We start from the raw sequence: 57671 nt of genomic DNA, 5'->3' as shown, positions 1-57671 counted from the left end.
CTGTTGTCTGCGTTGTTCGGTGAGCACACCGGCGGGTGTGGGGGCGTCCTCGATGACCCGGTGCCTACGCAATCGAGTCGTGACTTCGGCGGCACTGAGCCCACCCATCGCGCCGATCTCCTCCAGCCCGGGCACCTTCCCGGCCGGAACCCCGCCGTGGCGCTGCACCAATCGCGAGATCGCCGCGTCGAGCATCTCGTAGCGGTCCGCATCCCGCCGCTCGCGCATCTCCCGGATCCGCCCGGCTTCCACCCGACGCACCGCCGAATCCAATAGCACGCGTGACAACTTGGGGTGCGCGTCCACCAATAGACCCACGAGCACCCGATATTTCGGATGGTCGCGCTGGCGCTGCCAGAAGCCCCAGACCTCTTCGACCCGCGCGGCGATCTCGGCATCGCTCAGCGACTCCACCTCGTCCAATGGAATGTCGTAGAGCTCGAACGGATCGGATTCCTCGAGCCCGCCGCGGCGCTCGACATCGGCGAGTACCCGCTTGCGGTAGTCGTTCGGATCGAACGCCTGCATGGTCACGGCTCAGCTGTCGCGGCGGCGGGTGCGCTGGACCTGATCGAGTTCGCGCGCCACATCCGCTTGTGACAGGGTCGCGCCGGTTTGCGCGGTCAAGACCAACGGAATATCGGCGTCGACGTGATGGCAGGTGACGCGCAGGACACCGTCGAAACCCATCTCGAAGGTCACCCGCACCTCGCTGCCCTCGGGATAACCCGCGGGAATGCCGCGAATGCGGCCTTCCACCAGCACCTTCGTATCCTCGGGTCGCGCCGATGCCGCCTGGCCCTGCTGTTCCACGATGGTCAGCGCGATCTCGTCCTGATCCGCGCGGACGGTGCCGAAGGAACGACGCACCTTCACCGGCAGTGTGGAGTTGCGATGAACCAACCAGGTCGCCGCGAGCCCGTATTGATAGTCGAGCGCGAGCACACCGAAACCGCGCGAAACCACAGTATCGACCTGGGTTTCCAGCATCCGGCGCACCAGTCCGACCGGTTGGCCGAAGGAGGCGGCTACGCGGGCGATCGATTGATCCAGATCGGCCGGTGCGGCGTCCTCGAGATGCGCACCATCGCGCAGTCGGCCGCGCGTGGTGAGGTCGGCGAGGACCAGACGTTCCATCTCCAGCTTCTCGCCGTAGAGCGCCGCGCCGCGCGCCACCGAGAGGTCGGGATCGCGCAGTTCGCCGGAGAGGCCGAGTTCCTTGCGCAGTTCGCGTTCGACCATCGGCATGCGTGAGGAGCCACCGACGAGCAGCAGCCGGTCGACGGATGCGACGCCGCGCTTGCTCGCCGCGGCGAGACAGTCGCGGGTCAGGTCGATGGTGCGACGCATGAGCGAGGCGGTCATCGCGTCGACTTCGTCGCGTGTCAGCGGGATCACCGCACGGGCGCCGTCGTGCGCGATCACCACGTCGGTGCGCTCGGCATCGGTCAGCTCACGTTTGGCGCGTTCGGCGGCGAGCACGAGCATCTGCGAACCGGCCGAATCGTCCAGCGGGTCTTCGGCATCCGGATTCGCTTCGCAGAACTTCTGCGAAAGGTACAGCGCGATGCGTTCATCCCAGTCCGCGCCGCCGAGTTGATGATCGCCCTCGACCGCGAGCACCGAAATGCGACGGTCGGCGAGTTCGATGACGGTGGCGTCGAAGGTGCCGCCGCCCAGGTCGTAGACGAGAACCGTCTCGCGCGGGCCCGGCTTGCCGACGTCCACACTGCCGTCGAGTCTGCCGAAGCCGTAGGAAAGCGCCGCGGCGATCGGTTCGGAGAGCACACCGGCGACATCGAAGCCCGCATACGTGCCCGCCTGAATGGTGGCCCGCCGCTCCTCGTCACCGAAGTAGGCGGGGACGGTGATGACCACGCGTTTCACCGGCTCGCCACCGCTGAATTCGGCATCGGCGGCAAGGCTTTTCAGAATCAGCGCCGAAACCGCGGGCGCGGACCAGGTTTGCCCGTGCGCCGCGAACCGCCAATCCGTATCGCCCATCCGCCGCTTGACCAGCGCGCACACATGCTCCGGATCGAGCCGTGCCTGCCGCCGCGCGCCCTCGCCAACCAGATGATCGAACGCCGACGCGAACAAGACGACCGAAGGCACCGTCGCCTCGCCGTTCAAACCGATCATGACTTCGGGCCGACCATCGGCGTCTATCCGCGCGATCGCCGAATTCGTCGTACCAAGGTCGATGCCGTAGACCCCCATGGGACGCGATGGTAGCAGCCACCTCCGACACCAGCCCAGTTCCCAACAGTGGATCCCGATGCCGCCCAAAACAATCGATGTATCCCCACGAACCCGCGTTAAAGTGCGAGCATGACCGACCCGGCCGCGCCGCACCCCGAGTACCCCACCCCCGCCGCGCCGCAGGTCGAGGCCAACCCAACCGCACCGCAGGCCGGTCACCCCACCAGCCCCCGCTTGCCACAGCTCGAAAATCTCGCCAGCTCAACCGCATCGGAGTTCGGTCATCCCGCCAAGCCCCGCACGCCGTGGGCCGAGAGCACACCGAGCCCAGCCGCGCCACAGACCGATTACTCCCACATGTCACAGTTCGAAGACCCCACCGACACGCTCGCGCAATTGGCGGAACGCATCGAAGACCTCACTCGGGTAATCGCCCGCCAAGCCACCACCATCGAGCGCTTGGCCGATGAGGCCAAGGCACGCGACCGCCGGGATCGCGCCGGCGCCGATCTACCGCTCGTGCTGGAACTCTTTGCCCTCCATACCGACTCCGCCGCCTGTGCCACGACCGCCGAATCCCCGCGCGAACGTGCGGCGTTCGAAGCCATCGCCACGCGCATCGAACGGCTCATCGTCGGCCGCGGCGGCACACTGGTCATCCCACAGCCTGGCGATGCCTTCGACTCGTTCACCATGGAGGCGGCGGACGTCACGAAGACCGACGATCCGGCCTTGGATCGCACGGTGGCATCGGTCGTCCAAACCGGCCTGACCGCCTCCGGCCGCTCAGTGCGTCCGGCGGGAGTGGTAGTCCGCCGACACCACTAGTTCGCCCGTCAAAACGTGCGCCGGACACGAAACCATGGGCTAAGCACTGACGCGTGGGATCTCCGTGCCGATTCGGGCCCAGCGGCCGGATTCTGCGCGCCAGACCACGGCGACAAGGCGTAGCAGCATGAAAGCTACGAGACCGGTCCAGATACCTGCTATGCCCCAGTCGAAGATGAGGGAGAGCCAGATGGCGGGAAGGAAACCGAGGAGTGCCGCGCCGAGGGTGGTATTGCGGAGGTAGGCGGCGTCGCCCGCGCCGAGGAGGACACCGTCGAGGGCGAAGACGACGCCTGCGATCGGGATGATGGCGACGAAGAACCACCAGGCTACGTGGGTGCGGTCGAGGACGGCCGGGTCCTCGGTGAAGAGTTCGGGGATGACGGTGACTCCTGCCGCGAAGGCCGCTGCCAGCACCAGCGCGAATCCACCCGACCAGCGAGTGATCCGGCGCGCAAGCCCGCGCGCACCGCTCGCGTCGCCCGCGCCGAGCGCCGCACCGACCAGCGTTTGAGCGGCGATGGCGAGCGAATCCAGGGTCAGGGCAAGGAAATTCCAGAGCTGCAGCACAAGTTGATGTGCGGCCACCGATGCCGCACCGAATCGGGAGGCGACGGCCGCCGCCGAGACGAAGCTGGCTTGGAAGGCGAGGCTGCGGGCGATCAGATCGCGACCGAGCACCAGTTGCGCCCGCATCACCGACCAATGTGGCGCCAGCGGAACACGTGCCCGGACCAGCGCGGTCAGGAACAGTCCGGCCGTCACGGACTGGCCCGCCGCATTGGCGACCGCCGAACCCGCCAACTCCAGCCGCGGTGCACCCAGCAATCCGTGCACCAGCGTCGGGCACAGCACCCCCGAAACCAGCAGTCCCGCAACAACGAACAGCAGCGGCCTACGCGTTTCCTGCACCCCGCGCAACCACCCGTTACCCGCCATCGCGATCAGGATCAGCGGCACCCCGAACAACGCGATCCGCACCCAGATCAACGCCTCCCCCGCAATATCCCCACCCCCCGCGATCACACTGGTCAGCGGAGCCGCAATCGCCTGCCCTACAACAAGAACCAGCGTCCCGACGATCACGGCGACCCAGGTCGCCTGCACACCTTCCCCGATCGCACCACCCTCATCCCCCGCCCCGTGCCGCCGCGCCGCCCGCGCCGTTGTCCCATACGACAGGAACGTCAGCTGCGAGCTGACCTGCGCCAGAATCAATCCGCCGACCGCGAGCCCGGCCAATGCCAACGCCCCGAGCCGCCCCACCACGGCCAGGTCGAACAGCAGATAGATGGGCTCGGCCACCAGCACGCCCAAGGTCGGCACGGCGAGTCCGAGTATCTGTCGAGGCCGCACCGCACCGATCGGATCAGACGCGGCCCCGCTGATCTCCGAGGTCGTCACGGCCTCGCGCATCGGATTCGCCACCGAATGGCTGCCCGCTCCGGCCGCCGCAGGTGCCGAATCCGGTCGTGTCTCACCCATCAATGCCCCTTCGCGACTCCGCCGGAGTCGGCGGGCACGGGATGCATATCCGCCGGGGACCTAGTCATCGGCGCACCACAGTGGAACCGAATACCGATCCGCGTCGAGAACTGTGTCGCCGCCACCCGGACAGCGCTGACGCGTCGCGCACCTCTGCCCACCGAGACCCATAATCACCCGAGTTCAGCCAACAGAGCCGCGACGACCGACTCGGACGTGCCGTTGGTCGTGTACCCAGCCGCGAACCGATGCCCACCACCGCCCAAAGATGTTGCGACAGTGGCCACATCGACACCATCCTGCGCTCCCGGGGCACTGTCGCGCGACCGCAGCGACACCGTCCACCGATCCGGAATCGTGCGCGATTCCTTGAACACCGCGGCGACCCCGGCCTCGGAGGTGGTGCGGACGATATCGACCACACTCTCCACCTCTTCCGAGCGCATCCCATCGACATCCTCGCGCCGCACAATGGCATACACCAGCCCGGTCCCGCCACCGGCCTGCGGCTCCAACCGGGCCGAGCCGAGCACCCGCGACAGCATCGGCAACCAGCCGAACGGATGGGTATCCATCAGCGAGCGGGTGATTTCGGCACCGTCGATGCCGGTGGCAAGCAGCCGTTCGGCCAGCTGATGGGTGCCGGGCCGCACCCAGCGGAACGATCCGGTATCGGTGACCAATCCGGCGTAGAGGCAATGTGCCACTTCGGCATCGATGGGCTCCTGCCAGGTATCGAGCAACCGCGCGATCAGACTCGTCGTCGATTCCGCACCCGCATCGATCACATTGATCGTCCCGAACCGGGTGTTGGAGCGGTGATGATCGAGCACCAAAGTCGTTCGGGCCCCGGCCAATCGGTCGGCGAGCACACCCAGCCGACCGGCGCTGCCGCAGTCCACGCAAACCAGCAGATCCACCTCGGCGGGTACATCCGCGGGCCGCACCAGATGCCGCACACCGGGCAACGTCCGCATCGTGGCGGGCAGTTCGGCGGGCTCGGCGAACGACACCCACACCGGGATACCGCGCCGATGCAACACCAATGTCAGGGCGAGCCCGCTGCCGATGGTGTCGGCATCGGGCTGCACATGACACAGGATGGTCACCGAACGTGCCGCGCTCAACGCGGCGATGGCCGGTCCGAAATCGACCGAATCGACCGCCCCCGTACCCGGGTCGACGGGCATCGTCGTCATGGTCTACCGCACGTCACTCGTCGGATTCGCGTTCGACCTTGTACGGGTCGGCGTCGCCGGCGTGGGTGGCGGTGGCCGCAACCTTCGCGACCGCGTCATCGGCGGCCCGCGCCCTGGCCAGTAGCTCTTCCATATCACGTGCCGCATCGGGCACCTTGTCCAGCACGAACGCCAGCGTCGGGGTGAATTTCACGCCGGTGCCCGCGCCCACCTTCGAGCGCAGCACACCCTTGGCCTTCTCCAGACCGGCGGCCGCGGCCGCGTAATCCGGTTCCACGTCGAGGGTTTCGCCCATCACCGTGTAGTACACCGTCGCCTCGCGTAGATCGCCGGTGACCTTCGCATCGGTGACGGTCACGAAATTCAGACGCGGATCCTTCACCTCGTATTCGATCGCGGTCGCCACGATCGCGGAAATCCGCTTGGCGAGTCGGCGTGCCCTGGCTTGATCCACCATGGCCGAACCCTCCTCACTACATGCTGTGTTAAATCTGTGGCGGGCCCGGGGCCCTTCGTGGTCACGCAAGCTACCGCCTCCGTGCCCGTCGTGCCCGCCACGGGTCAGTCTTCGGGTCCGAAGATCCTGCGGCGCACTGCCAGCAACTCTAACTCCGGACGAGCCGCGACGTGACGCTCACATTTGTCGAGTACCTCGGTCAGGTGATCCATACCGGAACTGACCACGGCGACTCCGAGTAGTGAGCGACGGTGGCGGTCTTGTTCCCCACCCTCGGCGGCACTCACGCCGAAGCGCTGCAATTCGGCCAGCACTGGCCGGATCACCGAACGCTTCTGCTTCAGCGAGCGCACATCTCCGAGCAGGACGTCGAACTCCAGTGCACCCAGGTACACCCAAGCCTCCTGTATCGGTGCCTACGAAAAGATTGTCTCGGTGGTCCGGCCCGTTGTCGACGGGCCGGACCACCGACGCACAATCTCAGTCGCGCGGCTTCTCGCGCAGCTCGTAGGCCTCGATCACGTCGCCTTCCTTGATGTCGTTGTAGGTCAACGTCATACCGCATTCGAAGCCCTCGCGGACCTCGGTGACGTCGTCCTTTTCCCGCTTCAAGGTGGAGATCGTGACCGTCTCCGCGACCACCAAGTTGTCGCGGAGCAGGCGCGCCTTGGCGTTGCGCTTGACCGAACCCGAGGTGACCATGCAGCCGGCGATATTGCCGACCTTCGACGAACGGAAGATCGCGCGGATCTCCGCCCGGCCCAGCTCGACCTCTTCGTAGATCGGCTTGAGCATGCCCTTGAGGGCCTTCTCGATTTCGTCGATGGCCTGGTAGATCACCGAGTAGTACCGGATGTCCACGCCTTCGCGGTTGGCCAGCTCGGTCGCCTTGCCCTCGGCCCGGACGTTGAACCCGATGATGATCGCGTTCGACGCCGACGCCAGGTTGACGTTGGTCTCGGTGACACCACCGACACCACGGTCGATGACCCGCAGGCGCACCTCGTCGTCGATCTCGATACCGAGCAGCGCCTCCTCGAGGGCCTCGACGGTACCGGAGTTGTCGCCCTTGAGAATCAGGTTGAGCTCCGAAGTCTCCTTCAGCGCGGCATCCAGATCTTCCAGGCTGATCCGCTTGCGGCTGCGCGCGGCCAGTGCGTTGCGCTTGCGCGCATTGCGGCGGTCGGCGATCTGGCGTGCAATCCGGTCTTCGTCGACGACGAGCAGGTTGTCACCGGCGCCCGGCACCGACGTGAAGCCGATGACCTGGACCGGCCGCGACGGCAGCGCCGCGACGACGTCGTCGCCGTGCTCGTCGACCATGCGGCGGACACGACCGTAGGCGTCACCCGCCACGATCGAATCACCGACGCGCAGCGTGCCGCGCTGGATGAGCACGGTCGCCACCGGGCCACGGCCGCGGTCGAGGTGCGCCTCGATGGCGACACCCTGTGCGTCCATATCCGGGTTGGCCCGCAGATCCAGCGCCGCGTCCGCGGTCAGCAGGACGGCCTCGAGCAGCTGCTCGATATTGGTGCCCTGCTTGGCGGAGATGTCGACGAACATGGTGTCGCCACCGTATTCCTCGGCAACCAGGTTGTATTCGGTCAGCTGCTGCCGGATCTTGTCCGGGTTCGCGCCTTCCTTGTCGATCTTGTTGACCGCCACCACGATCGGCACATCGGCCGCCTGCGCGTGGTTGATCGCCTCCACCGTCTGCGGCATGACGCCGTCGTCGGCGGCGACCACCAGGATCGCGATATCGGTGGCCTTGGCACCACGGGCACGCATGGCGGTGAACGCCTCGTGACCCGGGGTGTCGATGAAGGTGATGAGCCGGTCGTTATCGCCCAGGTGGGTGAGCACCTGGTAGGCGCCGATGTGCTGGGTGATGCCACCGGCCTCGCCCTCACGGACGTTGGCCTTACGGATCGTGTCGAGCAGTCGGGTCTTACCGTGGTCGACGTGACCCATGACGGTCACCACCGGCGGACGCTGTTCGAGGTCTTCCTCGCCGCCCTCGTCCTCGCCGTAGGTCAGGTCGAACGATTCCAGCAGCTCGCGGTCCTCGTCCTCGGGGCTGACCACGTGCACGACGTAGTTCATCTCGCTGCCGAGCAGCTCGAGTGTCTCGTCGTTCACCGACTGGGTCGCGGTGACCATCTCACCGAGGTTGAACAGGGCCTGCACCAAGGCGGCCGGGTTCGCATCGATCTTCTCCGCGAAGTCCGACAGCGACGCACCGCGAGCGAGACGGATGATCTCGCCGTTACCGCGCGGCAGCCGCACGCCACCGATGGCGGGGGCTTGCATGCTTTCGTACTCGGCGCGCTTCGCCCGCTTCGACTTACGGCCACGACGCGGGGCGCCACCGGGACGACCGAACGCACCGGCCGCACCGCCACGGCCACCGGGACCACCCGGACGACCGCCGCCACCGCCACCGGGACGACCACGGAAACCACCGGCCGCGGGAGCACCGGCACCTGCACCGGGCGCACCCGTGCCACCGCCGCCACCACCGCCGCCGCGGTAGCCACCGCCACCGCCGCCACCGGGACGACCGCCACCGCCACCGGGGCCACCGCCGGGGCGACCCGGACGACCCGCACCGGCGCCGCCGCCCGGACCCGGACGGGCCGAACGCGCGGGCATGGCACCAGGATTCGGGCGGGGCGGCATCGAGCCGGGGCTCGGACGCGGACCACCGGGACGCGGACCACCCTGGCCCGGAGCCGGACGGTTACCGCCCTGGGCGCCGCCACCCGGACGCGGACCGGCCTGGGCCGGACCCGGACGCGGACCCTGGCCGGGACCCGGACGCGGTCCACCCTGGCCGGGGGACGGTCGCGGCGCGGGACGCTCCCGATCGGGTGCGGAAGAGAAGGGGTTGTTGCCGACGCGCGGGGTCTTCGGACCCGGCTTCGGGCCGCCCGCCGAACCACCGGGACGCGGACCACCGTGTGCCGGAGCACCGGGACGCTGCTGCTGACCGGGACGTGCGCCACCCGGGGTCGGACGCGGTCCGCTCTGCGGCGGAGCGCTGGGTGTCGAAGCGCTGGGGCTCGGGGCGGCCTTGGCGGCCGGAGCCGCCGGGGTCTCCTGGACCGGTGCGCTTTCCCGGGCGGCCGGCTTCGCCGGGCCGGGCCGCGCGGCCGGACCTGGCCGGGCCGCGTCAGCCGGACGCGCGGCCGGAGCCGCCGTCTCACGGGCGGCCGGAGCCGTCGGGGTCGCCGCCTGCGCGGGCGACGGGGTACGTGGACCGGGACGCGGACCGCCACCTGTGGTGGGCTTCGCGGCCGGAGTGGATGTCGGTCCGGGACGGGCCCCGGACTTCGCGGTGCCGTTCGACGGGGCGGATTTCCCCGCGATCGACTCGCGCAGTCGACGTGCGACGGGTGCTTCCACCGTCGAGGACGCCGACTTCACGAACTCGCCCTGCTCCTTGAGCGTTGCGAGTAGTTCTTTGCTCGTGACACCGAGTTCTTTAGCCAACTCGTGCACGCGGGCCTTGCCTGCCACTGCTCTCCTCACTGAGAGGTCGAGCAGTGCCTCCGCCTAGGGAAGGCGGGCCCGCACGACCTCGGGTTATCTCCGATGGACGTTCATCGTTGGTGCTTCACGGTGTGCTCATGAGTGCTCGTGCCTGTTCTCGAGGTACTTCTCCAGGGCTGAGATATCCAGTTGTCCGGACACTCGTAGTGCTCTGCCGAATGCTCGGCGTCGTTCTGCGGTGCGCAAACAAACCGAAACGGGGTGCAGCCAGGCACCCCGTCCGGGAAGTCTGCGCCGCGGATCGGGGACTATCGCAACAACCTCGGAACCGTCACCGGTCTCACAGTCCTGCGCCACGATCCGCAACAGATCGACGGCCAACTCGTGCTTTCGGCACCCGATGCACGTACGCACCGGAGCCGATCGACGTCGGTGCGCCGGGGCCAGCTCGGTAGTGCGTTCGAACAAAGGAACCGAAGGCTCGCGTTGAACCTGAGACCACTCTACCGCTGTCCCTCTCGGAACACCGAACCCCGCCCCTTCCGAAGTTACGAACCTGTCATCCGGCGGGCCCGATTCGCGGGAATCGGTCAACTCCGATGTGCCTCCGTCCGCACACTGCCGCTGCCCGCATCCGGGGTGGCATCGCTGCGGATATCGATCCGCCAGCCGGTCAAGCGGGCCGCCAACCTGGCGTTCTGCCCTTCCTTGCCGATCGCGAGCGAGAGCTGGAAGTCGGGCACGACCACGCGGGCGGCGCGGGCTTCCGGATCCACGATCGTGACCGATACAACTTTCGAGGGCGAGAGCGCATTCCCGACGAAGGTCGCCGGATCGTCGGCGTAGTCGATGATGTCGATCTTCTCCCCCGCCAGTTCGCTCATCACGTTGCGCACGCGCTGCCCCATCGGGCCGATGCACGCGCCCTTGGCATTGACGCCGGGCACGGTGGTGCGCACCGCGATCTTGGAGCGGTGTCCGGCCTCGCGGGCGACCGCGACGATCTCCACCGAACCGTCGGCGATCTCGGGCACCTCGAGTGCGAACAGTCGACGCACCAGATTCGGATGGGTGCGCGAGAGGGTGATCTGCGGGCCGCGCGGGCCACGAGAGACACCGACGACGTAGCACTTGATGCGGTCGCCGTGCTCATAGCTCTCGCCGGGCACCTGCTCGGCGGGCGGGATCAGCCCCTCGGTGCCGTGCAGTTCGCTGCCGATGCGCACCACAACGGTGCCACGGGCATTGGCGCGGGCATCGCGCTGCACCACACCGCCGACGATGTCGCCCTCATGGGTGGAGAATTCGCCGAAGGACTTCTCGTTCTCGGCATCGCGCAGCCGCTGCAGCACCACCTGGCGCGCGGTGGTCGCGGCGATCCGGCCGAAACCCTCTGGGGTGTCGTCCCATTCGGAGATGACGTTGCCATCGGCGTCGAGTTCACGCGCCATCACCCGGACCACGCCGGTCTTCTGGTTGATATCGATGCGCGCGTTCGGCTGGTGGCCCTCGGTGTGGCGGTAGGCCGTGAGCAGTGCCGACTCGATCGCGGAGATCACGGTCTCGATCGAGATCCCTTTATCGGCGACAATCGCGCGCAGGGCTTCGATTTCGATGTTCATTCCACGATCCCTTCGGTCGGCGAATCGGACGCTTCTAGTGATTCGGTTGGTACATCGGTTGTTCCTCGGACATCGGCGGTGGGGTCCACCGCTTCCTCTTGGCCCGGTCGCGGACGACCAGGCGCGACTCCACCCGCGAGTTCCAGTTCCCGCGCGCCGGGCGGGTTGAATTCCACCTGGACGACGGCCTCGGCGATATCGGCCAGCGGAATCGTCACCCGGTGCGGCTTGTTTTTCCCGCCGAGCACCAGCGCCACCGTGTCATCGGTGAGGACACCGACCCTGGCCTCGAACTTGTCCGATGACTTCGGATCCGGCGACGGCGCGCCGGTGCGTAGCTTGATCCGGACCTTGCGGCCCTGGGCGCGGCGCCAGTGGCGGTCGGCGGTGAGCGGGCGGTCGATGCCGGGGCTGGTCACCTCGAGCAGATAGGGCGTCTCGCCGAAATCGCCCGCACTGTCGAGTGCCTCGGAGAGTTCGGTGCTCAGTCCGGCGATGGCGTCGAGATCGGAAGCGGCATCGCTGTCGACGATCACCTTCACCCGAGCCTGGGCATCCACATGCTTGCCCGCCGTCGAGATCTCGACACCCTCGAGGTCGAATCCTCGGCGCTCGACGAGTCCAGCTACGAGCTGGCTCACCCTTTCCTCGGTCGGCATGGGCATGTGGGGCGGCTCCTGGTTCAGTTGTCAGACGGCTGATCTTTCGAGCGACCTGCAAGCAGTCGCTAGCTGGCCCTTTCGAGCGACCTGCAAGCAGTCGCTACGGAAAAAAATTTCTCTACCGGAGATCTAGCGTAACGCGCCTCGAGAGTGTAATGGACCAGCGGCCTCGAGCAAGTTTCCTGGCCACGCGCCCGCGACACGGCGCGCCGAGTCTCGCACCGACCGCACGGTAGGCGCTCGGTCGGCCGTGCCACGCGAATCTGGCACGATAGTGCCGTGCCAATCCGCCTCCCCGCCCCGCCGCGCGCCGGGTGCACTTCCGGCATCCCCGTCGACCGGCTTCAATCCGAGCACGGTCGCACCGGCATTGTCGACCGCCGCACCGCATTGCGGCTGGCCGGCGGCACGACCGTGGGTGTGCTAGCCGTCGGCGCGGTGGCCGGATGTACGGACAAGACGGTATATCAGCCCGATCCGCTTGCCGCACAAGAGATCTTGGCGCGCGCCGATGCCGCGGCCGCGACCGCGGCGATCGCGGTGACGCCGCAGCGACATGCCGAATTGACCGTCATCGCGAACGAACGCACCGCGCACGCGGATGCGCTGCGTGCCGAAATCAACCGGGTGATCGGCGTTTACGGTGACGGCACCACCCCGGCGCACCGCACCCATGAACCCGCCCCGTCCACTTCGGGCACTTCTCCGGCGGCATCCGGCGCATCCGCATCGCCCACAACGCCGCCGAGTATCGACGAGTTGCGCACCCGGCTGGCCAAGTCACAACAGTCCGCAGGTGATCTTGCTCGCACCCAATCCGGTTATCGCGCAGGGCTATTGGCATCGATCAGCGCGTCATGCGCGGCGCAGGCGGGGGTGTTGCTGGCATGATTCGTGCCGGACACCACGCTCGGTCCGAAGCCGGGCACGCGAACACGACCGACTCCGCACACCGTGCCCACGAAACTACTCCACCAGGCAGAGATGAGCGCATGACCGAAGCCGGACGCCAAGCCCTGCTCGACTATGTGGGCGCGAAGACAACCGACCCAGCATGCCGAGCGGTGGCGCCTTCCATGCGCACGGTCGACCACATCCCGACAGGGATGCGCGCATGACCGAAGCCGAACGCCAAGCCCTGCTCGACGCCTTGCGCGCCGAATACGCGGCGGTGTACGCCTACGGCGTGATCGCGGCCTACGCCTCCGCGGAACGAATCCGCTTGGTCGCGCAGGACACCGCCGCCCACCGTGCCCGCCGCGATACCACCATCGATGCGTTGAAGGCGGCCGGAGTCGCGGTGCCGCCGCCGGACGCGGCCTACACCACACCGTTCCCGGTGAACGATCCGATCCCGGCGGGGAACTTGGCCGTCACGGTGGAAACCGACACCGCCGTCGCCTGGCGCGCGGTCGTCGAGAACGGCAACTCCGAATCCCTGCGCCGGATGGGCGTCGACGCACTGACCGAATGCGCGTTGCGCCTTGCCACCTGGCAAGCCATCCTCGGCGCCAACCCACCGACAGTCGCCTTCCCCGGCAAGGCCTAACCGCCTCGCCGGGCAATCTGCCGGGCGCCGCGCACGGATTCATCAGAGCGAATTCGTGCCCGGCACACCAAGTCCTGCCCGGCGCGTCAGTTCATGCCCGGGCACGCCGGCTCACGCATGATGCAATGCCAGGGGCCGCCGAACCGCGCACGGCGCCGAACCGCGCGCGGAGATGGCCGATGTCAATGGCTACGGGCGCATTTCGTAGGTGCCGTCGTAGGCGGCGACTTCGGCCCAGACGCGGTCGAAGCGGGGGCCGTCGGCGACCGGCGGGCGTAGGGCGGAGGCGGCCCAGGCCTGCTGGTCGGGGCTGGCGGAGGGCTTGCCGTAGAGGGTGGTGGCGTGGCCGTTGAAGTCGCGGATCTGGAAGTCGAAGATCTGCTCGATGATGTCGCGGTCCAGGCCGGTGATGGCGGCCTGCTCCAGGATCAGCTGGCCGTAGACCACCAGGGAGAACAGGTGGCCGATGGTCAGCATGAAGTCCAGGTCCTTCTGCTGGTCGGCATCGGGTGCGGCCGTGGTGAGCAGGGTACGCAGGGCTTGGGCCTGTTCGTAGAAGCGCGCGACATTCGGCAGGTCGGCGTGCTTTTCGTACACCGGGGTCCAGTCGGCGAACTGCACCTTGCCCGCGCCACGGGCCGGACCCTGCCGGAAGAAGAACTCGTCGTCGGCCGCATCGAGGCGGGTGCCGATCTCTGGGTAGTCCGTCGGATTGAACAGGTAGTTCGGCATGAATTTCAGGATCTGGCCGACGTTGACATGTACCGTGCCCTCGAGCCGGGGCAGGGTACCGATATAGCGCGCGACCTGCGCGAAGTAGGTGTTCTTCTCGAATCCCTTGGCAGCCAGCACATCCAGTAGCAGCGTCATGACGGTCTCGCCCTCGGAGGTCACCTTGGACTTGGTCATCGGATTGAACAGCAGGTAGCGGCGGTCCTCGAGGCTGGCGCTGCGGAAGTAGTCGACGGCGCGGTCGCTGAACAGCTTCATCGCGACGATGCGTGCGTACGCATCCACGAAATTCGTTCGCACATGCGGGAATTCGGTGACGGACTTGCCGTACAGAATGCGGTTGTTGGAGTGTGTGATGGCCTCGTAGAACGAGTGCTCGACCATGCCGATGCTGCCGTGGCACAGGTTGAACTTGCCGACATTGACGGTGTTCAGTGCGGCGGAGAAGGCATCCGGACCGGTCGACAGGATGTCGGCGGCGGTCACCGGGTAGTCGTGCAGCGCGAAGGTGCTCACGTACAGCTGACCGTGGATGACATTGTCGATGAGCTCGTAATTGTCGTGGCGGCTGTCCGCGGCGAACCACACGTAACCGTCCGCGCCTTCGATATCGGCGCGGCGGGAGAATACCGACACCATCGATGCGACATTGCCATTGCCGATGTAGTACTTGACGCCATTGGCGCGGAACAGGATTCCGGCCTCGGCATCCGCACTGCCCGGTTCGGTCGGCGTCAGGATCAGATCAGTGTTGTAGATATCGGCACCGTGGTCGCGCTCGGACAGACCGAATGCCATCACCTGTCCGTCGGCGAGATCAGCGGCCGCGCGCTTCTTGGCGTCCTCGTTATCGCTCTGCCAGATCGGGCCGAGGCCAAGGATGGTGACCTGCTCGGCGTACCAGTACGCGAGACCATAGAAGCCGAAGATCTCCGACAGCGCCGCATTGCGCGCACCGTCCCAACGCCGGTTCGCGTCACCGTCGGCGTAGGCAGCCGGGGTCAGGAAGGTCGCGAACAGTCGCTCCTTCTTGACGAACTCGAGGAAGTCCGAGACCCAGACCGCATCCGCGTCATCGGCCAGCAGCTGCCGTTTGCCCCGCGACTCGAACCACTCGATGGTGGCCTTCAACAGCCGCCGCGTCTCGGCGTCGAACTGCTTCGGGTCGTAGCTGGTGGGGTTGAACAACAACGCGTCGGTGCTCGTCATGCCGCTAACTTACCAGCGGGTAACAGCAGCCAGGAGCGGGTCCGGGATAACCGCGCGCCACGAATCGTGCCTACGGAACCGTAGGTCGGGACGAATGCGAGAAGCCCGGTCGACCGGGCTCAGTCAACCGGGCTTCCCACCGATTATCGAAGCCCGAACCTACTGGCCGCCGCGGACCTGCGCGAGCACCGATTCGACCACCGAATCGGCCGGAACCTCGTTGGATTCGCCGGTGAAGCGGTCGCGGATCTCGACCTTGCCCTCGACCCAACCCCGCCCGACGACCACGACCAGCGGGACGCCGATCAGCTCGGAATCCTTGAACTTCACACCGGGCGAGGCCTTGCGATCGTCCAGGACGACGTCGAGTCCGGCCGAATCCAGCAGCGCCGCAACCTGTTCGCCGCCCGCCCGCGAGGAGTCGTCCTTGTTCGCGATCACCACGTGCACGTCGAACGGCGCGACCTCGCGGGGCCAGCGCAGGCCCTTCTCGTCATGCTGCTGTTCGGCGATCACCGCGACCATGCGGGAGACGCCGATGCCGTAGGAGCCCATGGTGAGCCGTACCGGCTTGCCGTTCTCGCCGAGCACATCGACCTCGAACGCGTCGGTGTACTTATTGCCCAGCTGGAAGATATGGCCGATCTCGATGCCGCGCGCGGACACCAGGACACCGCGCCCGTCGGGTGAGGGATCACCGTCACGCACCTCAGCCGCCTCTATGGTCCCGTCGGGGGTGAAATCGCGGCCCGCGACCAGGCCGACGACGTGCTTGCCCGGCTCGTCGGCACCGGTGATCCAGCTGGTTCCGGTGCCGATGCGCGGGTCGACGAGGTAGCGAACACCGTTGGCCTGCAATGCCTTCGGGCCGATGTAGCCCTTGACCAGGAACGGGTTTGCGGCGAAATCGGCCTCGGTGAGCAGTTCCACCTCGGCGGGTTCGACCGCGGCGCCGAGGCGCTTGTCGTCGACTTCGCGGTCGCCCGGAATGCCGATGCCGAGCAGTTCGGTCTTACCGTCCGGGTGGCGCAGCTTGACCATGATGTTCTTCAGGGTGTCGGCCGCGGTGACGGGGCCCGCGGAGATGCCCGCGTTGTTTGCCCAGTCCACCAGTGTCGCGATGGTCGGGGTGTTCGGGGTGTCGTGTACGACGGCCGCGGGCAGGCCCTCGATGGGGCGCGGTTCGGCAGCGGGCGTGACCACCGCTTCCACATTCGCGGCGTAGCCCGACTCACGGCACACCACGTAGGTGTCCTCGCCGACCGGACTGTCCGCGAGGAATTCCTCCGACGCGCTGCCGCCCATCGCACCCGAGGTGGCCGCGACGATGACGTACTTGACCATGAGCCGGTTGAAAATCCGCTGGTAGGCCTCGCGATGCGCGTTGTAGCTGGCCTTCAGTCCGTCCTCGTCGAGATCAAAGGAGTATGAGTCCTTCATGACGAATTCGCGCCCACGCAGGATGCCCGCGCGGGGACGCTCCTCATCGCGGTATTTGGTCTGGATCTGGTAGAGCGTGACCGGCAGATCCTTGTACGAGCTGTATTCCCCCTTCACGGTGAGCGCGAAAAGCTCCTCGTGCGTGGGCCCGAGCAGATAGTCCGCACCCTTGCGGTCCTGCAGCCGGAACAGGCCGTCGCCGTATTCGGTCCACCGGTTGGTGGTCTCGTACGGCTCGCGCGGCAGCAGCGCGGGCAGCGAGATCTCCTGCGCGCCGATGGCGTTCATCTCTTCCCGCACGACCTGCTCGACCCGCCGCAGCACCCGCAGGCCCAGCGGCAGCCACGAATACACACCGGGGGCGATGCGCCGCACATATCCGGCGCGGACGAGGAGTTTGTGACTGGGCACCTCGGCGTCGGCGGGATCGTCGCGCAGGGTACGCAGGAACAGGTGGGAGAGGCGGGTGATCACGGAACGACAGGGTAGTCGCTGGCCGGACGATGTCTGCAAGGCATTAGCCCATTTCGGCCTGAGCGAGTCTCTCCGTGGTTACCCGAGCTACCGCCTCCGAGCCCCGCACCGTCCCGACCACACCTCGCGCACAACAGTTCGCTCATCGCATCGCCCAGATTGTTCCCGTTGCCTGCCACGATCTGCGAGATCGCCCGAACCCCTCGGTGCTCCCTCCGTCGTGCGCGTTTGCGCGATGTCGAGGTTCGCTCGCCGCGCTTGCTCTCCACCTGACTGGCGCTCAGCTCCGCCGACACCGAGCAATGCGCGATTGTGTCGACGGCACACCAGTTGACGTTCGCTTACGCGGTACCGTATCCGCTCGTGCTGGTGCTGCTGCCTCCCTCCGAAACCAAGTCCGATGGTGGAATCGATGTGCCGCTGGAGCTGGAGTCGCTGGCGATGCCGCAGCTCACGGCGGTGCGCGACCGGCTGATCGACGAGGTCGTCAAGCTGGCCGCCGATCCGGACGCCTCGCGGGCGGTGCTCGGGCTCGGCAAGGGGGCCGATACCGAGATCGCACGCAATTCGACCTTGCGCACCTCCGCCACCCGGCCCGCGCTGGAGCGCTACACAGGCGTGCTCTACGACGCGCTGGATGCCCGCTCCTTCACCAAGGTCCAACGCGCCAAGGCCTATGCCCGACTCGGCATCGGCTCCGCACTGTTCGGGGCTGTGCGCGCCGATGACTTCATCCCCGCCTACCGGCTCTCGGGTGGTGCCAAACTTCCCGGCCTCCCAACGCTTTCCGCCATCTGGCGCGATGTCCTACCCGACGCACTGGTCGCCGAGGCCGCCGGTGAACTCGTCATCGACCTGCGCTCAGGCACCTATCAGCAGCTCGGACGGATTCCGGATGCCATCACCGCCAATGTCCTCACCGAACACCCCGACGGCTCTCGAACCGTGGTGAGCCACTTCAACAAGCACCACAAAGGCCTGCTCGCCCGCGCATTGGTCCTGACCCGCGCCGAACCCACGGACATCCGCGCCGTAGCCCGCATCGCCACCAAATCCGGCCTGCGCACCGAAATAGCCTCCCCTACCGAACTCCTCATCATCACCAGCTGACATACGGCTTGCGAGGCGGATGACCGTTGCTGGTGCAGAACCAGTGCATATAGCACACAGGTCGCAACTTGTGTGCGGCGTGCGCTGGCGCTGCGTGGGTGCTTCACTCACGAAAGTCGGTGGTTACCTTGGTTATCCGCGTTCGGTGGGATGCCAGGTGCCGGTTCGGTTGAGTCGGTGGGCGAATGCGGCGGCTCGGGCCAATCGTGTCAGCCAACGGTCCGGGGTGTCCAGGTCGGGCCAGGTCCAGCGGACGACGGCCCAGCCGAGGGCGCGCAGGGCGTCCTCGCGAAGCTTCTCGGCGATCACGATGGATTCGGGCCAGCCGGGGCGGGAGTTGTTGCGGTACTTGATCATTCCATCGAATTCGCCGATGACGCCCAGCGCCGGGAACAGGAAGTCGACTCGGGCGACGAATCCGCCGTTGATATCGAGAATCGTCGACTGGAGTTCCGGTGTGGGCAGTCCAGCGGTGCACAAGACGACCCGGCTTCGCGATTCGCCGGGACTCTCGGCGCGGCCGTCGAGGAAGTCGATGACGCGGCGTGCGGCCGGGCAACCCGGGCGGCCGTTCGCCCGCAGCAGTTGTTCCGCTAGTTCGGCACGGCTGGTGCGCCCGAGACGCAGTGCGCCGTCCCCCACCACGACAGCTTGTTCGAACGGCACAGTTCTGGCCAGGTCGACGATCGTGCGCGCCACCGTCGTCACCCGCAGATCACCGATCTGCACCAGCTCGTCCGGCTCGATGGACGCGGCGTGCATCATGACCCGCCTACCCCTGCGTGCCCCGGTTCTTCGACTGCGAGTCAAATGAGCCCGTGCCATCGGAATCGACCACACTGGCAGGCCGTGCACGACAGCCGCGGAGACATGACTGACGACGGCGGCTGAACTGGAGCCCGCGGCGACCGCACCGGTGAGCACCAGATGCCTTTGTTCAGTGGTCATTTCGCTGATATCGGCCGCACTCAGGTACTGCCCCCGACACACTCGCTGCCAAGGTCGCCTGCTCAGCTCACGGCTGGTGAATCCTGCCTCCAGCGCATTGCGCCGGGAAATTGTTCGAGGTACGTCCACACCACGATGTTCTCGATCAACCTCACCCGGCCGAAAGCCCCCATCTACGGATTGTGGATAACTCGCGCCCTGTGCATAACTCCACCCCCAAAGCTCACACGCTGCGCGCGACACGCGAACCACACTGACAGCGGCTGGCGCAGACCCAGTGAGCGTCGCGCATAAGTTGCAACCTATGCGCGGCGTTCACTGGGTATGCGACACCAGCGGCGCCGGGCGATGGAGGTTCGGCGCGGTGCTGTCCTGGCCATCAGCGCTGCGCGGCGGCGAGGGCAGTGCGGATCTTTTCGGCGGGAGCGGGGGCGGCGGGGTGCTCCCAGAAGGGGAGGGCTTCGGCGTAGGGGTCGCCGTAGACGGGGGTGTTCACCTGGGAGCGCCAGCTTTCGGTGAGGGGGCCCGCGTCGACAATGTCGTAGCCGAGGGTGTCGAGTAGTTCGGCGGCGGCCTTTTTCGCGTCGATGTCGTCACCTGCGATCGGCAGGGCCGAGCGGTCGGGTGCACCGGAGGGGCGTGCGAGGGCGGCCAAGTGCGGATAGAAGATGTTGTTGAAGGCCTTGACGACCTTCGAGCTCGGCAGGTGGCGTTGCAGCAGTTCGCTGCTGGTGGAGGTGCCGTCCTCGAGTTCGGCGAAAGTCCCGTCGCGGTCCGGGTAATAGTTGTTGGTGTCGATGACGACCTTGCCCGCCAGCGGCTCCACCGGGACCTGCCGGTAGTTCTTCAATGGCACGGTGACCACGCCGATGTCACCGGCCGCGGCCGCCTCCACGGCGGTGCCAGCGCGTGCCCGCGGCCCGAGCTCAGCCACCAACTCTGCCAGCGTCTCGGGCCCCCGTGAGTTACTGACCACGACATCGAGCCCGGCCGCGACGGCCAACCGCGCCAGCGTGCCGCCGATATTCCCGCTACCGATCAATCCAAGCGTTGTCATTCCCCACCCAACCGAGGCGGCACCACGATTGTTCCCGCCGCTGCTCGATGCGTCCTGCTCGATGCTCGGGTGATCGGTCTGCGCATCCTGGACACATCCCCACGTCGATGGTGGATCCGGATGCACCGACATGCTCGGTCGACGCGGCGGTGTCCTCTGGGTCCGCCGGTGAATACAGGCTGGCTTGAAGCGACGCGACCGCGGCAGGCCGGTAGTTGTGCTCACCGATGAGTTCGGTCCGGGCGATCAGTCCTATTGGGCGAGGCCTTCGGAAACTAGCTTGGGAGTAGCACATGGTGATCGTCGCCGGACATATCGTCGTAGACCCACAGCAGCGCGAGTCCTACCTGATGGGCTGCGTGAGCATCGTCGAACAGGCTCGGTCGGCCCCTGGCTGTCTCGACTTCAGCATCGCCGCCGATCTGCTGGACGATGGACGTATCAATGTCTTCGAACGCTGGGAATCGCAGGTGGCGGTTGATGCCTTCCGCGGGAACGGTCCCAGCGACGGGCAGCGCGCCGCGATACTCGCTGCCACGGTCTCGGAGTACGACGTCGCGGAAGTTCGCGCACTGATGTGAATACTCGTCATGCGAATTTCGGCACGCGCGCCGTCACCGCGGTGCGGCTGCCACCGATGATTTCACCGGGCGGCTAGGCAGAATCGTCAGAGGATGTGACGGTCGGCGATGGTCAGGGCACGATCGAGAATGTCCAGTCCCTCTTTGGCCTCGGCCTCGTCGATGATGCACGGCGGAACGACGTGCAGTCGGTTGAAGTTGACGAACAGCAGCAGGCCCGCCGCCTTGGCCGCGGCGACCGTTTCGGTCATGGCCGGGTCGGTGCCGCCGTACGGTGCGAGCGGTTCGCGAGTTCGCTTGTCCCGCACCAGTTCCAGCGCCCAGAACACACCGATCCCGCGCACATCACCGACGCTGGGATGGCGTTCGGCGAGTTCGCGCAGGCCGGGCCCGAGAATGCGGGTGCCGATGTCGGCGGCGTTCTGCACGATTCGCTCGTCCCGCATCGCGTTGATGGTCGCGACCGCGGCAGCCGTCGCCAGCGGATGACCCGAATAGGTCAGCCCACCCGGGTACGGACGATCATCGAAGGTCGCCGCGATAGCGGGACTGATCGCGACACCGCCGAGCGGCACATAACCGGAGTTCACGCCCTTGGCGAAGGTCAGCAGATCGGGAACGACACCATCGAAATGCGCTATGGCGAACCACTTTCCGGTCCGGCCGAACCCCGACATCACCTCATCGGCGATGAAGACGATGCCGTATTTATCGCACAACGCCCGGACACCCGCCATATACCCGGGCGGCGGAACCATGATTCCCGCCGTGCCGGGAATGGATTCGAGCACGATCGCCGCGATCGTGTCCGGTCCCTCGAAGACAATGGTCTGCTCGAGATGCGCCAAAGCCCGCTCGGCTTCCTCGGTTTCGGTGCTCGCATGGAATTGCGAGCGGTACAGGAACGGACCGAAGAAGTGGACCACGCCGCTATTGCCGTGGTCGTTGGGCCAGCGCCGCGGATCGCCGGTGAGGTTGATCGCGGTCTCGGTGCCGCCGTGATACGAGCGGTAGCGCGAAAGCACCTTGTAGCGGCCGGTATGTAGGCGCGCCAGCCGAACCGCGTGTTCGACGGCATCGGCGCCGCCATTGGTGAAGAAGATCTTGTCGAGCTCGCCCGGGGTCCGCTCGGCGATCAGTCGGGCCGCCTCGGAGCGGGCATCGTTGACGTGCTGCGGTGCGACGGTGCACAGCTTTGCGGCCTGCTCCTGCACCGCGGCAACGACCTTCGGATGTTGGTGTCCGATATTGGTGTTCACCAGCTGCGAGGAGAAATCCAGCAGGCGATTGCCCTCGCCGTCCCATACGTAGCAGCCCTGGGCCGCGGTGATGGTCATGGGTGTGCGGTGTGCCTGTGCGGACCAGGAGTGGAAGACGTGGCGGCGGTCGAGCTCGTAGGCGCGGTCGACGGCCTGCCGGGCGAGTTCGGGCGTCGACGCATTCGGGAGGGTCATCGAATTCTCCTGCGTAGCTACTTGTTCTGCGGGAATCCGAGTTCGAGTCCGCCGTGGCTTGGATCGAGCCAACGCGACGTGACAGCCTTGCCCCGAGTGAAGAAGTGCACGCCCTCGGCGCCGTGCGCATGCGAATCACCGAACAGTGAGTTCTTCCAGCCACCGAAGCTGTAGTAGGCCATCGGAACCGGAATCGGCACATTGATGCCGACCATGCCGACCTCCACCTCATTGTGGAAGCGCCGGGCGGCGCCGCCGTCATTGGTGAAGATGGCGGTGCCGTTGCCGTAGGGGTTGGCATTGACGAGTTCGAGTGCCTCGTCATAGCTGTCGACGCGCACGACCGAAAGGACCGGCCCGAAGATTTCGTCGGTGTAGACACTCATTTCGGTGCCGACATGATCGAGAATCGTCGGCCCGAGCCAGAATCCATCCGCCGCGCCATCGGCTTGGACGCCGCGACCGTCGAGAACGACACTGGCACCGGCGGATTCGCCCGCATCGATATAGGCGGCGACCCGATCGCGATGCTCGCGGGTCACCAGCGGACCCATATCGGTATCGCGGACACCGTCACCGGTCCTGATGGTCTCGGCCCGCTCGGCGATCTTGGCGACCAGCTCGTCGCCGACCGGACCAACCGCCAGCACCACACTGATCGCCATGCAGCGCTCCCCCGCGGAGCCGAATCCGGCATTCACCGCGGCATCGGCGGCCAGATCCAGATCGGCATCGGGCAGGACCACCATGTGGTTCTTGGCGCCGCCGAGCGCCTGCACGCGCTTACCGCTGGCGGTGCCGCGCTGGTAGACGTACTTCGCGACAGGTGTGGAGCCGACGAACGAGACGGCCTTGATATCCGGATTGTCGAGCAGTTCGTCGACCGCGACCTTATCGCCCTGCAGCACATTGAAAACCCCTGCGGGCAAACCGGCTTCGTGCCACAACTCGGCGAGCCACAGCGATGCGGACGGATCCTTCTCACTGGGCTTGAGCACCACGGTATTCCCGGCCGCGATCGCGATCGGGAAGAACCACATCGGCACCATTGCCGGAAAATTGAACGGCGATATCACCGCGACCGGGCCCAGCGGCTGGCGGATCGAAAAGATATCCACCTTCGTCGAGGCATTCTCGGTGAATCCACCCTTGATCAAATGCGGGACACCGCAGGCGAATTCGACAACCTCCAGGCCGCGGTTCACCTCACCGAGCGCATCCGAACGCACCTTGCCGTGTTCGGCGGTGATCAGTTCGGCGAGTTCTTCATTGCGCTCGTTGAGCAGTTCACGGAATCGGAACAGGATCTGGGTGCGCCGCGTAAGCGAGGTGTCGCGCCAGTCCGGGAACGCGGCCTTGGCCGATGCGATCACCGCCCTGGCATCCTCGATACCGGCCAGTGCGACCTGCCCGGTCACCACCCCGGTCGCCGGATTCGTCACCGGCGCGGTCGCCGAGCTCGTGCCCGCGAACGGTTTGCCGTCGAGCCAGTGCGCGATCGTCTGCATATTTCCTCGATTCGATGCTGAGCGCCGAATGGTGTCGTGGTTCCGACTCTGCACCATCGAGACCCGATTTCTGCCCGACGTTCTGTATTCGATATCGGATTTCCTATTACGATTCGTCGGATGCTGCTCTCTGTCGCCGATGTGCTGGCCATGCCGGTTGTGCGCGCGGGCGAGCCGGAGGTGGTCGGTGCCGCCGCGCTGGATCGGCCGGTGCGGTGGGTGCACGTCAGCGATCTGCCGGATGTCGCCGCATTGCTGGTCGGCGGTGAACTGATGCTGACCACGGGTTTGGCATTGACCGGCAGCGAGGACTCGACGGTGGCGTATCTGAATTCGCTGGCCGCCGCAGGGGTGGCCGGACTGGTCGTCGAACTCGGCGCGGCCATGCCCCAGTTGCCGCCGATCGTCGCCGCGACCGCCGACGCACTCGGGCTCCCGGTGATCGCGCTGCATCGTGTCACCCGCTTCGTCGAAATCACCGAGGCCGTGCACCGGGTGATCGTGGCCGACCAATACGCCGAACTCGAATTCGCGCGCACGGTGCACGAGACCTTCACCGAGCTCAGCGTGCGTCGCGCCGCGCTGGCCGAAATCGTCGAGACAGCCGCCGACATGCTCGATTCCTCGGTCGTACTGGAGGATCTGGCGCACCGGGTGCTGGCATTGTCCGCCCGGCACACCAGTGCCTCGGCGATCCTGGAGAATTGGGAGACCACGTCACGACTGCTGCCAGCAGACTGGGATGTGGTGCAGGTCGGTCCGCATACCCAGCGCTGGGGTCGGCTGATCCTGCGTTCGAGCCGGGTCGCCACACCGCGTGCCCGCATGGTGCTCGAGCGGGCCGCACAGACGCTGACGCTGCATCGGATGATCGATAAGGATCGCTTCGGCCTGCATCGTCAGGCGCAGACCGGACTCATCGACGACTTGGTCAACGGCCGTGTCCTCGACGAACGCGATGCCCAGGCCAGGGCTGCGGCGCTGGGGCTGCTGACCCGGCGCGTGCGCTACGTTCCGCTCGCGATCGACGTTGCCGCCCTTGCCGAATCCGATCAGGTCGCCAGGCAGCGCCGCAGCGCGGGCGTGCTCGACGCCGTCACCCACGGTCTCGGACTGTCGAAGGCCACCGCCTTGACCGCGGCCGAACACGGCGATCGGGTCGGCATGGTGCTCGCGATCCCGCGCAGCGCCGATCTCGACGACACGCTCCGCGCCGTGTGCTCGGCGATCGTCGCCGAGGTCCGCCGGGTGGACGGGGTGCGACGTGCCGTCATAGGCGTTGGCGTGGAAGGGGATTCGCTGCTCGACACCGCGCGCGAATTGGCGCATGCGGCACACGTCGCCGAGGTCGCGTTATCGCTGGAGTCGTCGGCGTCTGATCGGCCGCGCTCCCGGGACGCTACGTGGTCACGCTCCGCTGCCGCCGAGTCCGTCGCTCGCGCGGCGGGGCCGCGACCGTTCTATCGCAGCGGCGATATCCGGCTGCGCGGACTGCTCTCGCTGATCCGCAACGAACCAGGGGTGCAGAGTTTCGCCGAAACGGAGCTGAGTGCGTTGCTGCGCTACGACATTCGGCATGCGGCCGATCTGACGCGCACGTTGCGACAGTTCCTCGACGTGGCGGGCAATAAGACCGAACTCGCCAAGCGGCTCAATATCAGCCGACCCACCCTCTACGACCGGCTCGCCCGCATCGAGCGGATTCTCGATGTCGATCTCGAGGACGGCGAATCGCGCACCTCACTGCATACCGCACTGCTCATTCGCGATCTGATCGCCGATTCGAACTCCAGGACCGACAAGTGATTTCGATCGGATCGGGAATGTCGGTGAATCGGCCGACGTTTCACGAATGCATGACAGCTGTGCTCTCCGAGGAATTGAAGAAGTACCTGGACGAGTCGAAGGTCTTCGCGACCGCGGCGACGATCGGACCGAACGGACAACCGCACCTGACCGTCATCTGGCTCGAGCGCGATGGCGACGATCTGCTGTTCTCCACGACGGTGGATCGGCAGCAGGGCAAGAACCTCGCCCGTGATCCGCGGATCACGGTGATGATCAATCCGCCGGACAATCCGTACGTCTACGCGGAGATTCGCGGCACCGCCACGATCACCCCTGATCCGGACAGGGCACTGCCGGACAAGCTGTCGCACCACTACACCGGGCTGCCGTACGCCGAATTCAACCCCGCCTCCGTCAACGACGGACCCCGCGTAATCGTCCGGGTGACCCCGCGCAAGGTCACCGGTCGGCTGTGAGCCCGCGACCGGGCGGGGTTCAGCCCTGCCCGGTGGCCTCTTCGCGCGCATGCTGCGCCTGGCCGACCTCGGCCGCCGTATACCGCAGTGTCAGTGCCACCAGACCAACCAGCAGTGCGCCGATGGCGGTGACGAAAAGCACCAGCGTGTAACCACTTCCGAGGGCATCCAGCTCCGCGGGCGTCATACCGGTCGGCTTACCCGTCCGGCCGCCGTGCGACAGCGTGCGAGAGGCCGCGACCGGCGCGAGCAAACCGATCGCGAAGGGGGTGCCGAGGTTCATGAACATCTGGCCGACCGCCGAGAGCGGGCCGATATTCTTCGGCGCGACACCGACCAAGACGCACAGCGGGACGATCACCACGGCTACTCCGATGCCGAAGCCGATCATGATGAACAGCCCCAACAGCGTCGGCCAGTACCGCACGCCCCGTTCGAGCGTCGAGCCGAACAGCAGCCCGACGACGAGGAGCGCCGCGGCACCGCTCAACAACCAGCGCGGCGCGACCGTCATCGCCAGCTGCGAAGCCGTGGCGGTGCCCATACCAGCACCGATGGTGAACGGGATGAACGCGAGCCCGGCGACCAGCGGGCTGTAGCCGACGACATTCTGCACGAACAGACCGGCGAAATAGGTTGTCGCGGCCAATACTCCGCTGGCCAGGAAGATGGCGCCGAAGGTGGCGACCCGATCACGATTATCGAACAGCGACCAGGGCAGCAGCGGGTTGTCCACCCACCGCTCGGCGAGCACGAAGACGATCAACAACACCAGACCGACGCCAATCGAACCGATGATGACCGGACTGTCCCAGCCGAATTCGGGTCCCTCGGTCGCACCGAAGACCAGGGACGCGCAGGCGAGGGTGCCGAGTACGGCCCCGCGCACGTCCAGGGATAGTCGGTGGTGACTGGTGTCGCGCAGCCGCAGCACCGCGCCCGACAGGATCAACGCACCGATCGGCACATTGATCAGGAAGATCCAGCGCCAGCTCACCTCCGTGAGCGCGCCGCCGATCACCAGACCGCCGACCGAGCCGACCGCCATCATCGAGCCGAAGATCGCGATCGCCTGATTGCGCACTCTGCCCGGCGCGAAAGTGGTCGCTACCAGCGCAAGGGCGGTCGGGGCCGCGAGGGCGGCGCCGGTGCCCTGGATCGCGCGGGCCGCGATCAGCATGCCCGCGTTCTGCGCGAGACCGCACAGCAGCGACGCCAGTGTGAACAGCGCGACACCCACGATGAACATGCGTTTGCGGCCGAAGGAGTCGCCGATCCGGCCGCCGAGCAACATCAAACCCGCGAACGGCAGACCGTAGGCGGTGACCATCCAGGCGCTACCGGAGCTCGATAGCGCCAGTTCATCCTGTAGTCGGGGCAAGGCCAGAATCACCACGGTGCCGTCGAGCACAACCATCAGTTGCAGCCCGCTCAGCACCAGGATCGCCGCACCGAAGGCCCGCCGCGTCACCGGAAACGGCGTCGTAGCGGAATTGTCCGGCACAGTCAGCCACTGTAGTCAGAGCGACGGATGACAGGTAGCGGCCCGGTCCGGGGCACCACCGGCATGGACCCGGTACGCTGCGACTCCTCTTGCGCGTGCTGCGCCTCGGCCAGTTGTCTCGGCGTATAGCGCAATGTCAGCGCGATCAAGCCCGCCAGCACCGCGACCAGTGAGCAGACCGCGAGCACCAGCGTGTAACCGCTGCCGAGCGCGAAGATCTCGGCCTCGTTCATATCGGCCGCCTTGCCGGTGCGCCCGCCCATCGACATGGTTCGTGATGCCGCGATGGGAGTGAGCAGACCGATGAATACCGGCGTCGCCAGGTTCATGAACATCTGCCCCACTGCGGACAGCGGGCCGATATCGGACGCTGGCACGCCGACGAGCACGCACAGCGGCGCGAGCACCATTGCCACACCGACACCGAAGCCGATCACGATCAACAGTGGCAGCAGGGTGGTCAGGTAATTCACGCCACCGTCGAGCTGCGAGCCGACCAGCAGTCCGGCGGACAGCACGAATGCCGCGCCGCACACCAGCCAGCGCGGTGCGACGAACAACGCCGCCTTGGAGGCCACCGCGCCGCCGATGCCGATGCCGATGGTGAACGGGATCGATGCGATACCGGCGACCAGCGGTCCGTAGCCGAGCACATTCTGCAGGAACTGCGCGACGAAGAAGGTCATCGCACCGAGTACGCCGCCGGCCAGGAAGATCAGCAGGAAGGTGGTGACCCGATCGCGGTTGTCGAACAGCGACCACGGCAGCAGCGGATCATCGACGGTGCGCTCCACGACCACGAAAACGATCAGCAGCACCGCGCCCGCAACCAGCGCACCGATCACGGCCGGACTACCCCACCCCAACTCCGGGCCCTCGGTCGCGCCGAACACTATCGACGCGCAGGCCAGGGTGCCGAGCACCGCGCCCTTGATATCGAGTGCGGAGCGGTGGTGTTCGGTATCGGCGAGCTGGGACAGCGCGCCGAGGATGATCAGCACGCCGATGGGCACATTGATCAGGAAGATCCACCGCCAGGACAGCTGGGTGAGCGCGCCGCCGACCACCAGACCGCCGACCGAGCCGATGCCGACCATCGAGCCGACGATCGCAATGGCCTGATTGCGCGCCTTTCCCGGCGCGAAAGTGGTTGCCACCAATGCGAATGCCGTCGGCGCAGCAATCGCCGCGCCCGCGCCCTGCACGGCGCGTGCCGCGATCAACATGGCCTGTCCCTGCGCCGACCCGCACATCAGCGAGGCGATGGTGAACATCCCGACCCCCAGGATCAGCATGCGTTTGCGACCGAACGCGTCCCCGAGCCGGCCGCCGAGCAGCATCAGTCCCGCGAAGGTCAGGCCATAGGAGGTCACCGTCCACGCGCCGCCCGCGCTGGTCATGCCCATTTCTTCCTGCAGTCGCGGCAGCGCGAAGATGACCACGGTGCCGTCGAGCACAACCATCAGCTGCAGCCCGCTCAGCACGAGGATGGCGAGCCCGAAGGCCCGCTGCGTCACCGGGTACTGCGTCTTCGCAGGGGGATTATCGAGCACGGTGAGCCACTGTAATTGATCCGGAACCCAGGTCTCCGCTCCCGCGGGTGCGATTCATCTAGTCATAGCGAAAGTCACTGAGCGGTTGTGACACCCTCCAGTTGCGGCAGCCGAGCTGTTGTGCAATCGAATATCGCGCTCGGCGTGCGGTGGTCGCCGCCGGTTGGAGCATCGGTGAACCCGGAACGAACCGAGAGGTCTCCTCGACCAGCGTCGACGCGATGATTCGAGGAAGCGGCACGTCGATGCGCGGATGCGTTATCAGGCAGATGACTCGGCCCGCGCCTCAGCCGCAGCAACGGAGAAGCCCGCGGTGGGGCCGATCACAACGATCGCGGGTGGCCGGATGCCTTCTTCGCGAACGCGGGCGGCGACAGTGCCGAGGTCGGCCCGCAGGACGCGTTGGGTGCGCAGGGTGCCCTCCTGGATCACCGTCGCCGGGGTGTCGGCGGGTCGTCCGCCCTCGATGAGTGCGGTGGCGAATTGTTCGATGCGCTCGACGGCCATCATGAGCACGATCGTGCCGCGCAGGCGGGCCAGCGCGGGCCAGTCGACCAGGGAGTCCGGGTGGTCGGGGGCGACGTGGCCGCTGACCACCACGAATTCATGGGTGACGCCGCGATGGGTCACCGGAATGCCCGCGGCGGCGGGGACCGAAATGGGACTGGTGATACCGGGAACCACGGTCACCGGAATGCCCGCCTCGACGCAGGCCTCGAGCTCCTCGTAACCGCGCCCGAATACATACGGGTCACCGCCCTTGAGCCGCACCACGAATTTGCCCGACTTGGCGCCCTCGATCAGCGCGGAATTGATCGCCTCCTGTGCCATCGCCCGCCCGTACGGAATCTTGGCCGCATCGATCACCTCGACGTCCGGGCCGAGTTCGGCGAGCAGTTCCGGCGGCGCGAGCCGGTCTGCGACAACGAGATTCGCGCGGGCCAGCAGGCGGCGACCGCGCACCGTGATCAGATCCGGATCGCCGGGACCGCCGCCGACCAGCGCGACACCCGGGGTGATCGGCGTCGAATCGTCGTTCACCACACCTGATTGCAGCGCCTCGAGCAATGCGGTGCGCACCGCCGCGGACCGCCGATGCTGCCCACCCGCGAGGACGCCGAGCGTGAGGCCGTCGTAGCGAGCGGTCGCCGGAGTCACGGCCGTGCCCAACCGGGCGACATCGGCGCGCACACAGAAGATCCGTCGCCGAGTGGCCTCCTCGACGACCGCCGCATTGGTCTCGGGTTCATTCGTGCATGCGATCGCATACCAGGCGCCGTCCAGATCGCCGGCGGCGTAGGCACGCAATGTCAGTGTGAGTTGCCCCGATGTAGCCATTCCCTCCACAGCGGGGGTGACTTCGCGACTGATGACGTGCACGTCCGCCCCGGAGGCGATCAATAGCCCGAGCCTGCGCTGCGCCACCGTCCCGCCGCCGACCACGACGACGCGCCGTCCATTGAGATCGAGCCCGACCAGGTAATTCGGATCACTCACGGGACGGTCCGCCGGGTTGGTTTCCGGCTGGTCATCGGCAGGTACTGACGTGTTCGGCACAGTGTTCGAGCCTACGTCCTGCGTGCGCGTCCCCGGCAATCACCCGCCTCGGACGGCCTCCCTATACTTCGGCCCATGAATCGCTGGGGTCGGGCGCCGGTGTCGGCAGTACCGATCGGTTGGGTCGGGACCGGTGCGATCAGCAGGGTGCAGCCATGACGCAGGTAGAGCAACTGCTCGAGGTGGCCTACCAGGAGGCATTGCGCGGCCTGACCGAAGGCGGGATTCCGATCGGCGCGGCGCTGTTCGCGACCGACGGCACCCTGCTCGGACGCGGGCACAACCGTCGGGTGCAGTCCGGTGATCCCAGCGTGCACGCCGAAACCGATGCGTTCCGCAATGCGGGCCGCCGCCGCGACTACGGCTCGACCATCATGGTGACCACCCTGGCGCCGTGCTGGTACTGCAGCGGTCTGGTGCGCCAGTTCGGGATCGGGGCGGTGATCATCGGGGAAGCGCAGACCTTTCACGGCGGGCAGGACTGGCTGGCCGAGCACGGCGTCGCGGTGACCGTGCTCGAGGACCAGCGCTGCATCGACCTGATGACCGAATTCATCGCCGATCAACCGCTGCTCTGGAATGAGGACATCGGCGTGGCGGAGGATTGATCATGCTGTCGGACAAGGGATTTCAGCGGAAGTACGGATAATCCTGCACCCAGTTGAACCCGCGGCCGCGCAGCGGGAAGCTGTTCAGATCGACCTGGCGCAAGGTGATGGTCACCGGCCGACCGTTCAACTGCCCGTTCAGCGTCAGGTGGTCGGGCGCGGGTTGTTCGAAGGTGAAGTCGGCGATCCGATCGGGTGGCGCGTCCGGCCGCTCCGGCGCCGCGGACACCGAGATCTTGTGGGCGGCGGTATCGACAGCGGGGACTGCGGGCACGAGGGTGCCGTCCATCTTCTGGTAAGTCATTCCCGTCACATCGAAAACCACACGCTGCCAACGTGTCTCGTCGGTGGTCAGCGGCGGTACCCGCACACCGTCCTCGGTGAATTCCGATACCGTCCAGATCCCGTACAGCGGCGGCTTCGGACTGCCACCGCCACCTTCGTTCCAGTACTTCAGCCCGGTGTGTACGAAGCCCGATGCCATCCACACACCCAATGCGACTTGCAGTGCGATCGCGATCCAGCGAATTCGGTTGCTACGGAACGGATCCGGCTGTGCAGCGGGTTCGGACGGCCGGTCCAGCACCAGCACGTTCGCCAACCGTCGCGCCTGCGGCGCGAGCAGCACCATGCTCAGCAGCATGAGGTGGAAGGCCAGGATCTTGACCGGGACGTCGAAGGTCATATTGAGCACGAACACCTGCGCCAGGCTCACCAGGCTCAGCATCGCGCCGAGCGTCGCGGTCCTCGGCAGGAACAGCAACAGTCCGCCGAGTACCTCCGCGCAGCCGAGCAGGATCTCGTAAGTGGGTGAACTCCCGACCTGATTCCACAGCACCGAGGCGGGGCTGAACTCACCGTAGGGTTGCAGCAGTTTCGCCAGGGTCGGCTCCGGCATTTGGGTCGGAATCGCCTTCGCGAAACCGTAGAGCAGCATCTGTCCGCCCAGGCATATCCGGATGAAAAGCAGGAACCAGGCCTGTAGCCGCCGATAGTTCGGCCTGCGCCGATCCAGTGCGGTCCAGATGAGGGTCGCCACCGCGGCGGCGATCAGCAGGCAGAAGACGAATGTCCAGATGAAGTATTGATCGCCGCTACCCGAATCCTCGCGCAGCACCACATCGGTATCGAAGAACAGTCGTCCGACCGACTCGATGATCGGACGTAGGGCGCGAAATTCCCAGAGCACCGCATCGTCGGGCAGCGATTCGGCGAACAGCCCGGCGAAGGCGAACGGAATCTGGGTGAACAGCAGGCAGAACAGTCCGAAATAGCCGAAGGAGAACCGAAAAGTGATCCTGGTCAACGGATTCCACCGCGGCGGCGGCTCGGGCGGTATGACGCTGTCTGCTCGATCGAGAACCTCCGTACCGACCGCACTCACACCGATCCCTCCCTCGCACGACTCCACGTCAGCCGACACTATCGGCGCCCAGTCACGGCCCGCTTCCAGGAAAACCCCGATTTCCACCCCATCCATCGGCGTACGCGACTCCGCCGCAAGTATGACCCCCACCCGTTGCAGTGGCTTGTCAATACCGAATATCACCCAGTGAGGGTCGCTCGATTTCTTCGAATTTCTGCGGTAAGCACCGACTAGAACGCGTTACAGTTTCCGCAGGCACATGCGTCAGGAGGACAAAGAATGGCCGACGATCCCGATCCCACCGCCCGACGGCAGCTGACCGTCAGCGCACGGGACCTCGACACCCTTGCCGAGGACCTGTCCCGGTGGCTGGACGGCAAGGTCCACGCGGATCACCCGCCCAAGATTTCGGCGCTGTCGCGGCCGCAAGGGGCGGGGATGTCGAGTCCGACGGTGCTGTTCGATGCCGAATGGAGTGTGGACGGGCGCGTCGACGGCGGTTCGTTCGTGGCCAGGATGACACCGGAGGCCGATTCCTTCCCGGTCTTCGAAAACTATGATCTGGAGCTGCAATACCAGATCATGGCCGGGGTGGCGGCCGCCTCGGCGGTGCCGGTCCCCGAGCTGTGCTGGCTGGAAACCGACGAGAAGCCGCTCGGCACAAAGTTTTTCGTCATGCGACGAATCGAGGGCCGGGTGCCCTCGGACAATCCGCCGTATGTGTTCATCGGCTGGCTCTTCGACGCGAGTCCCGAGCAGCGGGCCGAACTGACCGCGAAGACCGTCGAGGTCATCGCGAAGGTGCACGAAATCCCGGATCCGGCAACGCGATTCCCGATGCTGGCCGGTCCGGGTCAGGCGCTGCGCCGACATGTCGAATGGCACCGCAACTGGTACCGCTGGGCATTGGCCGACGACGGCTATTCGATTCCGCTGATCGAGCGGACCTTCGACTGGCTCGACGCGAACTGGCCCGCCGATCCAGGTCCGGACGTGCTGAGCTGGGGCGATTCGCGACCGGGCAATATTCTGTACGACGGCTTCACCCCGGTCGGTGTACTCGATTGGGAGATGGCCGGACTCGGCCCGCGCGAACTGGATATCGCCTGGGTCATCTTCATTCACCGCTTCTTCCAGGACCTCGCCACCCGCTTCGATCAGCCCGGACTGCCGGACTTCCTGCGGCGCGCGGATGTCGTGGCGAAATACGAAGCGATCACCGGATATACGGTTCGCGATCTCGACTTCTACATCGTGTACGCCGCACTGCGACACGCCATCGTGATGGCCAGGGTCAAGCGCCGGATGATCCACTTCGGCGAGGACACCGACACCCCCGATCGCGACGACTACGTGATGCACCGAGCAAGCCTGGAAGCGCTGCTCGACGGAACCTACGAATGGGATTGACCATGCCTTCCCCCCTTGACGAATACCCCATCCACCAGACCCACCTGTCCATGGCCCGAGTCGCCAGCAGCGACCGGAACTTCTACGACAGAAGCTATTTCAACGGTCACGACCGCGACGGCGGCACCTTCTTCGTCACCGGCGGCGGGGTGTATCCGAACCTCGGGGTGATCGACGCGTACGCCTGCGTGCGGCGCGGTGACATCCAGCGCACGGTCCGCTTCTCCGACGCGCTCGGCGATCGCGGCGTCGAGCTGCAAGTCGGCGGCTACCGAGTCGAGGTGCAGGAACCGCTGCGGCGAATCCGGGTGATCTGCGAGCACGATGACCTCGGCTTCGACCTCACCTGGCACGGATCGTTCCCCGCCGTCGAGGAGCAACCGCATCTGATCCTCAACGGCAACCGTCCGATCATCCAGGCGACCCGGTTCGCGCAGGTCGGCTCGTGGGAGGGGACGCTGCACGTCGACGGCACCGACCTCACCGTCGATCCGGCCGTCTGGATGGGCACCCGGGACCGCTCCTGGGGCATCCGCCCGGTCGGTGAACCCGAGCCACCGGGCCGGGCCGCCGCCGAACCCTCCGGCGGGTTCTGGTGGATGTACGTGCCGCTGCGCTTCGACGATTTCGCCATCGTGCTGATCCTGCAGGAGGAACCCGACGGCAAGCGCACCCTCAACGACGCCGTCCGCATCTTCCCGGACGGTCGCACCGAACAGCTGGGCTGGCCGCGCTATCACATCGAATACCGCTCCGGCACAAGGCATCCCATCGGTGCCCGATTGGAACTGACTACCCCCGACGGTAAACCGCTCGAGGTCGAGGTCCGTACCGTCACCAATATCCCGCTGCACGTCGGCTGCGGGTACGGCGGCGATCCGGACTGGTTGCACGGTCGATGGATGGGGCGCGACTGGTCCTCGAGCAGCAGTTACGACCTCACCGATCCGGCCATCGCGGGACGCATCCCATTCGGGGTCATCGACCATGTCGCACATGCCCGCTGCGGGGAGTCCGAGGGCTGGGGCCTGTTCGAACACGGAAGTCTCGGGCGGCACGATCCGACCGGGTTCGCCGACTGGGGTTCGGTCGCGCCGTAAGGATTTCGGTGGGCACGTACTCGTGCGTGCCCACCGGCAGCCCGTCGCGAAACAGCGCGCGGCCAAGGCCCACAACGGGTTTCAGCTCGCCGGTCGAGCCGATTCGGGACGTTCCAGGTAATCGGTGGGCTTACCGTGGCTGAGAACCGTCATGCACGGCGGGCGCCCGATGCCTGGCACCATGGGCTGGCACCGCCGAAACATCTTGCTGAGCAAAATGATTCGGCGGAAGCTTGGTCTGGTCGCGCACGCGACTGATCGTCCATACCCGTGCCAACGGGTCGGCACCGTCCGAGGGGTCATCATGACAAGTCTTCCCGCATTCCCCGCCGCCGACGAAAGCCCGCTCGACACCTGCATCCGACTACAACAGACAGCCGAGGTGGTCGAAGTGGAATTCCCGGGTGGTGTGCCGGCCTATTTGGCCTTGACGCACAACGCCGTTGCGGAGATCCTCGCCGGTGACAACAAGACCTTCGCCAGGGACCCGAAGCATTGGCCCGCGCTGTACGACGGATCGATCCCGCAGGACTGGCCGCTACGAGCCATCGTCCAGGGCGACCATCTGGCGACGAAGGACGGTGAGGATCACCGTCGGTTGCGTGGGCTGGTCGGGAAGGGGTTCACACCTCGACGGGTGCAGGCGATGGAACCGCGCATCCAAGAAATCATCGACGGACTGCTGGACAGGGTGATCGCGGCCGGTGACGGAGTGGACCTCGTACCCACGTTCACCGACGCACTGCCGATGGCGGTCATCGCCGAATTGTTCGGCGTGCCCGATGCGGACCGGCCACGGCTGCGGAAGTGGACCGCCACGCTGCTGGCGCACACCACCCCACCCGAGGTGGCATTCGCGACCCAGAACGAGCTCGGGGCGTTCCTGCACGAACTGGTGCAGCGCAAACAGCGGGAGCCCGGTGACGATCTGACCTCGGATCTGGTGCAGGCTCGCGATGCCGGCGATCAGCTCACCACCGACGAATTGGTCGGCGTGCTCTGGCTGATGCTGATCGCCGGTCACGAGACCACGGTGCACCTACTCGGCCACGCCGTCGTCGCACTGCATCGCAATCCCGACCAGCTCGCGGTCGCCAAGGCCGAAGACCGTTGGGCGGATGTGGTCGAGGAGACGCTGCGTTATCGCCACTCGGTGATGATGACCACCTACCGGTTCACGCTGACCGATGTGACGATCGCGGGTGTGACCATTCCCAAGGGAAATGCGGTCGGTGTGGCCTATCAGGCGACCGGAATCGATCCGGACAAGTACGGCGAGACCGCGAACCAATTCGACCTCACCCGCGAGCAGACCGGACATCTCGGCTTCGGACACGGACCGCGCTACTGCATCGGCGCACCGCTCGCCCGATTGGAGAGCCGACTCGCCCTCGCCTCGCTCTACCGGCGATTGCCGGATCTGCGGCTCGCCATCGACCCGGACGATATTCCCTACTCGCCGTCGTTCTTCACCGTCGGCCCGTTGTCCCTGCCGATCGAATTGGGAAAGGTGTCCTGACTCTTGTTACGGCAGTGGCGATTTCGGAGTGAGCGCGGCCGCGATCACTATTCCGTCGACGGTCCGCTTGGGAATGACGAGCGGACCGTCGGCGGCCAGGAGCGCGGCCGCCTCGGCGACGCTGGCGGTGCCGAGCGCGTCATCGGTGCGCGATGAGGGGTTCGGCACATCGACCTGTGCGAGTTCGGCCGCCGTGAAGGTGCGGATCGAGACACCCAAGTGATCGGCGGCAGCACGAAGTTCCTCGGCACGCCGGTCGATGGTCGCGAGACAGGAAATGGGCTTGTCGCCCAGTCCTTCTCGCAGTGCATCGAGAATTCGTTCGGTCGATGTGCCCGGTCGAAACCCGAGACCAACCGCCAGTTCGGGTGCACGCGGGTATCCCGCCGGCGCTGCCTTCGCATCGAACGGCGACGCCGCCGGATCGTGCGGATCTGCTCCCCGGTCGAGCTGTTCCGGCGACGAGCCAGTCCATATCGCCGGTGCCGCGGGACCTGACGCAGGCCTGTCAGGCGGTTGCACGGATACGGGCGTAGTCGGCCGCCGCCGCAACGAAACGGCATGTTGCTCTTGGATTTCCGGCGGGGTGGGTGTGCAGGTACGAGGCGTGAACGCGGTGGATGAGAGCGCCCTCGCGAATGCGGTCGCCTGCGGTATGCCAACCCCAGGCGGGAGTTTCGGCGCCGGTGGCGACCAGGCGGGTGCGATGGAATTCGTGGCCGCGCACCCGTTCTCCCGCGCGCCATAGGGCGGAATCGGTCAGTGCCACGGCATCTCGATAGCCGAGGGTCAGGCGGGGGCCGAATTCGGCCGTCGCATCGACTACACCGGCCATCGGATGGCCATCCAGGGACCGGCTGAGGTACAGCAATCCGGCACATTCGGCATGCACCGGAAGGCCCGCCCCGGCCTGCTCGGCAACCTGCGCCAACAGCCGATCATTGGCCGCCAGTGCCGCCGCATGCTCCTCGGGAAACCCGCCGGGCAATACCAAACCGGCTGTCCCCGTGGGAAGTTCATCCCCCATCGGGTCGAAGACCACAACCCGTGCTGCTGCGGCCTCCAGCAACTCGCGATGCTCCGCATACCCGAAGGTGAACGCTGGCCCGCCAGCCATCGCGATCACGGGACCGGGCGCTGCCACGCTTTTCACGGATACCCGATCCTCGGATTCGCGCACCGCGTTTACCGGGTCCCAGGCCGGAGTGGTGATGTTCGAGCGGGCGAGACGGGCGATGGTGGGGAGGTCGACATGGGCGGCTACCAGGTCGGTCATCGCTTCGACGGCGGCGGTCGCGGCGTGGCCGTGCTCGACGGCGGGGATGAGGCCGAGATGGCGGGAGGGGACCTCGAGTTCGGCCATGCGCGGCAGTGATCCGAGCACCGGCAGGCCGACGCGGTCGCAGGCTGCGCGCAGCACTTGGTCGTGGCGTTCGCTGCCGACTCGGTTCAGGATGACGCCGCCGAGGCGGATCGCGCTATCGAAGGTGGCGAAACCGTGCAGGAGGGCGGCGAGGCTCTGACTGTGGCCGCGCGCGTCGACCACCAAAATCACCGGGGCGCCGAGTAATCCGGCGACCTGCGCGGTGGATCCCTCGGCGATCGGTGCGACGTGGTTCTCATCGATGCGGCCGTCGAACAGGCCCATTACGCCCTCGACCACCGCCAGATCACATCCGTCGGCACCGTGACGGTACAGCGGGACAACACGTTCCGCGCCGACCAGCACCGGATCGAGATTGCGACCGGGCCGCCCAGCCGCCAACCCGTGATACCCCGGATCGATATAGTCCGGCCCCACCTTGAACGGCGCCACCCGATGCCCAGCCCGACGCAGCGCCCCGATCAAACCGGTCGCCAACGTCGTCTTCCCACTCCCCGAAGCGGGCGCGGCGATCACCACCGCGGGAACACCACTCAAGGCCGCACACCTTCTCGGAACCTCTCGGGGGAACCCACCAGGAGCGCAAATGTCGCCAAGGGGTGCGGGTCGTGCCGAACCAGCGCGCGGTCGAGTGGCGCGGGGCGGCGACCGGCGAGCGGCACGCGGGGGCAGCCGGGTGTTCGCCGCACCGATGCGCCGCTCGGTGCGGTCACCATTCGATGCCTCGCTGGCCTTTGCGGCCCGCGTCCATGGGGTGTTTGACCTTGGTCATTTCGGTGACGAGGTCGGCGGCATCCAAGAGCGCCGGGGGCGCATCGCGACCGGTGATGACCACATGCTGGTTGCCGGGGCGGTTGCGGAGGATTTCGACGACCTCGTCGACATCGACCCAACCCCACCTGAGCGGGTAGGTGAATTCGTCGAGGACGTAGAAGCGGTGCTGTTCGGCCTGAAGCCTGCGGGCGATCTCGCGCCAACCGGCCAGTGCCGCGGCGGCGTGGTCTTCATCGGTGCCCTGTTTGCGGGTCCACGACCAGCCCTCGCCCATCTTGTGCCATTCGACCGGCCCACCCACACCGGTCTCCTCGTGCAAACGGCCGAGCGTGCGAAAAGCCGCCTCCTCCCCCACTTTCCACTTGGCGCTCTTGACGAACTGGAATACCGCGATATCGAATCCCTGATTCCACGCCCGCAATGCCATCCCGAAGGCAGCCGTCGACTTCCCCTTGCCCGGCCCGGTATGCACCGCGAGCACCGGCAAATTCCGCCGCTGCCGCGTGGTCAGCCCATCATCCGGAACCGTCTCCGGCACACCCTTAGGCATCGAAACTCCTTGATAGCGCATTGATCAGAACGTCCACACCGGCCTGTTGCGCCACGGTCACGCGGCCCGTGACACGCCGGGGCGACCGGATCCGGTGCGGACGATGTCGGCGACCGAATCGCCGGTCAGCTCGGCGAGTTGGAGGTAGCCCGCGCGCAGGGTGCGGGCCAGGTCGGCGGCGAGGCCGAGCCGGATCATGCCGCGTTCACAGTCCACGACAATCGAGGTGATCGCCTCGGCGGCAAGCAGATTCGCGGCGGCGCGGGCGCGGGGCACCGGATCGACGCCGCCGGTGGCGCGGCCGTCGGTGAGCAGGACCAGCATGGGGCGGCGGCGTGGATCGCGGACGCGTTCGCGGTGCACCACCTCGCGTGCCTTCAAAAGCCCTGCGGCGAGCGGGGTTTTACCGCCGGTGCGGATCCCGGACAGGCGTCGTACCGCGATATCCACCGAGGAGGTCGGTGGCAGGACGAGTTCGGCTTCCATGCCACGCACGGTGATCACGGCGACCTTGTCGCGCCGCTGGTAGGCGTCGCGCAGCAAAGCGACGACCGCGCCGGTAACCGCGGAGAGGCGGTCGCGCGCCGCCATGGATCCGGACGCGTCGACCACGAAGACCACCAGATTGCCCTCGCGCCCTTCGCGATACGCGCCGCGCAGATCATCGGCGGCCAACTTCAACGGACCTTCGGCTCGGCCACGGGCGTGCTGGTGCGGTGCGGCGGCGAATACGGTGCCGAGCAGATGCAGACCGCCGGAGGTATCGGTGCTGGATCGCACCGTGCGCCCCTGCCTGGTCTGCGCGCGCGAACGACGGCCCGCCGCGCCCTCACCGATGCCGGGTACTTCCCAACGCGGCGGTGTCACAACCGATTTCGCGGGCGCGCCGATACGACCCTCGCGCGCGGACAGTGACTGCCCGCCGCCCGGCGAATCCGGACCGCCGTCGGGTTCGGGACCGCCTGGTCCGCCATTGCCGGGCCCGCCATCCGGATCATCCTCCGGGCCTTGACCATCCGGGCCGCCATTGCCGGGTCCGCCATCCGAATTGTTCGATGCGCTATCCGTACCGCCATCGGGCCCGGCGGCATCGGCATCGCTGGAGCGACTGTCCAGACCACGCGAACCCCCATCGTCCGAATGACCGTCATCGAGATCCCCGTCCTCCGCCAACTCCGCACGCTCGCTGGACTTTTCCGCTTCCTCCCCCGCCGCACGCATCGCCTCGTCCAGCTGCTCTTCGCTGATCCCCGGCTCATCGAACGGATCCCGCCGCCGACGATGCGGCAATGCCAACTCGGCCGCGACCCGCACATCCGTCTCGGCCACCTCGGCCGCGCCACGCCAAGCCGCATGCGCGGTAGCGGTCCTGGCCACCACCAGATCGGCCCGCATCCCGTCCACATCGAAGGACGCACACAGCGCGGCGATCCGCCGCAGCTCCACGTCATCGAGCGCGACCGATGCGACCCGCTCGCGGGCGGTGAGAATCCGCTCGGCCACCTCCCGATCGGCGGCGGCATAGCGCGCGGCGAATCCGGCCGGGTCCGCCTCGTAGTCCAGCCGACGCCGCACCACCGCCATCCGCACGTCCACATCCCGGGACGCCGCCACATCGACGGTGAGCCCGAACCGGTCGAGCAGCTGCGGCCGCAGCTCACCCTCCTCCGGATTCATGGTTCCGACCAGCACGAACCGTGCCGGATGCGAATGCGAAACCCCATCGCGCTCGATATGCACCCGACCCATCGCGGCGGCATCGAGCAGCACGTCAACCAGGTGGTCGTGCAGCAGATTCACCTCGTCGACATAGAGCACGCCGTGATGCGCGGCCGCCAACAGTCCGGGACGGAAGGCCTGCTCGCCATCGCGCAGCACCCGTCCCAGATCCAAAGAACCAACCACCCGGTCTTCAGTCGCCCCCACCGGCAGCTCCACCAGCCGAGCGGGCCGCGCACCCGTCTCATCGACAATGGGCGGCAGCAATTGCGCGAGCGCGCGCACCACCGTCGATTTCGCGGTCCCCTTCTCCCCGCGCACCAATACGCCACCGATCCCGGGGTGCACCGCACACAGGATCAACGCCAGCTGTAACCGCTCCTGCCCCACCACCGCCGAGAACGGAAAGCCCGCCTCACCATCGGCACCAGGACGCATCCCGGTCAGTGAAGGGACATCCGGCGCGTTTCCGGTACGGGGCAATGACACGCCCCAAACTCTATTCGCGCCGCCGAGCAGCACCCCGCACCACCCCGCCACTCGGCAAGCTCTCGCATGCCCGGATAACTACCTCGCACAAGCCGCACCCTGTGGAGGTAGTTACCGGGTTTGCGAGAGCTCGAAGATCGCGGGTGGTCAGCCCCTGCGCATGGGGAGGTGCATGATGCCGTCTTCTTCGAATTCGTCGCCGTCGGGTTTGAAGCCGAACTTGGCGTACATGTCGACCAGGTAGGTCTGGGCGCTCAGGCGCACGGTCGCCGAACCTGCCTCGGCGAGCGCGGCCTGCACCAGGCGGGTGGTGTACCCGTGCCCGCGCGCCGGAGGCGAGGTGCACAACCGGCCGATGCGGAACGATTTCACACCGTTCTCATGCTCCTCGGTCAACCGCAGCGTCGAGATGACCTCGCCCTCGTCATCGAGCCAGAAATGGCGCGTCTCCGGCAGCAGGTCGAGGCCGTCCAACTCCGGGTACGCGCACTTCTGCTCGACGACAAAGACTTCGACGCGAAGCTTCAACAGCTGATACAGGGTGGCGGTGTCGAGATCGAGCGCCCAGGACCGTTTGAGTGCAACCGTTGACATCATCGAGTCTTGCTATCACAACTACGCGTTCGGCGCGACCGCTGTGTCCAATTTGCGATGTCGCGGGCCCGGCGTGATCAAGCGAGCCACCGCCTCCGGGCCCGTCGCTCACACGGTGTGCTTTGGCGTGTTGTCCGACACACCGTTCAGGTTCAGGGTTTTGGTCGACCAATCCCAGACTTCCTGGAACAGCGCCTGGTTCTCCGAAAGCTTCACGCCCAGCGAGGGCACCATTTCCTTCAGCTTCGGCGACCAGTCGTCGTACTCGCGCGGGAAGCACCGCTGCAACACGTCGATCATGGCGCTCACACAGGTCGACGCGCCGGGCGACGCACCGAGCAGACCAGCGATGGTGCCGTCTTCGGCCGCGATAACCGCCGTGCCGAACTCGAGCACACCGCCCGCACCCTTGCGCCGGATGACCTGCACACGCTGCCCCGCGGTGATCAGCTCCCAATCGTGGCCGTCCGCGCGTGGAATGAACTCCTCCAGCGTGGCCACCTTGCCCGCCTCGGACTTGAGCAGCTCGCTGATCAGGTACTTGGTCAGGCCGAGTTCGGTGACGCCGACGCCGAGCAGGGAGAAGATGTTGTTCGGCTTGACCGACTTGAACAGATCGGTGTTCTTGCCGTCCTTGAGGAACTTCGGCGTCCACCCGGCGTACGGGCCGAACAGCAGGCCGGGACGGCCCTTGATGATCCGAGTGTCCAAGTGCGGCACCGACATCGGCGGCGCGCCGACGGCGGCCTTGCCGTAGACCTTGGCCTCGTGCTTGTAGATCAGATCCGGGTTGGTGCAGCGGATGAACTGACCGCTGATCGGGAAGCCGCCGAAACCCTTGGCCTCCTTGATGCCCGCCTTCTGCAGCAGCGGCAGCGCACCGCCACCGGCGCCGACGAAGACGAATTTGCTGATGAGCGTGCGGGTTTGGCGGGTACGCCGGTTGCGCACCTTCACCAGCCAGGAACCATCGGACTGCTTGGTGAGGTTGCGCACCTCGTGACCGAAGGCCAGATCGACGCCGGTGCGGCCGAGGTAGGCCAGCAGTTCGCTGGTGAGCGAACCGAAGTCGATATCGGTGCCCTCATCGGTCCAGTTGAGCGCGATCGGATCGGAGAAGTCGCGTCCCCTGGCCATCAGCGGCAGTCGCTTGGCGAATTCATCGGGGCTGTCGATGAATTCCATCGTCGAGAAGAGCGGATGCCGCGACAGCGCCTCGTATCGCTTGCGTAGGTAGTCCACATTGTCCGCGCCGTGCACGAAACTGACGTGCGGGATGGGGTTGATGAAGGCGGAGGGGTCGCTGAGGATGCCGTTCTCCACGCCGTAGGACCAGAACTGGCGCGAGACCTGGAAACGCTCGTTGATGTCGATGGCCTTGCTGATATCGACCGAACCGTCCGGATTCTGCGGGCTGTAGTTCAGCTCGCACAGTGCGGAGTGTCCGGTGCCCGCGTTGTTCCACGGATCGCTGCTCTCGGCGGCGGCCGCATCCAGCCGCTCGAACAGGGAGATCGACCATTCCGGCTGCAGCTGCCGAAGCAGTGCGCCGAGAGTGGCACTCATGATGCCGGCACCGATGAGTACTACATCGGTCTTTTCAGTCATGGCAGCGTTCGGCACGGGTAGATCGACTTCCTTGTCCTTCTGCGCACGCCCACCCCCACGGTGGGCCTGCTGGGCACGGGCGCTATGTGGTTGTTGCGAGTCCTGCATGACTCGGCGGGGTGTAGGTTACCCGCCGTTCACCTAGCCCAATTGTGCACCTCACCTGTTCGAAGTCCGGCAACGAACCTACCGAATGTGACATAGATTCCTTCCTGGCTTCGATCTTCGAAACGGCGCTGACGTCGCTTACATTGATCGTTGTGACGAACGAAGCCTCGCTCAGCGTGTCCGATATCACCGCCCCGGCAGCCGAGCGATGGCAGCCCGACGTGCTCGGCGCGGGCTATGAGCAGCGCACTCTGCCGCTCGGTCCGGACCCGGATGGTGAGGGCGAGGCCGTGGCGACGCTCGTTCGCTACACGCCCGACACCGGTGCCGCTGCCACCGAACCCGCGGTGCTTTACGTGCACGGTTTCACCGACTACTTCTTCCAGCAGCATCTGGCCGAACACTTCGCACGGCGCGGGCATCGCTTCTACGCGCTGGATCTGCGCAAGTGCGGTCGTTCGCTGCGCGACGGCCAGACGCCGCACTACGTCACCGACCTCGCGCTCTACGATGCCGAACTGAACGAGTCGCTGCGCATCGTCCAGGAAGAGGCGGGCGATAACGTCCTCCTGGTCGCGCATTCGACCGGCGGACTCATCGTGCCGCTCTGGCTGAATCGGCTCAACAAGACCAACGGCACGGCCGAATCGGGAATCGTCGGTCTGGTGCTCAACAGCCCCTGGTTCGACCTGCAGGGCCCCTCGTACTACCGGAGCATCGGCACCCCGGTGATCAAGATGCTCGGCCGATTCCGGTCGATGTTCGAACTACCCGGCGGCAAGATCAGCTCCTACGGCGACAGCCTGCACCACAGCGTGGCGGGTGAGTGGCATTACAACCTGGATTGGAAGCCGCTGGAAGGCTTCCCGGTCCGGTTCGGCTGGCTGCGTGCGATCCGCAATGGGCACGCCGAGCTGCAGGCAGGTCTTTCGGTCGGCGTGCCCGCTTTGATTCTGCGTTCACGCATCACGAAATTCGCGCGCAAGTACGGTCCGGCCGTCGATGTGGCGGATGCGGTGCTCGATGTGCGCCAGATTCAGCGCTGGTCGGGTTGTCTGGGAGATCGGACCAATATCGTCCCGATCGACGGCGCCCGCCACGATGTCTTCCTGTCCTCGGCCGAACCGCTGGCCAAGGCCTTCGCCGAACTCGACAGCTGGCTGGACTGGCTGACAGTCTTCCGCAAGAAGACCGCCGGATCACCAGAGGCTGGTGCGTAACACGATCTCGGTGGCCAATTCGTGGTCGGCCTCGGTCGCCACATTGTCGACGTCGATCTCCACCACCCGGAATTCGCCGTAGACGTAACGACCGGAGGCATCGGCGACCGAACGCGGCAGATTCTTGGTGACCAGCACGGTGGCGGCGACCTCAACCGGCCGACACGTGGGGTCCGCCACGGTGCCGTCCGCGGCCGGTATCGCGGGATGGCCGCGATCGGCGACGACAAGGCTGATGAACCGGCCGAAACCACCCGCGCAGACCTGCCAGCCCAGCTGCGCGCCCGCACCGCGTCCGGCGACATTCACCCAGGGGATGCCGAGTTCGTCGAGGATGGCGTGCACCCCCGCCGGATCCAGGTCCGCTACCGATTCCACCGCGATGGTGCGCAGGTCCGAGGTGTGCAGACGCGCACACACCTGGTCGTACACGTCGACCGGATCACCGGCGTCGGGCAACAGCAGCACGCTGTGCCGAGACTCCGGGCCGTCGACCCGTACGGTCCATGCCCGGTCACCGACCGTGATCCGCCGAGATTTCACCCGAAATACGGTACACGCCCGAAGACGACTTCTCGGTCCGTAAGGCCGAGCTCGCAGCTCTGGCCCGCGCCTGGCTGGCGTTCCGAGGAATCCGGGCTGATCACAAAGGAGTGCTGCAGACTCCCAGGCCGGAGACGATGGTGGGCAGATCGTTGGGTGCACCGTCGGTGAGCAGGCGTTCTATGTGGGCGATATCGAGATGCTGTTCGAGCAGGTCGGCGAGCAGGTCGAGTTGGGACGAGCGGATCGCGGCTGCCGAAATGTTCTCGGCGACGACGAAACCGTGCCGTCCGGCATGCGCGGCGACCTCGCGGAGCCAGCAACGACGGAATTCATCCGATTCCAGCAGGCCGTGCAGGTGGGTGCCCCAGATCGCCCCACGGGCACTGCCCTCGGCTGTCGGCGAGCTGTCCAGTTCGAGCCACGCCGGATCACCGCTGCGCACCACGCGACCATGGTGAATCTCATAGCCGTGCACGGGAATTCCATAACCTCGCCCCGCGCTGCGCCGCAGCACCTTCGGATCGGCGAATTCGATCTCCAGATCGAGCAGACCCAACCCCGCGACCGTGCCCGCATCCGATTCGACCCGATCGACAATGCGGCTGCCGAGCATCTGATATCCGCCGCAGATGCCGAGTATCGGCCGACCCGCTGCCGCCCTGGCCGTCAGCGCATCGGCAATTCCGGTGCGCCGCAACCACTCCAGATCCGAGACGGTCGCCTTACTGCCCGGCAGCACCACCAGGTCGGCATCGGCCAGCCGAGACGGGTCGCCGACCCAGCGCACCGAGACACCGGGCTCACAGGCCAGCGCTTCGACATCGGTGGAATTGGAGATGCGCGGCAGGCGGATGGCGGCGACCGTGAGCCATTCGGCGCCGATCGGCGGGCTCGGACGGCCGACCGGTGCGTCGGTGACGGTGCCGAGGGAGTCCTCCGCGTCGATCCACAGTTCGTCCGCGTAGGGAATGACACCGAGGGCGGGGCGTCCGGTCAGCTCGGTGAGCCGGTCGAGTCCGGGACGGAGCAGCTCGACATCGCCGCGGAACTTGTTGACAATGAAGCCCGAGATCAGTTGCTGGTCTTCGGGTTCCAGTACCGCAACGGTGCCGAACAGGTGCGCGAGCACACCGCCCCGGTCGATATCGCCGACCACGAGCACCGGTAGTCGCGCCGCCCGGGCGAGACCCATATTCGCCAGATCGGTGGCGCGCAGGTTGATTTCGGCGGGTGAACCGGCGCCCTCGCAGATCACCACATCGAATTCGGCGCGCAGCGAATCCAGTTCGACGGCAACGACTTCGCGCAGATCCCGGCGATGCCGGAAATAGTCACGCGCGCCGACGGTGCCGATTGCCCTGCCGCGCACCACGAGCTGGGAGCGTCGATCGCTGCCGGGTTTGAGCAGGATCGGATTGAACCGCACACTCGGCTCCAGCCCGCACGCCGCCGCCTGCATGGCCTGGGCACGACCGATCTCGCCGCCGTCGAGAGTGACCACCGAATTGTTGGACATGTTCTGCGCCTTGAACGGCGCGACTCGTATCCCCCGCCGAGCCAGCAACCGGCAAAGTCCGGCCACCACCACGCTTTTCCCTGCGTCGGAGGTCGTTCCGGCGATCAGCAACGCGCCCTTCGACGTGCTGGTCACGGTAGCTCCGTCAACAGCGCGAGCTTCGAACTGCGCGGTCCACCCCTCACGGCAAGGTGAGGATTTCGGCGCCTGTTTCGGTCACGACCCAACAGCGCGAGCTTCGAACTGCGCGGTCCACCCCTCACGGCAAGGTGAGAATTTCGGCGCCTGTTTCGGTCACGACCCAACAGCGCGAGCTTCGAACTGCGCGATCCACCCCTCACAGCAAGGTGAGAATTTCGGCGCCTGTTTCGGTCACGACCCAACAGCGCGAGCTTCGAACTGCGCGATCCACCCCTCACGGCAGGGTGAGGATTTCAGCGCCTGTTTCGGTCACGACCAGTGTGTGTTCGAACTGCGCGGTCCACTTGCGGTCCTTGGTGACCACGGTCCAGCCGTCGTCCCAGATCTCGTAGTCGATGCCGCCGAGGTTGATCATCGGCTCGATGGTGAAGGTCATGCCGGGCTCGATGACCGATTCGATCGCGGGCTGGTCGTAGTGCAGGATGACCAGGCCGCTGTGGAAGGTGGGACCGACACCGTGTCCGGTGAAATCGCGCACCACGCCGTAGCCGAAGCGGTTGGCGTAGGACTCGATGACGCGCCCGATCACATTCAGCGCCCGGCCCGGCCGAACCGCCTTGATCGCCCGCATGGTCGCCTCGTGCGTGCGCTCGACCAGCAGTCGTACCTCCTCGTCGACATCACCGGCGAGGAAGGTCTTATTGGTATCGCCGTGCACACCGTCGATATAGGCGGTCACATCGATATTGACGATGTCGCCGTCCTCGATGACCGTCGAGTCCGGAATGCCGTGGCAGATCACCTCGTTCAGCGAGGTGCAGCACGACTTCGGAAAACCCTTGTAGCCCAAGGTCGATGGATAGGCGCCGTGGTCGCACATGAACTCGTGTGCGATCCGGTCCAACTCATCGGTGGTGACACCGGGCGCGACCGCCTTGCCCGCCTCTTCGAGAGCCTGCGCCGCGATCTTGCCCGCGATCCGCATCTTCTCGATGGTCTCGGCCGTCTGCACCCAGGGTTCGCGCCCCTCGTTCACGGTCTTCTTCCACGCATACTCCGGACGCTCGATCGAGCGCGGAACTTCACGGGTGGGCGAGAGCGTGCCGGGAACAAGCGGCTGGCGGGTACGCACTGACATGGAACAAGACTATCCGCACCGGTCAGCGCGCACTGTCCGTGCCCGCGCCGGGAACGCGTGGTCAGCGGATGGAATAGTTTCGGACCACGGTCCGTTTAGGCCAGTGGTTGACGTAGAAACTACACACGAACAGGACTCGAGCTGTGGAACTGGGACTCACGACTTTCGCGGAGCTGCACCCGGTCGGCGACCGACCGGCGCCCACCGCGGCCGAACGGCTGCGCGAGGTGGTCGACGAGGCGGTCGCCACCGAACGCGCCGGACTCGACGTCTACGGCGTAGGCGAACATCACCGCAAGGATTTCGCGGCATCCGCACCCGCGGTGGTACTGGCCGCGATCGCGGCGCGGACCGAGCGCATTCAGCTGACCAGCGCGGTGAGCGTGCTGAGTTCGGATGATCCGGTACGGGTGTACCAGGATTTCGCCACGTTGGACGGACTCTCGAACGGTCGCGCCGAGCTGATGGCCGGACGTGGTTCGTTCACCGAGAGCTTTCCGCTGTTCGGTTACGACCTGAGCGACTATGACGAGCTCTTCGAGGAGAAGCTGGCACTACTGCTGCACATTCGCGCGGACGAGCCGGTGACCTGGAACGGCAAATTCCGTGCCCCGTTGCGCGATGCGGTGATCTACCCGCGCACGGACACGCGGCCGCTGCCGGTCTGGATCGCGGTCGGCGGCAGCCCGGAATCCGTGGTCCGCGCCGGACTGCTCGGCTTACCGCTGGCGATCGCGATCATCGGCGGCCAGCCCGCACGCTTCGAACCACTGGTGGACCTGTACCACCGCGCGCTGGAAGAGGGCGGCCACGACAAGCAGCCGGTGGCGGTGCACGCGCACGGCTATATCGCCGATACCGACGAACAGGCCGTCGCCGACTTCTACCAGCCGTATGCCGGGGCGATGAGTGCCCTTGGGCGCGAACGCGGTTGGGGCCCGATGACCCGTGCGCAGTTCGACGCCCTGCGCTCCCAGAGCGGTTCCCTCTTCGTCGGCACACCGGACTATGTCGCCGAAAAGATCACCGATATCCGCGACACCCTCGGCCTGGACCGCTTCATGCTGCACACCAGCGTCGGCACATTGCCGCACGAAAAGGTGCTGCGCAATATCGAATTGCTCGGTGCGAAGGTGGCACCCGAGGTGCGCTGACGAACCCCGGCGCCGAGGCACGGAAGGGGTCGCGCTGCGCTGAGCACCATACGATGGCCCCATGTCAGCACTGCCCCTGATCTTCACCGCGGGCTGGGCGAGCGGGGTCAATGCCTATGCGGTGGTTCTGCTGCTCGGGCTATTCGGCGTGGCCGGTCTGTCCGATGACGTGCCGGAGGCGCTGCAGCGCACCGATGTGTTGATCGCGGCCGGGGTGTTGTTCCTCATCGAGGCCGTCGCGGACAAGGTTCCCTATCTCGACAGCTTCTGGGATGCGGTGCACACCATCGTGCGCCCGGCATCGGGTGCGGTCGTCGCCGCACTGCTCGCAGGCCAGGACGGTTCGCTGCCCCAACTGGCGGCCGGTGCGGTCGGCGGAACCACCGCCCTGGCAAGCCATCTCGTGAAGGCCGGGACACGGATGGCGATCAACACCTCGCCGGAGCCCGCGAGCAATGTCGTCATGAGCCTCGTCGAGGATCTGACCGTCGGCGGCATCGTCACCGTCGCCATCTTCCACCCGGTCGTCGCGGCCATCTGCGCGGGCACACTGCTGGTGATCGGCGTGATCCTGGTGTATCTGCTGGCGAGCCGGATCCGCCGCTACCGCATTCGCCGCAGACAACGTCGCGAGGCCAAGCGCGCCGCGACCGTCTAGGCGGGTTTGCGCCACACCAGCGAGTAGCGCCAGAAGACCAGCCGCCGTACCCGCGCACCGGGCAGAATCGCCGTGACCCGGGCCCGCACCTGCCGCGTCGTCAGCGGCGGATCGAGCACGACCGGCATGACATCATGCGTCGCCTCGACCGCATACCAACTGCCTCGCCCACGCGCCCGAAGAATCCGAAACACCATCCCGAGCACCCGATGTCCGATCGCCGCTACCAACTCGACGGGCAATTCCCGCAGGAGATCGGGCCGCGGCAGTGCCACAGCGGCGATCACACCACCCGGCCGCACTGCCCGCGCCAAAACCGGCAGCACCTCATCGAGCGTCATATGGTGCAACGTGCTGATCGACACGATCGCGTCGTAGGCGCCCTCGCCCAGTGGTTCCGTCAGCACATCCCCGAGGATGCAGCGGACATTGTCCGGCGTGGCCTGCTTCGCGGCATCGATCATCACCGGCGACCGGTCGATCGCATCGACGTGCTCGACTCGCCGCGCGAGTTCCCCCGCGAATGTCCCGGCCCCACAACCGAGGTCCAACACCCGACTACACGGGTCGGGCAGCTGCCGCATGAGAAACCGTTGGTAGTAGGCGTTGTGACTCCAATTGAGCTCGGTCATCGATAACACCTTGCCACGCGTGCGCCGAAGCTCCGTCCGCGCCCGAAGTTATGTTCCGATCGCGGCGGAATTCCGTTGCGGAGCAGAGGATCTGGATCGGGGCGCGAACGAGGCGGCCGCTGATCGACACTGACCTGGTCCGAACCCGGATGGTCCGGGTGCCATCCGTCGATCACACCATTGGAGACAGTATGACCGAGTCGGTCATCCAGCTGCCCACCGCTGGAGAAACGGTTCTCGAAACCTATGAGCGAATCTCTCGACGCGGACCGCTGGTTCCGATCGAGCTGACCGGCGGTGTCGCGGCCTGGAGTGCGGTGAGCTATCAAGCCGTGAGCGAAGTGCTCGCTGGCGACGGCACAATCTTCAGCAAGAACGCCGAGAACTGCCCGGCCCTGCACGACGGAACCATTCCGGCGGATTGGCCGATGCGCGCGCTCACCGACATCGACCACATGTTGAACAAGGACGGCGAGGACCATCGGAGGTTACGCAAAACGATCAGCGCCGCGTTCACACCCGCTCGGGTGGCCGGGCTCGAACCCCGGATCCGCCAGATCGCTTCCGAGATCATCGATGACTTCGCCGACGAGAAAGGCGAATTCGATCTCATCCCACGATTCACCACCCCGTTTCCGGTGCGGGTGATCTGTGAGCTGTTCGGTGTGGAGAAGGCGGATCGGTCCCGAATCCGGGACTGGTCGACCACGATCGTGTCCCACACCAGCACCATCGAACAGATGCAGACCGCGATGGGCGAGATGATCGCATTCTTCACCCAGCTCATCGAGGGCAAACGGCGCGAGCCGGGTGACGACCTCACCTCCGCGTTGATCGAGGCCAACACCGACAATCTGACCACCGATGAGCTGGTCAACATGTTGTGGCTGGTGATCGTGGCCGGACACGAGACGACGGTGCACCTGCTGGCCAACGCGATCATCGCGCTCACGGAGAACCCCAGGCAACTGGACAAGGCACTCACGCAGGACCGTTGGGCGGATGTGGTCGAGGAGGCGCTGCGCTACCGGTCCCCGGTGTACAGCGCCAACCTGCGCTATGCCCAACAGGATGTCACCATCGCGGGCGTCGACCTGCCGAAGGGCGCGATCGTCATCTGGTACGGCGGTGTCGGGCGGGACCCGCAGCGATACCCGAACGCCGATGTCTTCGATATCGATCACGATCACCGCGGTCAGCTGGCCTTCGGGCGCGGGCCGCATATCTGCCTCGGCGCTCCGCTGGCCCGGCTGGAGGCGCGCATCGCGCTCTCCACGCTGTTCAACCGCTTCCCGCTGCTGCATCTGACGCGTGACTCGGCATCACTTCCGATCAGCCCGCAGATCCTGACCGCGGGCCCGCTCACTCTGCCGGTGCGGTTGTATCCGTCCGAATGACCGCCGCTGTCGGCTGGTCGATGGCCTCGGCCAGCCGACGTTTGCGGAATTCCCTCGGGGTTTCGCCGAATCGCGCCTTGAACGCGGCGGAGAACCAGGTGACGGTGAATCCGCTGCGCGCGGCGATTTCGCCGATGGTCAGTGGCGTGCTCGGGTTTTCGAGCATGCCGCGTGCGGCACGTAGGGATTCATCCTGGCGCACTTCACGATACGTGGTTCCGGCCTGCTCCAGCGCGGTGCGCAACTGCCGTGGCGACCAGCTCAGGGCCCTAGCCACCGCCGCCAGCCGGAGGTCGGCGACCCCGATATTGTCGCGCACATACCGGCGCACCGCCTCGGCCGTCTCGGCCAGCTGGGTCCGCTGCGGGGTCCTATCGCCCGCGGCCATCATGCAGAGCAGCTCGGTGGTCCGGTCGCAGACCGCGTTGAATTGACGGTCGGTGAGCCGGGATCGCTCGGCATGGGTGTCGCGGATCATGTTCCGGGCGATGCGGCCGAGCCCGGAGTCGAGGTCGAATACCGGTCGGCGCACGCCGAGCGGTGCTATCGCGTGATCGACCTCGGTGCGTGGGATCTGAAAGCCGAATGCCACCGAGCTGGGCACTGCTAACCGCAGTGCTTGGTCCAATCCGGTCAGGAGGGCCTGTCCCGGTGCCACACAGGTGGTTTCGCGATCATCGGCGACCGTGAACGACCCGCGCTCCGGGACCACCAGCCAGTAGATGTTCTCCGCGGGCATCCGGCGGATGTGTGACGGTGTGCGAAACGCCAGTCGATCGCCCGGCTGATCCCAGCGCAGCAGGTTGTAGCTCGCCGTATGCTGCGTGATCAGCGTGACCTGCCACTGGTTTCGATCTCGATATCGGTGGTCCATCGGAACGATGCTGTTGGCCACAGCGGTCCATTCATCGATACCGGTCACGTGCAGTTCGTCGTATCTCATGTCGACACCCCGATCACCTCACCGGATAACGATATCCGCTCCGCTGAACAAAAGGTCGGCCGGACGGGATCGCGGTGACCGCGCTGGGTCTACCAGCTGCGCATGCGGTGCGCGACTGTGCAGTTCGCGCAGGAAGACTTCCACCGCCAGCTGTGCCAGTTGCTTTCCGGGGCAGGTATGCCGACCGAACCCAAAGGTCAAGGGCACCTTTCCGGCGCTGTCCATCGCCAGTGGATCCGCGAATGCCCTCGGATCGCGATTCGCGGCACCGAACATCACTAGCACCGGCCCTTTCGGAAGCCTGGTACCGCTGCGTAAAACGATGGGGCGCACGATGTTCCGCTTCCAGCCCACCAGTCCCGGATCGAGCTGCAGCACCTTGGCAGCGACGCGGGCGGCGCCCGCCGGTTCGCCGAGCAGCTTCCACCACTTCCGATCCGGGTCGCCGAGCAGCCGCTGCATACCCTGCTGGATACTGCCGCTGACAGTGTGCACACCGGCCGCCAGCGAGTTCGCGACCGCGGAGACCGCCACCCTCGGCGGGATACCGGCCGCACGCAGATGCCCCGGAAAGCCCGTGCCGTGCTGGCGGCTGTGCGCCACCGCCAGTCCGCTGACGGTGAACAATCGGCCGAGTGCGCCGACCGCGTCGGCCAGCTCGCGTCCGCGCATCCGCCGACCGAGCAGACCGGACTGAGCACCGCTCCATTCCGCTACCGCGGGCCAATCTCGTTGCGGCAGACCGACAGTCTCGCCGATAATGCGGGCGGCGTAGGTAATCGAAACCGCGGTCACGTCGAGCGGTTCGGTTACTTCTCCCGGCACCGGCAGCGACTGTCGGAAATGTTCGGCGAGCGCGTCCGCCCGCTCGGATCGCGTGTCCGCGTGCACCGTGAAGTATCCGCTCGGCCCCGCCATACAGGCCCACACCCGCCGGTGCAGGACGTCGTCGGTCAGGTCCGCCGTCGCCTTCGCGGGCGGCGGGAGCAAATGACGACAAAAATGGCCCACCGCACGCGGATTCACGGCGATACGTCCGAAACCGACCAATGGTCGTAGTGATTGCGCATTCGAGATTTCAGGCGCCGCGGCTTCCAGCAGTTCTCGCACATCGTCGTAGCGCCACACCAAGCACAGCCCGGAATCATGCCGGCGGCTGGGTTCGGGCCGAGCGTGCAGCAGTCGGTACCCTTCGTCACGCTCCGAATAGGTCAGCTGGTTGGAAGTCAGCCGCGAGAAGGGGAATTCCGCTGCCATTCTGCCTGCCTGTCGATCGAACGCTGCGCGATGCAGCAATATATTGCCCGACAATAGAACTCAGGCATGCACCGCTGGCCTGAAAACATAAGTTTCCCTGCCTCGGAACATAATTGAGGCGGTGCCCCATGCGTGACGCGCTTGTCGACCCGGCCGGTTCGTAGGTAGTTCGGGCAACTGCCGCGCCGCGTTGACATTGGTCCGGCCTGCGGGTTACCCATGAGTCATGCACAACGACGGAATCATCTGACCGTGGGCACGCTACTGGCGTTGGTTTCCGCGTTGAGCTACGGGCTGTCGGATTTCCTGGGTGGAGTCGCATCACGGCGCGTCGGATTCGGACGTGTTGCCCTGCTCGGCCAGCTCGGCGGGTTCGTCGGCACCGCGCTCGTCGGCCCGTTCGTCTCCCATACGGTGCCGCAGCCGGTGGATCTCGGCTGGGGAGCACTCTCCGGCGTGGGGACCGGTATCGCCATGACATTCCTGTTCCGCGGAATCAGCCGCGGGGCAATGTCCGTGGTCGTACCGGTCAGTGCCGTCGGCGGTGTGGCGCTGCCGGTTCTGATCGGAACCGTCCTACTCGGTGAACATCCGACACCATTGGCCTGGGCCGGGATTATACTCGCACTGCCTGCTCTCTGGCTCGTCGCGGGCGGCACCACCGGCACCGGTCCGATTGCCGGCGCCGCCATCGGTGACGGTCTCATCGCCGGTCTCGGGATCGCCGTGCAGTATCTGGCGCTGGCACAGGCCGCGCCCGCGGCCGGGATCTGGCCGGTGACGGCGGGCCGGGCCGCGGCCGTTGTCGTCGTCGCCCTGCTCGCATGGCAGCTCGCGTCCGAATACGCGGATACCGCACCGGCCCAACGACATCGCGACGATCTCCTGGCCGCATGTTCCGGCATCCTCGCCGCGGTAGCGCTGGTGTCCTACCTCTTCGCGACCCGGACGCAATATCTGGCGGTGGCAGTCGTGCTGTCCTCGCTCTATCCCGTAGTCCCGGTAATTCTGGGCGTGTCCGCACTGAAGGAGCGACTGCGCCGAAGTCAGGTCATCGGGCTGGCGGCCGCATTGATCGCCAGCACCATCATCGCCACTTCCTGATGCGTGACAACAGATCTCAGAACGGGATGCTGCTCATAGCAGCTGGGGCAGCATGATGAGCGCGACGGTGAGCGCGAGAACGGACAGGATGATTCCCGTGACCGCCAGACCCTTGGCGCGACGTCGTCCGGTGCAGCCGACGATCGCGAGGACGAGTCCGGGAATCGCGAACGGGAGACCGACCAACGGTCGCACACCGGTCAGGTCGATCGGCAGGAACGGGAGTACGCAACCGACGATGCCGAGGATCACCGAGGCGATGGCGAGCCACGGCCCCTGCCGCGCATCGGTCGACTGTGGGCCGCCATGCCATCCGGGATCGTTGGTATACACCCAGGGTTGCTGCTGCTGAAAAGGATTCGGCGCGGGCGGGATGGGCGTGGAGTATCCGACGTTCGGGCCGGGAGTCGCCGCTCCCGGGCGCCAGGCCGGGTTGTCGGGCGGCGGCGGACTGTACGACATCGGTGATCCTCACTCACGATTCCCCGAGAATGGCCTGCTATCGTCTGCCAGTCACAATAGCCGCATACCGCACGGTCGGCCCGATGCGGATCCGCGCGCATGCGGCAACGACACCTCTCGTCACGGGCAATCTGAAAATGGTTCCGGTCCAGGGCTGTTCAGCCTATATTCGAATGCGTGTTCGAAGCACTGGTCGAGCGGGCGCTCCTCAACCCGGTCGGCGCGGCGCTACTCAATGCATCGGACATATCCTCGCAGCAGCACTGATCCGAACGGCGGCGCGACAGAGGGGGTTATCGAGGGATGGCACAGGCGACGAAGCTGTTGCGGGATATCGAGCCGTTGACGGCACCCGAGCGACAGCATGCGATCGCGGCGGGAGCGTTGCGATTGGCGGGGACGCCCGAGCTAGGGCAGCTACTGGCCGATCTGGCGGGGCGGGGGTACTACGAGCGGGTCATCGCGATTCGCATGGCCGCGGTCGTCGCCGACCATGAGCATCTGCTGGCCGAACTCGATTCAGGGGGACCGGAATTCGGCACGCGAGCGGTCGTCGGGCTGGTACGGACAGGCGTCGAACCCGCGGTGCTGATCGAGCGACTGCCCCGGATGTCGCAGCGGATACGTCGCACCATGTATCGAGCCCTCGGCTATGGTCAGCGCTGCCGGCTGGCCGACCCCCTGCTGCCGGAAGTGCGGCGCTGGTTCGGCGATGCCGAGGCCGCACGGATACTGCCGAATTGCTCACCTCCGGTGGTCGCGAAGTATTTGCCGGAACTCGATTACGCGATCGAGAACTGGGCCGCATTGGGCCGCAGGCATATCGACGCGGTCCTCGACCATGTCGAGGGGCTCGCGGCGGAGGCGGGCGAATCGGACTGGCCGAATCTGTGGCGCTGGATTGCGGCCGGCGCCGTTCCGGCCGCCCGACGCCACCCGGATCGGCTGCTCGACCTCGCTGCCCGCGCGGTCCGGTACACCTCGATCCATGAATTGGGTTCAGCGGCCGGACAACTCGCGCGGCACGACTGCGCCCGGGTCGTCGAGCTGATTCTGGATCCGACCGGACATGGCACCGGCCTCAGCGGAACCGCCCTGTGGCGGCCGCTGAGCGGACTCCCCGATGATCGGCTGGTGGCACTGGGCACGGTCTACTCCGGATACCAGCGCGAACGGTTTCTGCGCGCACTTCCGCTGGCCCGCCGCGCCATCGTGGTGCGGCAGGTCTTCGCCCGACCCGGTGTCGATCCCGACCACGTCCCGATGGCCGCGCTCGATGCCCTACCGCGCCAGGAACGTACGGCCCTCGCGCGCGAACTCCTGGACCGGCCCGGCGGGGCAGATGTGCGCGCGGTCCGCGAACGGTTGACCGCTCGTCTGCCCT

The 57671-nt window shown here is 66.4% G+C and carries 50 protein-coding genes (2 of these 50 cut by a window edge); 17 read left to right on the top strand and 33 right to left on the bottom strand.

All coding sequences use genetic code 11. The annotated features are described in order from the left end of the window. Positions 1 to 528 carry the beginning of an Ig-like domain repeat protein gene (locus ACQP1T_RS12010; RefSeq protein ID WP_433762158.1) on the bottom strand. The gene continues 1557 nt to the left of window position 1, outside the view, so only the first 528 of its 2085 coding nucleotides appear in the window; its start codon is at positions 526 to 528; the stop codon falls past the left edge of the window. A 9-nt stretch (positions 529 to 537) separates the two neighbouring features. Continuing rightward, positions 538 to 2220 (bottom strand): Hsp70 family protein, encoded by a 1683-nt coding sequence (locus tag ACQP1T_RS12005; RefSeq protein ID WP_433762156.1) that lies wholly within the window; start codon positions 2218 to 2220, stop codon positions 538 to 540. A 111-nt stretch (positions 2221 to 2331) separates the two neighbouring features. Between ACQP1T_RS12005 and grpE the strand changes: the two genes are divergently transcribed. Continuing rightward, complete coding sequence (gene grpE / locus ACQP1T_RS12000) at positions 2332 to 3030, top strand: nucleotide exchange factor GrpE (RefSeq protein WP_433760011.1); 699 nt, start codon at positions 2332 to 2334, stop codon at positions 3028 to 3030. 39 nt (positions 3031 to 3069) lie between these two features. On the opposite strand, the gene ACQP1T_RS11995 is transcribed toward grpE, so the two are convergent. The 8 genes from ACQP1T_RS11995 to rimP form a co-directional block, all read right to left on the bottom strand. Beyond that, positions 3070 to 4518, bottom strand: a complete 1449-nt coding sequence (locus ACQP1T_RS11995) for an MATE family efflux transporter (RefSeq protein WP_433760010.1) — start codon at positions 4516 to 4518, stop codon at positions 3070 to 3072. A gap of 170 nt (positions 4519 to 4688) precedes the next feature. Further along, a complete protein-coding gene (locus tag ACQP1T_RS11990) occupies positions 4689 to 5714 on the bottom strand; it encodes a DHH family phosphoesterase (RefSeq protein WP_433760009.1) in 1026 nt (341 codons plus the stop codon). A 13-nt stretch (positions 5715 to 5727) separates the two neighbouring features. Next, entirely contained in the window at positions 5728 to 6171 is a 444-nt protein-coding gene (rbfA, locus tag ACQP1T_RS11985) for a 30S ribosome-binding factor RbfA (RefSeq protein ID WP_040693060.1), read from the bottom strand. 104 nt (positions 6172 to 6275) lie between these two features. Further along, positions 6276 to 6566 (bottom strand): DUF503 domain-containing protein, encoded by a 291-nt coding sequence (locus ACQP1T_RS11980; RefSeq protein ID WP_062991140.1) that lies wholly within the window; start codon positions 6564 to 6566, stop codon positions 6276 to 6278. An 85-nt stretch (positions 6567 to 6651) separates the two neighbouring features. Beyond that, on the bottom strand, positions 6652 to 9693 hold the full coding sequence (gene infB, locus ACQP1T_RS11975; protein WP_433760008.1) for a translation initiation factor IF-2: 3042 nt from the start codon (positions 9691 to 9693) through the stop codon (positions 6652 to 6654). A 108-nt stretch (positions 9694 to 9801) separates the two neighbouring features. Continuing rightward, positions 9802 to 10113, bottom strand: a complete 312-nt coding sequence (locus tag ACQP1T_RS11970) for a YlxR family protein (RefSeq protein ID WP_433762155.1) — start codon at positions 10111 to 10113, stop codon at positions 9802 to 9804. A 143-nt stretch (positions 10114 to 10256) separates the two neighbouring features. Then, entirely contained in the window at positions 10257 to 11288 is a 1032-nt protein-coding gene (nusA, locus tag ACQP1T_RS11965; protein ID WP_062992797.1) for a transcription termination factor NusA, read from the bottom strand. After that, a complete protein-coding gene (rimP, locus tag ACQP1T_RS11960) occupies positions 11285 to 11953 on the bottom strand; it encodes a ribosome maturation factor RimP (protein WP_433760007.1) in 669 nt (222 codons plus the stop codon). Before rimP ends, nusA begins: the two co-directional genes overlap by 4 nt. A gap of 276 nt (positions 11954 to 12229) precedes the next feature. Between rimP and ACQP1T_RS11955 the strand changes: the two genes are divergently transcribed. Both ACQP1T_RS11955 and ACQP1T_RS11950 read left to right on the top strand, forming a co-directional pair. After that, a complete protein-coding gene (locus tag ACQP1T_RS11955) occupies positions 12230 to 12841 on the top strand; it encodes a hypothetical protein (protein ID WP_433760006.1) in 612 nt (203 codons plus the stop codon). Positions 12842 to 13064: 223 nt separating this feature from the next. Continuing rightward, entirely contained in the window at positions 13065 to 13499 is a 435-nt protein-coding gene (locus tag ACQP1T_RS11950) for a ferritin-like domain-containing protein (protein WP_433760005.1), read from the top strand. A gap of 189 nt (positions 13500 to 13688) precedes the next feature. Here ACQP1T_RS11950 and ACQP1T_RS11945 read toward each other — a convergent pair whose 3' ends face one another. After that, positions 13689 to 15440: an acyl-CoA dehydrogenase family protein gene (locus ACQP1T_RS11945; protein WP_433760004.1), complete on the bottom strand. Its 1752-nt coding sequence runs from the start codon at positions 15438 to 15440 to the stop codon at positions 13689 to 13691. Positions 15441 to 15599: 159 nt separating this feature from the next. Further along, entirely contained in the window at positions 15600 to 17354 is a 1755-nt protein-coding gene (locus ACQP1T_RS11940; RefSeq protein ID WP_433760003.1) for a proline--tRNA ligase, read from the bottom strand. A 363-nt stretch (positions 17355 to 17717) separates the two neighbouring features. On the opposite strand from ACQP1T_RS11940, the gene yaaA reads away from it, so the two are divergent. Next, on the top strand, positions 17718 to 18464 hold the full coding sequence (gene yaaA, locus ACQP1T_RS11935) for a peroxide stress protein YaaA (RefSeq protein WP_433762153.1): 747 nt from the start codon (positions 17718 to 17720) through the stop codon (positions 18462 to 18464). 132 nt (positions 18465 to 18596) lie between these two features. Here the strand turns inward: yaaA and ACQP1T_RS11930 are convergent, their stop codons facing one another. Next, complete coding sequence (locus ACQP1T_RS11930) at positions 18597 to 19412, bottom strand: hypothetical protein (RefSeq protein ID WP_433760002.1); 816 nt, start codon at positions 19410 to 19412, stop codon at positions 18597 to 18599. 379 nt (positions 19413 to 19791) lie between these two features. After that, entirely contained in the window at positions 19792 to 20469 is a 678-nt protein-coding gene (locus ACQP1T_RS11925; RefSeq protein WP_433760001.1) for an NADPH-dependent F420 reductase, read from the bottom strand. A gap of 293 nt (positions 20470 to 20762) precedes the next feature. Between ACQP1T_RS11925 and ACQP1T_RS11920 the strand changes: the two genes are divergently transcribed. Further along, entirely contained in the window at positions 20763 to 21050 is a 288-nt protein-coding gene (locus ACQP1T_RS11920; protein ID WP_433760000.1) for a putative quinol monooxygenase, read from the top strand. 86 nt (positions 21051 to 21136) lie between these two features. Here ACQP1T_RS11920 and ACQP1T_RS11915 read toward each other — a convergent pair whose 3' ends face one another. Beyond that, positions 21137 to 22504, bottom strand: a complete 1368-nt coding sequence (locus tag ACQP1T_RS11915; RefSeq protein WP_433759999.1) for an aspartate aminotransferase family protein — start codon at positions 22502 to 22504, stop codon at positions 21137 to 21139. A 17-nt stretch (positions 22505 to 22521) separates the two neighbouring features. Then, complete coding sequence (locus tag ACQP1T_RS11910) at positions 22522 to 24012, bottom strand: CoA-acylating methylmalonate-semialdehyde dehydrogenase (protein WP_433759998.1); 1491 nt, start codon at positions 24010 to 24012, stop codon at positions 22522 to 22524. A gap of 120 nt (positions 24013 to 24132) precedes the next feature. On the opposite strand from ACQP1T_RS11910, the gene ACQP1T_RS11905 reads away from it, so the two are divergent. Beyond that, positions 24133 to 25818, top strand: a complete 1686-nt coding sequence (locus tag ACQP1T_RS11905) for a PucR family transcriptional regulator (protein ID WP_433759997.1) — start codon at positions 24133 to 24135, stop codon at positions 25816 to 25818. A gap of 50 nt (positions 25819 to 25868) precedes the next feature. Beyond that, positions 25869 to 26276 (top strand): PPOX class F420-dependent oxidoreductase, encoded by a 408-nt coding sequence (locus tag ACQP1T_RS11900; RefSeq protein ID WP_433759996.1) that lies wholly within the window; start codon positions 25869 to 25871, stop codon positions 26274 to 26276. A gap of 19 nt (positions 26277 to 26295) precedes the next feature. Here ACQP1T_RS11900 and ACQP1T_RS11895 read toward each other — a convergent pair whose 3' ends face one another. The 3 genes from ACQP1T_RS11895 to cobA form a co-directional block, all read right to left on the bottom strand. Further along, positions 26296 to 27780, bottom strand: a complete 1485-nt coding sequence (locus tag ACQP1T_RS11895) for an MFS transporter (RefSeq protein WP_433759995.1) — start codon at positions 27778 to 27780, stop codon at positions 26296 to 26298. Between the two features lie 2 nt (positions 27781 to 27782). Next, positions 27783 to 29333, bottom strand: coding sequence for an MFS transporter (locus tag ACQP1T_RS11890; protein ID WP_433759994.1), 1551 nt, complete (start codon positions 29331 to 29333; stop codon positions 27783 to 27785). Between the two features lie 261 nt (positions 29334 to 29594). Then, positions 29595 to 30830 (bottom strand): uroporphyrinogen-III C-methyltransferase, encoded by a 1236-nt coding sequence (gene cobA, locus ACQP1T_RS11885; RefSeq protein WP_433759993.1) that lies wholly within the window; start codon positions 30828 to 30830, stop codon positions 29595 to 29597. Between the two features lie 215 nt (positions 30831 to 31045). Between cobA and ACQP1T_RS11880 the strand changes: the two genes are divergently transcribed. Then, positions 31046 to 31498 carry a nucleoside deaminase gene (locus ACQP1T_RS11880; RefSeq protein WP_433759992.1) on the top strand — a complete coding sequence of 151 codons (453 nt, stop codon included), beginning with the start codon at positions 31046 to 31048 and terminating at the stop codon, positions 31496 to 31498. 22 nt (positions 31499 to 31520) lie between these two features. Here the strand turns inward: ACQP1T_RS11880 and ACQP1T_RS11875 are convergent, their stop codons facing one another. Beyond that, positions 31521 to 32882, bottom strand: a complete 1362-nt coding sequence (locus ACQP1T_RS11875; protein WP_433759991.1) for a DoxX family protein — start codon at positions 32880 to 32882, stop codon at positions 31521 to 31523. 261 nt (positions 32883 to 33143) lie between these two features. Between ACQP1T_RS11875 and ACQP1T_RS11870 the strand changes: the two genes are divergently transcribed. The 3 genes from ACQP1T_RS11870 (at position 33144) to ACQP1T_RS11860 (ending at position 36893) form a co-directional block, all read left to right on the top strand. Next, positions 33144 to 34274 carry a phosphotransferase family protein gene (locus ACQP1T_RS11870; protein ID WP_433759990.1) on the top strand — a complete coding sequence of 377 codons (1131 nt, stop codon included), beginning with the start codon at positions 33144 to 33146 and terminating at the stop codon, positions 34272 to 34274. A 2-nt stretch (positions 34275 to 34276) separates the two neighbouring features. Next, positions 34277 to 35374 carry a hypothetical protein gene (locus ACQP1T_RS11865; protein ID WP_433759989.1) on the top strand — a complete coding sequence of 366 codons (1098 nt, stop codon included), beginning with the start codon at positions 34277 to 34279 and terminating at the stop codon, positions 35372 to 35374. Positions 35375 to 35678: 304 nt separating this feature from the next. Continuing rightward, positions 35679 to 36893, top strand: coding sequence for a cytochrome P450 family protein (locus tag ACQP1T_RS11860; protein WP_433759988.1), 1215 nt, complete (start codon positions 35679 to 35681; stop codon positions 36891 to 36893). A gap of 6 nt (positions 36894 to 36899) precedes the next feature. Here ACQP1T_RS11860 and ACQP1T_RS11855 read toward each other — a convergent pair whose 3' ends face one another. The 6 genes from ACQP1T_RS11855 to mqo form a co-directional block, all read right to left on the bottom strand. Continuing rightward, positions 36900 to 37415 (bottom strand): cobalamin biosynthesis protein, encoded by a 516-nt coding sequence (locus tag ACQP1T_RS11855; RefSeq protein ID WP_433759987.1) that lies wholly within the window; start codon positions 37413 to 37415, stop codon positions 36900 to 36902. Next, a complete protein-coding gene (locus tag ACQP1T_RS11850; protein ID WP_433759986.1) occupies positions 37402 to 38814 on the bottom strand; it encodes a cobyrinate a,c-diamide synthase in 1413 nt (470 codons plus the stop codon). Before ACQP1T_RS11850 ends, ACQP1T_RS11855 begins: the two co-directional genes overlap by 14 nt. A gap of 172 nt (positions 38815 to 38986) precedes the next feature. Further along, positions 38987 to 39601, bottom strand: coding sequence for a cob(I)yrinic acid a,c-diamide adenosyltransferase (gene cobO / locus ACQP1T_RS11845; protein ID WP_433759985.1), 615 nt, complete (start codon positions 39599 to 39601; stop codon positions 38987 to 38989). Between the two features lie 57 nt (positions 39602 to 39658). Continuing rightward, positions 39659 to 41758: a VWA domain-containing protein gene (locus ACQP1T_RS11840; protein WP_433762151.1), complete on the bottom strand. Its 2100-nt coding sequence runs from the start codon at positions 41756 to 41758 to the stop codon at positions 39659 to 39661. Between the two features lie 198 nt (positions 41759 to 41956). Continuing rightward, entirely contained in the window at positions 41957 to 42406 is a 450-nt protein-coding gene (locus ACQP1T_RS11835; protein WP_433759984.1) for a GNAT family N-acetyltransferase, read from the bottom strand. A gap of 105 nt (positions 42407 to 42511) precedes the next feature. Continuing rightward, a complete protein-coding gene (mqo, locus tag ACQP1T_RS11830; protein ID WP_433759983.1) occupies positions 42512 to 44011 on the bottom strand; it encodes a malate dehydrogenase (quinone) in 1500 nt (499 codons plus the stop codon). 260 nt (positions 44012 to 44271) lie between these two features. On the opposite strand from mqo, the gene ACQP1T_RS11825 reads away from it, so the two are divergent. Further along, positions 44272 to 45339, top strand: coding sequence for an alpha/beta hydrolase (locus ACQP1T_RS11825; RefSeq protein WP_433759982.1), 1068 nt, complete (start codon positions 44272 to 44274; stop codon positions 45337 to 45339). Here ACQP1T_RS11825 and ACQP1T_RS11820 read toward each other — a convergent pair. From ACQP1T_RS11820 to map, 3 genes are all read right to left on the bottom strand, one after another. Next, the gene (locus ACQP1T_RS11820) at positions 45319 to 45882 is read right to left on the bottom strand and encodes an alpha/beta hydrolase (RefSeq protein ID WP_364341598.1); all 564 of its coding nucleotides are present in this window, start codon (positions 45880 to 45882) and stop codon (positions 45319 to 45321) included. The two genes, ACQP1T_RS11825 and ACQP1T_RS11820, sit on opposite strands and share 21 nt — an antisense overlap. A 100-nt stretch (positions 45883 to 45982) precedes the next feature. Continuing rightward, positions 45983 to 47536 carry a cobyric acid synthase gene (locus ACQP1T_RS11815; protein ID WP_433759981.1) on the bottom strand — a complete coding sequence of 518 codons (1554 nt, stop codon included), beginning with the start codon at positions 47534 to 47536 and terminating at the stop codon, positions 45983 to 45985. Between the two features lie 280 nt (positions 47537 to 47816). Beyond that, positions 47817 to 48680, bottom strand: a complete 864-nt coding sequence (gene map / locus ACQP1T_RS11810) for a type I methionyl aminopeptidase (protein WP_433759980.1) — start codon at positions 48678 to 48680, stop codon at positions 47817 to 47819. Between the two features lie 143 nt (positions 48681 to 48823). Here map and ACQP1T_RS11805 point away from each other — a divergent pair, with 143 nt between their 5' ends. Together ACQP1T_RS11805 and ACQP1T_RS11800 are read left to right on the top strand one after the other, a co-directional pair. Further along, on the top strand, positions 48824 to 49834 hold the full coding sequence (locus ACQP1T_RS11805) for an LLM class flavin-dependent oxidoreductase (RefSeq protein ID WP_433759979.1): 1011 nt from the start codon (positions 48824 to 48826) through the stop codon (positions 49832 to 49834). A gap of 61 nt (positions 49835 to 49895) precedes the next feature. Continuing rightward, a complete protein-coding gene (locus ACQP1T_RS11800) occupies positions 49896 to 50492 on the top strand; it encodes a DUF4126 domain-containing protein (RefSeq protein WP_433759978.1) in 597 nt (198 codons plus the stop codon). On the opposite strand, the gene ACQP1T_RS11795 is transcribed toward ACQP1T_RS11800, so the two are convergent. After that, on the bottom strand, positions 50489 to 51124 hold the full coding sequence (locus ACQP1T_RS11795) for a class I SAM-dependent methyltransferase (RefSeq protein ID WP_433759977.1): 636 nt from the start codon (positions 51122 to 51124) through the stop codon (positions 50489 to 50491). The two genes, ACQP1T_RS11800 and ACQP1T_RS11795, sit on opposite strands and share 4 nt — an antisense overlap. Positions 51125 to 51315: 191 nt before the next feature. Between ACQP1T_RS11795 and ACQP1T_RS11790 the strand changes: the two genes are divergently transcribed. After that, positions 51316 to 52521, top strand: a complete 1206-nt coding sequence (locus ACQP1T_RS11790) for a cytochrome P450 family protein (protein WP_433759976.1) — start codon at positions 51316 to 51318, stop codon at positions 52519 to 52521. Here the strand turns inward: ACQP1T_RS11790 and ACQP1T_RS11785 are convergent. After that, positions 52487 to 53464 carry an AraC family transcriptional regulator gene (locus tag ACQP1T_RS11785; RefSeq protein WP_433759975.1) on the bottom strand — a complete coding sequence of 326 codons (978 nt, stop codon included), beginning with the start codon at positions 53462 to 53464 and terminating at the stop codon, positions 52487 to 52489. The genes ACQP1T_RS11790 and ACQP1T_RS11785 overlap by 35 nt on opposite strands. Before the next feature lie 18 nt (positions 53465 to 53482). Next, complete coding sequence (locus ACQP1T_RS11780; protein WP_433759974.1) at positions 53483 to 54721, bottom strand: hypothetical protein; 1239 nt, start codon at positions 54719 to 54721, stop codon at positions 53483 to 53485. Positions 54722 to 54973: 252 nt separating this feature from the next. On the opposite strand from ACQP1T_RS11780, the gene ACQP1T_RS11775 reads away from it, so the two are divergent. Further along, on the top strand, positions 54974 to 55825 hold the full coding sequence (locus ACQP1T_RS11775) for an EamA family transporter (RefSeq protein WP_433759973.1): 852 nt from the start codon (positions 54974 to 54976) through the stop codon (positions 55823 to 55825). Positions 55826 to 55858: 33 nt separating this feature from the next. Here the strand turns inward: ACQP1T_RS11775 and ACQP1T_RS11770 are convergent, their stop codons facing one another. Further along, the gene (locus tag ACQP1T_RS11770) at positions 55859 to 56287 is read right to left on the bottom strand and encodes a DUF4190 domain-containing protein (RefSeq protein WP_433759972.1); all 429 of its coding nucleotides are present in this window, start codon (positions 56285 to 56287) and stop codon (positions 55859 to 55861) included. 303 nt (positions 56288 to 56590) lie between these two features. Between ACQP1T_RS11770 and ACQP1T_RS11765 the strand changes: the two genes are divergently transcribed. Next, a protein-coding gene (locus ACQP1T_RS11765) for a hypothetical protein (RefSeq protein ID WP_433759971.1) crosses the window boundary here: on the top strand, positions 56591 to 57671 show its start. 2219 nt of this gene lie beyond the right edge of the window; 1081 of the gene's 3300 nt are visible here — the first part of the coding sequence; the start codon lies at positions 56591 to 56593; the stop codon falls past the right edge of the window.

This window comes from Nocardia sp. CA-135398 (genome assembly GCF_050955845.1).
Classification (GTDB): Bacteria; Actinomycetota; Actinomycetes; order Mycobacteriales; family Mycobacteriaceae; genus Nocardia.
This window is presented reverse-complemented; position numbering and strand designations above follow the sequence as displayed.

Bases quoted from the DNA above. Each gene is read 5' to 3' on its own strand.
- ACQP1T_RS12005 (WP_433762156.1), bottom strand. From the start codon at position 2,220: ATGGGGGTCTACGGCATCGACCTTGGTACGACGAATTCGGCGATCGCG.
- grpE (WP_433760011.1), top strand. From the start codon at position 2,332: ATGACCGACCCGGCCGCGCCGCACCCCGAGTACCCCACCCCCGCCGCG.
- ACQP1T_RS11990 (WP_433760009.1), bottom strand. From the start codon at position 5,714: ATGACGACGATGCCCGTCGACCCGGGTACGGGGGCGGTCGATTCGGTC.
- rbfA (WP_040693060.1), bottom strand. From the start codon at position 6,171: ATGGTGGATCAAGCCAGGGCACGCCGACTCGCCAAGCGGATTTCCGCG.
- nusA (WP_062992797.1), bottom strand. From the start codon at position 11,288: ATGAACATCGAAATCGAAGCCCTGCGCGCGATTGTCGCCGATAAAGGG.
- rimP (WP_433760007.1), bottom strand. From the start codon at position 11,953: ATGCCCATGCCGACCGAGGAAAGGGTGAGCCAGCTCGTAGCTGGACTC.
- ACQP1T_RS11950 (WP_433760005.1), top strand. From the start codon at position 13,065: ATGACCGAAGCCGAACGCCAAGCCCTGCTCGACGCCTTGCGCGCCGAA.
- ACQP1T_RS11945 (WP_433760004.1), bottom strand. From the start codon at position 15,440: ATGACGAGCACCGACGCGTTGTTGTTCAACCCCACCAGCTACGACCCG.
- ACQP1T_RS11930 (WP_433760002.1), bottom strand. From the start codon at position 19,412: ATGACCACTGAACAAAGGCATCTGGTGCTCACCGGTGCGGTCGCCGCG.
- ACQP1T_RS11925 (WP_433760001.1), bottom strand. From the start codon at position 20,469: ATGACAACGCTTGGATTGATCGGTAGCGGGAATATCGGCGGCACGCTG.
- ACQP1T_RS11920 (WP_433760000.1), top strand. From the start codon at position 20,763: ATGGTGATCGTCGCCGGACATATCGTCGTAGACCCACAGCAGCGCGAG.
- ACQP1T_RS11915 (WP_433759999.1), bottom strand. From the start codon at position 22,504: ATGACCCTCCCGAATGCGTCGACGCCCGAACTCGCCCGGCAGGCCGTC.
- ACQP1T_RS11910 (WP_433759998.1), bottom strand. From the start codon at position 24,012: ATGCAGACGATCGCGCACTGGCTCGACGGCAAACCGTTCGCGGGCACG.
- ACQP1T_RS11905 (WP_433759997.1), top strand. From the start codon at position 24,133: ATGCTGCTCTCTGTCGCCGATGTGCTGGCCATGCCGGTTGTGCGCGCG.
- ACQP1T_RS11900 (WP_433759996.1), top strand. From the start codon at position 25,869: ATGACAGCTGTGCTCTCCGAGGAATTGAAGAAGTACCTGGACGAGTCG.
- ACQP1T_RS11880 (WP_433759992.1), top strand. From the start codon at position 31,046: ATGACGCAGGTAGAGCAACTGCTCGAGGTGGCCTACCAGGAGGCATTG.
- ACQP1T_RS11870 (WP_433759990.1), top strand. From the start codon at position 33,144: ATGGCCGACGATCCCGATCCCACCGCCCGACGGCAGCTGACCGTCAGC.
- ACQP1T_RS11865 (WP_433759989.1), top strand. From the start codon at position 34,277: ATGCCTTCCCCCCTTGACGAATACCCCATCCACCAGACCCACCTGTCC.
- ACQP1T_RS11860 (WP_433759988.1), top strand. From the start codon at position 35,679: ATGACAAGTCTTCCCGCATTCCCCGCCGCCGACGAAAGCCCGCTCGAC.
- cobO (WP_433759985.1), bottom strand. From the start codon at position 39,601: ATGCCTAAGGGTGTGCCGGAGACGGTTCCGGATGATGGGCTGACCACG.
- ACQP1T_RS11840 (WP_433762151.1), bottom strand. From the start codon at position 41,758: ATGCGTCCTGGTGCCGATGGTGAGGCGGGCTTTCCGTTCTCGGCGGTG.
- ACQP1T_RS11835 (WP_433759984.1), bottom strand. From the start codon at position 42,406: ATGATGTCAACGGTTGCACTCAAACGGTCCTGGGCGCTCGATCTCGAC.
- mqo (WP_433759983.1), bottom strand. From the start codon at position 44,011: ATGACTGAAAAGACCGATGTAGTACTCATCGGTGCCGGCATCATGAGT.
- map (WP_433759980.1), bottom strand. From the start codon at position 48,680: ATGTCAGTGCGTACCCGCCAGCCGCTTGTTCCCGGCACGCTCTCGCCC.
- ACQP1T_RS11800 (WP_433759978.1), top strand. From the start codon at position 49,896: ATGTCAGCACTGCCCCTGATCTTCACCGCGGGCTGGGCGAGCGGGGTC.
- ACQP1T_RS11795 (WP_433759977.1), bottom strand. From the start codon at position 51,124: ATGACCGAGCTCAATTGGAGTCACAACGCCTACTACCAACGGTTTCTC.
- ACQP1T_RS11790 (WP_433759976.1), top strand. From the start codon at position 51,316: ATGACCGAGTCGGTCATCCAGCTGCCCACCGCTGGAGAAACGGTTCTC.
- ACQP1T_RS11785 (WP_433759975.1), bottom strand. From the start codon at position 53,464: ATGAGATACGACGAACTGCACGTGACCGGTATCGATGAATGGACCGCT.
- ACQP1T_RS11780 (WP_433759974.1), bottom strand. From the start codon at position 54,721: ATGGCAGCGGAATTCCCCTTCTCGCGGCTGACTTCCAACCAGCTGACC.
- ACQP1T_RS11770 (WP_433759972.1), bottom strand. From the start codon at position 56,287: ATGTCGTACAGTCCGCCGCCGCCCGACAACCCGGCCTGGCGCCCGGGA.